Here is a 57,671-nt window from a genome sequence, read left to right on the forward strand (position 1 = left end):
TGGCTTTTTCAAGTCTGCCATGGGCCTCCTGTAACCCGCCGATCACGCCTAATATTTCGGGAAGTTGCGAGGCGACTTCAAAATTGACTTCGGTGAATCTTTCTTCCGACTCCCAATTCAAATTCCAAATGAGCCTGACCGGCGCGAACGTTTGGTTTATCGTCGATAAAGCCGATGTCGGGGCGACGAATTTCGACCGCATCCATTCGGATTTCATCACGGCGCTGGTGAAGGGTTGTAACGTATGGATTTCCGCTTTCCGGTTGGAGGCCAACAGCAAGAACCATCTGACCTCGGCGGATATCTATAACTCGTGCCTCTATCATTGAGACCCGGAGCTTCCCGGCGGGCATAATGCGCTGTCCACAACCAGGATCGCCTGGTTCGGCTTGCGATTCCGGCCGCCGGGACCACCTCGGCTGGCTGCGGAGGATTTCCGTGGTCAGCTTAGGCTAGGGAATAGAAATCCTGGTCGCATCGAGAAGCCTCACCCCATTCCTTTCCCCGGAAATCAGGCTCCCATTGACGCGATAATGACCGCGACCATTCCCCCCCGGGCCTGGCTTGGTTCTGGTCTCCGAGGACTCGCGAATGACTGGGCCATTCAAACCGACCGTGGCGCCGAATTCATGCGCCCCGACGTCGGGGTTTCCGGAATACAAGGCGCCTGACCAAAAATCACGGCCCCCGTTTCCGGCGATCACCAATCCCTTGTTGATGCAAGGCGAACCGGCTTGTAGATGGTAGCCGTCAAGCGATGCGAAAGCCGGACCATTGGCGTTGCCATTGCCTCCGCGCCCCGGATCCGTGAATTTCGGATCGGCATGGATGGCGCGGGCATCCCCGGCCGGAACCGTGACCGAGGATCCGAAATAGGCATTGTTGTCGTAGACGATGCCCCCGCCCGTGGTCAAGTCGGCATTCGCTTGGGTCGACATGAAAATATTGTTCTTAAGGGTATAAGAGGCCGCCAGGAAATCGCCATAACCATACGCGGTTTTGGGGCTGTTCTTGTCATTATAAAGCACGTTGTTGTAGACGCCCGCCACCGCCTTTGAGTCGGAGTGCAGATAGATTTGGTAGCGCGAATTGTTCTGCAGGATATTATAACGGACCACGCAATCGCCGAAGGGAAACTGGCAAAGCAGCAGGCCATCGCCGTTGTCATGCATGTAATTGTATTGGATGGTGATGCGGGTGGTTCCCCTATCGGCGTCGATGCCGTTGTAATCGGCGCCGTTGGCCTTGCGCACCGTTCCATATGTTTCATTGTTCTGGACGACGATGCTATCGGAGAGATTAATCTCGATGGCGCTGGTGCCCGCCCCCGCGCAGACATTGCCATCGACAAAGCCGTTGCGGACGCCGGTCAGGTAAATCGTGTTGCATCCCAAGGTGGTATTCAGCTGGCTCAGGAAATTATGGCGCAATACCACTTGGGTATGCGGGAACCAGACGGTATCCGAGGCCGAATTGCGGATGGCCCAATGTAGGGCGCCGTCCCACTGCTTGGTGATGATGCCCCCGAAAGAGCAATCGCGAATGCTGCATCCTTCGACGAGGATATCTTCGAAGCGCGTCTTCACCGGATTCGCTCCCGGCTGCAAGGTTTCGAAGACGATGCCGCCCGTGCGCTTCGAGGCATCCCATCCGGCTTCGAAGGTCACGTTCGGCAGATTGTCGGCCACGTCGCCGCCGACCCACTTCACGTCGCCGTTGACATCGTGCACGTCGCAGTTGCGGATGTAAATATGGCGAATCGTCCCGAAGTCGCGCCCGGCTATCCAAATTCCGCGCCGATCCGCCGGCGTCGCGCCGGTATTGGTGATTTCCAGATCTTGTATTTCACAAAAGGCTTGGTTCAGCAAATAGACCGCGCTCGGGGCCGTGCCGTTCGCCGCGACGCGCGGCTTAGATCCGCTACCATACCGGCCCACCACGATGGGATGTCCATCGGCCCCCGAACCCTTGGGGCTTAATTGGCCCGCCCAAGATCCGCCTGACTTCAGTAAAATGCTGTCTCCCGGCTGGCAGACCGCGGCATTGGCCTTGGCTAGGGTTTTCCATGCCGTGGCGTCCGAAGTACCGGCACGCCCATCATCGCCCGAAGCGGCATCGAGATAATAGTCCCTAACAGAATGCGGGCGAATAGCGAGGCCGTGCCGCGCAGCGGTCCCCTTCTCATCCGGGCATGTTCCGACGAATCGCTTTTGAACCGGTTCCTAAGCATTGCAGCCTAATTTACGGGACTGGGCTCGTTTTGGCCGAAGGTGTTTGCCTGTTCGGGGAATATCGCCTGACTTTTTAGAGGGGAGAGCGGTACCGCTCTCCCCGGAACGCGGTATTTCATATGGTCGGCGTCCCCTCCCCATTGGAATCCGGTCCCGATGATTACCATTTCCCGGGGGATCGAGCATTTCTTCGGAGGCCAAGTTGCGCGCATTGGTATTCGGCTTACTGACATTCGTTCTCGTAGGGGCATCGTTCGGGCAGCCGCTGAACATCAGGGGCCGTGTCGTGGATGCGAAAGGCGTCCCCGTTCCCGATGCGGTGGTGGAATTGAAGGTGCGCGGGACCGCCACGAAAACCGCCGCGGACGGGTCGTTCATCCTGGATGCCAATGCAGCGCTGGGTCCCGGCGGCGAAGGCCCTTTCGAGTATCGCTTGGATGCCGGTTTCCTGGTGCTCGCCATCCGTTCCCCTTTGGAGCTTCGGATGGAAGTGATCGACGGGCGAGGCCGTTCCCTGGGCGGACTTGCCCGTCGCTTGGAAGCGGGACGTCACCGGATCGCCCTGGCGGAAGCCATGCCCGCTCCGGGCCGGAGCGTAGGCTTGTATTTCCTGAGATTGAGCTTGGGCGGCCAAAGCTTCATCCATGCTTTTTTCCATTCGGGAAGCGGAACTTCCGGAACGGTTTTCGCGCCTGCTTATCCGAGCTCCGCCGCGAAGCGTGCCGTGGCGGTCGATTCCTTACGGATCCGCAAGGACGGATACCGGGAGTCCGTTCGGGAGATCGCGAGTTATACGGCCGGCGATTTGGGCGATCTGATCTTGTCCGCGCTACCGGATGACGGCAGCGTCTGCGCCAAGCAGCATGCGGAACATACCGCCGACGGGATCGATGTCGTGGTCTGCGATGCGCTCTTCGATGCGCCTCCGCGCGTGCATCTGCCAACGACCTCAGCCCCAACCGCCTATGTCGCGAGGACCGCCGATGGATTCGTCACCGTCTCTGGGGAGACCTATCCCTTTGCGACGGGCGGTTCATCGGATCCCGAGATTAGACGGCATGCGTCCGCCCTATATGAAATCAAGCTCCAGAACGGAAAGGTCGAAAGTTTCCGGCCCGCCATCCTATTCGCCGAATCGCTTTTCCTCGCGCCTCTCAAGGGCCAGGCGTTCGAGGGCCTTATCTCCCAGCGGACGAATGGGAAATATGGCATACCTACCCTGCCGGTCAGGGTGCAAGTTCTCGCCGAAAGGTTCCTAGGGGGAACCAGCAACGCCTCCGCGTTCGAGCTGAAGGTCGCCATCTCCAATCTCGCGGGCGCGGTCGCCGCCTCCGATGGCAAATGCATGCCGGCCCTTTCGAGCTACGGCTCCCAGGCCCCATTCGATGCCGGAAGCGAAGTCCTCCTCGCGGTCGGGCGGGTACCCTCGATGCACGCGTTCGGAGACGATGAGTTCGTGTTCGAACTCTATGTGGCTGGCGTCCAATCCGGAAACATAATGGCGCGGGAGTGGTTTTTCACCCCGCTCGATTTGGTCAAGAATACCCTGGCCATTTCGGGCACCTATACCGGGGTGGGCCACGGCGCGCCGGGTACCATCCCGCTGCTCGACCTCCACTTGGCGACGGGCGGTGGCGGGGCCTGTAATCCGCAGTAAGGCGGAATCGCGGCGCCCATCGCGGCAGGATTGCGGACGTTTTCAAAAATCATCTTGTGCTTGCTATCACGATTAAATCTTGCTATCGCGATTAAAACTACGTTCTTTCCCCTCGGGTTATGAGATAGTCATGTAGTTGCTCCATTGGGTGCGCAAAGGAGGATACTATGTTGCCAATATCTCGTTTTCTGCTTTCATTCGCCGCAATATCCGCAAGCGTAGAAGCACAGACCTATTCAACGGACTTTTCGACCACGGAAAACCCGATCTCCCAGAATGGCAAATGGACCAATGGCGGGATTGTCGGACTGGATTGGCAAAACGTACGTACCACCGCAGGTACCCCCAATAAGGCATATGGAACGGGGGTATCGGACAGTTACAATGATTGCATCGCCGTGCTTTCGGGATTCCCTGCGAATCAAAGCGCCGAAGCCACCGTTTATCGAGCGGCGGGTTATACGCCACCCAGCTCTCATGAAATCGAACTCCTCTTACGCTTCCAGGTTTCGGCGCACAATGCGCGCGGATACGAAATGGATTTTTGGTATGGGGGCACGACCTTGCAAATAGTGCGTTGGAATGGCCAGATAGGCGATTTTACCGTGCTCAATAATTCGGGTCCCGGGCCCCAAGGATTAGTCACCGGCGATATCATCAAAGCGCAAATGATCGGAAATACCATTACGGTATTCAAAAACGGATCGGTCATTTCGACCGTTATCGATGATACCTTTAAAGACGGCAACCCCGGAATGGGATTTTTCATAAGGCCGGGCGGAACGCCCGACAAATACTGCGTCAGCCGGTTTTCAGCCTCGGCATCCGATTCAAGCGGCGTGCCAGTGGGTTCCACCGATTCGAGCGGTTCGCAAGGGGGTGGCCGACACCATCATTCGAGGAAGCTCGCGGTTGGCTCGATTGATCCCTTGCTCAATCGGGTCCAATTCCGGAATGGGAAAGAATACCCCGTACTGTTGGATGGCATGTTTATCGACGTTACCGGCAGAAGCGTCAATGCGCCTGCGGCGACGTCTTCCCTATTGCACTAAGGCAATCCGACCCGGACGGTCGACGCGCGCTCAACGAGAGCGCATCTTCCCCGGACAGCATCACTCACTATGAGAATGGTCCACGGCTGCCAATCCATGAAGGCGGGCCGCCCAGAGCGCTTGGCCGAGGGCGTCCAGTCGCGTGGCCCAGGCATGGAGGGCGCCAGGGGGCAGGGGCACCGTGGGCGGCATGGACATAAGCGCGGTGAGGGCGTTCTCGCGGGCCATGGGATCCGTGCTGCCGGGTTGGAGGGCGGTTTCCAAGGCGTCGTAAAGATGAGCGCCGGCCGAGGTCGTATCGCCGGCGCGTAAGGCCTGATGGCTTTGCGCGAGGCTCTCCATCACGATGTCGAAGTCTCGGGAGGCGCGCCGGCGGGATGCGTGAGCGGATTGGGACGGGGCCGCATAGGATGACGCGGATGCAGGTGGGAACTGGACCCAATCGGTATCGGGATCGACAGATGCGGCGGGCGCCTCGACCCGGAACGGGGGGTTGCTGCCGGGAACGGACCGGGCGAAGACCCAGCCGGCCAATCCGCCGGCCACGCTGGCGATGATGGCGATACCATGCCCGCGGCCGGGCATCAACAATTGGCTCAAGACCTCGGCAATCACCCAGATGACGGAGAACTTGGCGATGGAGACGCGCAACGCCGATGGGTCCGTGATCCCCGTATCGCGGATTATAATAACTTCATGGCGATGGGTGGTCGCGTAAGCGGACATGATTCCCGCGAGCGCGCCTGCCGGTCCCACTAAGGCGAAGCCGGGAACGCCGCCCTTAAGCGCGCTGAAGGCCATGAAAGCCGCGCCTCCGACGATGCCGCAGGCCAGGAAGATGCCCACGAAACCGCCGGTCCCCCAGTGCCGCTCCATCGCCTCCCCCGCCAGCCACATGAACCATAGCGTGAACGCCAGATGGACCCAACTCGCATGGGTAAAAAGCGAAGTGATGAAATTGAATGGGTTGGGATGGGCGGGCGTTAATCCCAATCGGTATACGAGGGAAACCCGCCGCATCTCCCCGAGCCGGGCAGCCACGACATCCGTTCCGCCGCCGCCGTCCCAGGTAGCGCCCACGTTACCCTGCCTTCCCGGCCCGCCCGTTCCCGGCGAACGCGCGATGTCCATGCCCGGAAGCCGCAGGATACCCTGATCCTCCGCGGAGGCGGACGCGCCCTCCTCCCCATCCGCCCTGGCGGGCCGGGCCCTCTCATCGGCGATGACCGGTTGTACGCCGCCCGGGCGCTCGACTATACCGAGAGCTTCGCCCGCGGAAAGGATGCGATAGAGCGGACTGGATTTGGCGCAGGATGAGAGCGGACCGAAGCGGAGCAGGTCCGATGCTGAGGCGTACTTCACCTTATTCCGCCAGGCGAAAAGCTGGATCAGCACCATCAGCGCCAGAATCCCGATCAGCCCTGGGCGCACCTTGGGCTCGTGCCCTTCTGTCCGGACGGGGAAGTACATGGGAGGATTATCCGGATTGGAGGCCTATCGGGACCAGCACATCCCTACGGGGCCTGCCCGTTTCGGGGGGGAATAGCCTAAAGCTTTAAATCCGCCGCATGCAAACGAGCGAGAGAAGGGCGTTTCCCCTTCCTCCTTAAATAGGAAGGGCTCTCCTTGCGGAGAGCCCTTCGTTTCAGATCCGCTTGATTACGGGCTTTACTCGCTCTCGAGCTTCGGCATGACGTCGCCCAGGGTCGCCTGGTTCGGCTTGTGGGCCGCCAGGTAGGACTTCCATTCGGCATCTTCCTTGTTCTTGAAGTAGTCCGTCACGCTAAGGGTGAGCTTGCGCGAGGACGGTTCCACTTCGATCACGGCCGCCGGGACCACGTCGCCCGGCTTGAAGGCGTCGGCGGGGCTGCGGAGGGTTTCCGTGGTCAGCTTCGAGGTCGGGATGAACCCTTCCACGCCGCCTTCCAGCTCCACGATCACGCCGCGTTCCAGCAGACGGGAGATGGTGCCTTGGACTTCCTTGCCCACCGGGAACTTCTCCGCGAGGGTGTCCCACGGATCGTCCTGCAGATGCTTCATGGACAGGCTGATGCGGCGCTTTTCCTTGTCGATGGCCATCACGATGCACTCCACCTTGTCGCCCTTTTTCAGGACTTCCGAGGGGTGGTTGATCTTCTTGGTCCACGACATGTCGGATACGTGGATGAGGCCATCCACGCCTTCCTTGATCTCGATGAAGGCGCCGAAGGCGGCCAGGTTGCGGATCTCGCCGGTCACCTTGGAACCAACGGGAATCTCATCCTCGATGCTGGTCCACGGATCGGGAGTCGCTTGCTTGAGGCCGAGGCTGATCTTCTCGTTCTCGGCGTCCAGCTTAAGCACGATGGCTTCCACTTCGTCGCCCTGGTTCAAGAGCTGCGAGGGATGCTTGATGTGCTGGGTCCAGGACATCTCGGAGATGTGGATGAGGCCTTCCACGCCCTGGTCCAATTCCACGAACACGCCGTAGTCGGTGATCGACACGACCTTGCCCTTGACCTTGGTGCCCTCTGGGTACTTGGCGGCCACGTCTTCCCACGGATGCTTGGTGAGCTGCTTCATGCCGAGGCTGATGCGCTCCTTCTTCTCGTTGAAGTCGAGCACGACCACCTTCACGCGGTCGCCCAACGAAACCACCTCGGAAGGATGGTTCACTCGGCCCCAGCTCATGTCGGTGATATGCAACAGACCATCCACGCCGCCCAAATCGATGAAGGCGCCGAAGTCGGTGATGTTCTTGACCACGCCCTCGCGGACCTGGCCCTTCTCGAGGGTGTCGATGATTTCGTCGCGCATCTTGGAGCGCTCTTGCTCCAGGACCACGCGGCGCGAGACCACGATGTTGCGGCGGATCTTGTTGACCTTGATGACCTTGAAGTCCATCTTCTGGCCGATGAGGGCGTCCAGATCCGGGACTTGGCGCAGATCGATCTGCGAACCGGGCAGGAAGGCTTCGATGCCGAACAGGTCCACGACCACGCCGCCCTTGATGCGCCGGGTGATGGTGCCGGTGACGATCTCTTCCTTTTCAAAAGCCTCACGGATGCGTTCCCACACGCGCATGAAGTCGGCGCGCTGCTTGGAGAGGATGATTTGGCCTTCGCCGTTCTCCACCTGCTCGAGGTACACGTCGATGACGCGGCCTACGGCGAGCTCGGTGTCGTCCTTGAACTCCTGCTTGGAGATGATGCCTTCGGACTTGAAATGGATGTCCACGAACACGTCGGTATCCGTGATGCGGACGACGGTGCCTTTTACGATGCTGCCTTCGGCGTAGCCGGTGAGGGTGGATTCGTATTGGGCGAGGATTTCCTTACTCGGGGCGACGGGAGTCTTCGAATCGACGTCATTATTGAAGTCTTTCAAATCCTCTTCGGTGCCGTAAAGCATTTTGACTGACATGATTATGGGGTCTTTCCGGTCGGCCGAGCGGGTTATTATCCCGGACCCCGGGATAGGCTGCTGACTGAACCGACCGCCCGGGAGGGCGGTATCGCAGGGAAGGGCGCTAGGGCCTAAGCGGCTAGGGCATTCTTCGTGCGGGTGACAATGATAGCAAATTTGGCTCGAAAATCGGGATCGCACCCTCCCCTCGGGATCGGGCTAGCCTTTGAAACCGTGGTTTACCGGCCTTATTTGGCTTACAAAAAGGCAAACCCGGCAGAATCAGAGCAAAATTTCTCAGTAAAAAGTTAAAATGCGGAAATGCGGAAAATCACTGATGTAGCAGCCGACCTTGGACTCTCCCCCGATGAGTATGACGTTTTCGGATCCTGGGGGGCCAAGCTGACACCCGCTTCGGCATTCAGTGAAGATCCCATCCCCCCGACTTCCCGGCTGGTTCTGGTCTCGGCGATAAACCCCACCCCCGCCGGCGAAGGCAAAACCACGGTGACCATCGGCCTGACCCAGGCGGCGCGTAAACTCGGTTTCCGCGCCGCGGCCGCATTAAGGCAACCTTCGCAGGGACCGGTATTCGGGGTCAAGGGCGGGGGTACGGGCGGGGGCCAGGCGACCTTGGTGCCGCTGGAGCGGATCAATCTCCATTTTACCGGCGACATCCACGCCGTAACAGCCGCGCATAATCTCCTCGCCGCCCTGGCCGATAACGACTGCTATTTCGGAGGGGAGAAATTGGATCCCCGCCAAATCACCTGGCGGCGCTCGATGGACATGAACGAACGGTTCTCGTAGGCCAAGGCCCGGGAGGGGTGGTGCGGGCCAAGGATTTACAGGCCGAAGGATCCATGGCTGCGCTGCTTCGCGATGCCTTGTTGCCGAATATCGCCCAGACCATCGAAGGCGCGCCGGTGCTGGTGCACGGCGGCCCCTTCGGGAACATCGCCCATGGTTGCAATAGCGTCGTCGCCACCAAGGCCGCCTTGCGCCACTCGGATCTGGTCTTCACCGAAGGCGGTTTCGGTTTCGATCTGGGCGCGGAAAAATTCCTCAATATCAAATGCCGCTCCGCCGGCATCTGGCCCAATACTGTCGTTCTGGTAGCGACCGTGCGGGCCCTGAAAATGCATGGCGGCGCCACCCTCGCGGAGATGGCGAACAGGAATCCCGAGGCACTGGAACGGGGCATGGCCAATCTCGATAAGCATATCGAAAGCGTGCGCGCTTTCGGCCTGGAGCCTACCATCGCCTTGAACATCCGCCACGATGATCCTTCCGGCGAAGCGGAGCGGGTCATCCACATGCTCAAGGAAAGGGGAGTGGATGGCGGATTCGCCGACGTCTACTCCAAAGGCGGCGCGGGCGCGCTCGAGTTGGCGGAAAAAGTGGCCGATAAGGCGCGGACCAAGCAGCCCCGCCCGAAATTCCTGTATGAGGATTCCGACACGCCGGAACAGAAGATCGAGAAAGTCGCCCGCACGGTATACGGGGCCAAGGGAGTGGAGTTTTCCACCACCGCCAAATCGCAATTGGCCAAGGCGGTCGCCCTCGGCTACGGGAGCTTCCCCGTGTGCATGGCCAAAACCCATTTGTCGCTCTCGGATGATCCGAAGAAGATTTGCCGTCCCCGCGATTTCACGGTTAACGTAAGGGAAGTCCGCATCTCCGCGGGCGCGGGATTCCTGGTCTGCCTAACCGGCGAAATCATGACCATGCCGGGATTGCCCAAGGAGCCGCATTCCCGCGATATCGATTTGACCGCGGACGGGGAAATCGTCGGGGTGAAGTAAGAGCGCCTCGCGGATAAAAGGGCCTCGCGGCGCCTTTCGGTGCGATAGGGGCCTAGGCCGCGGGGGCCAAGGCCTTGCGGATGCGGTCGACGATGATGGCAACCTGGCCTTCGAAGGTTAACCCGGAGGTATCGATTTCCTCGGCATCCCAAGCCTTGGTCAAGGGGCTATGCGCCCGGCCCGAATCCTTCTCGTCGCGCTCGGAAAGATTTTTGAGGACATCGTGGTAATCGGCCGGGTGGCCAAGGGTTTGCAACTCCAGCACCCGGCGTTTTGCGCGCACTTCCGGGCTGGCGGAAAGGAAGAATTTGAAGCGGGCATCCGGGAAAACCACGGTGGCCATGTCGCGCCCTTCGACCACGGCGCTCTGGCGCATTCCGATGCGGCGCTGTACGGGTACCAGGGTTTCCCTTATGGCGGGGATGCGGGCATAATCCGAAACAGCCGCGTTGACCGGTGCGGTGCGGATTTCCTGGCTTAGGTCGCGGCCGTCAACCGTAAGGTTTCCGGAGGCATCCGCGCGCCAATCCAGCCCCGTCACCCAGTCGTTTATTTCGGATACCTGCGACGGCTTCAATCCCCGCTCCAGGCAGAGGTAGGTCACGGCCCGGTACATGGCCCCGGTATCCAGATGGAGGATTCCCAGACGTTGGGCGACGGTCCGCGCGGTGCTGCTTTTGCCGGAACCGCTGACGCCATCAATGGCGACGATGTAATGATTCGGGGGAGGATTTTGCATGAGGACTCTTCCGCAAAGCTAAGAAATGGGCCGGCCTATGGCATGGCGCCATCCGGCTGCGATATAATCCGGGGGAACCCGGACCGTATCGGAATCCGGATCGGAAACCAAAGCATTGGCCCTATCCTATCCCAGCCCGCTCGCATTCGCCCTTCGCATTTTTGCCGCGGGCCTCGCCATTGTGGCCAGCCTGGGCCTGTCTTGCGATCGCAACCGCGAGCCTCCCAGCTTGCCCTCCCCTATCCTAACCGAAATCAATCTCCGGATCGCCGATCCCGAACAAGGCATAGCGGAAGCCTCCCTGGACTGGTCCGACCCCGGGGGACAAGCGACTTATTTCGAAGTCTACCAAAGCCTCTCCCTTGATTCGCTGGCGCGGGGATTATCGGGACCGCCCGTGGCCAAGACCGATTCCCCGGCCACGGTCCTGAGACTGCCCACGGATCGGATACGCCCCTTCACGGTCTATTACGCTGTGCGGGCGGTACACGTAGAGGTGACCGGCCAAAAGGTGGCTTCGGATACCTTGCTCCCCGATTCCCTCACGGTGTCGCCCTCGTTAAGCATCATCGCCCCCGGGGCCGGGACCTATCAAACCGGACGCGTGCTCAACATCCGGGTCCAGAGCCAATCCGATCCCGGCGTGACCTTGCGCCTGGCCTATTTCGAAAAAGACAGCAATGGCTGGGTCCAGAGGGCGGATACCTGTTTGCCTATGAACGCTTGCGGAGTTCCGGTTTTCGGCCATGCCGTGGAGGAAGAATCCCTGGTGCTCGCGCAGGGGGAAGCGAATGACACGATCCCCGCCTTGTTCTGCGTGATCGGGACGGAAAGCTTCCAGAGTCAACGTACGGGCTTGGCGCAATCCTTGGATTGCAACCGCTTCTTCCGGACCGGCCCATGAGAGGAATCGATTTGCGGTCTTCCCTATGCTTGGCCCTGATCTTGGCCTGCGCTGTTTGCCTGCCTCTAGCGGCCCGGTCGGCACAAGCGACTCCGCTTCCCATCCCGGCCGATCCGGAGTGGGTGCTTGAATCCGCGGACGCTTCGGGATTGCGGTTATCGTGGAACGATGCGCATCCGGGCTCCCGCGGAGGCCCGCGGGTACTGGCCTTGGCGGTACCGCCCGGGGATGCAGCGACCGCGACGGTGGAATGGTCCTCTTCGCCCGGAGGTAACGTAGCGGTTACCCAGGCTTCCCGCTTCCGCGACCTCGCCTTATGCGCCCTGACCTGGGATCCGGGCGCCTCGGACGGCAGGCCCGTGAAAGCGCGCATCCGCGTGGCTTTCGCGCCGCGATCAGGAACGGCCCCCTGGCGAACCGTTTTCGCTCCGACGGAAAACTCCCCCGGCGAAGCCCATCTGAAAGGTTGGTTGGCCAACTACGCCCAGTCCCGGAATTTCCGGAGCGCCCCGGCCCTGTCCTTGGCCAAGGCCAGCGCGGATGGGCCCAGTTCCGGCGCCTCCCTGCCGGCACGGAGGGTGATCCTGAAAACCACCGGCGAGAACATCGAATACGTCCCTTATGAAACCTTGCTGTCGGCCGGGGTTCCCTTGGAGTCGATCGATCCGCGCTATATGCGGCTCTTCCAGGATGGCCGCGAAGTTCCCATGTACATCTCCGGCGAATTGGACGGGCACTGGAACCCCGGGGATTACATCGAATTCATCGGCAAGCGCCCGGCGGGAACCAATAGCTACAACTCCTTTTACGCTTCCCACGCGGTCTTCATCCTGGTCTGGGACGGCGGGCGGCCCGGATTGCGGGCGCCGGCCGTGCCCGTGGCATCCCGCACTGGGGGCATAGTGCCCAGCTTTCCCGCTAACGCCAAGGCCGCCCCGCCCTTCTCCGCCCACGTGCATCTGGAAAAGGATCTGGAAGTGCTCCGCATCGGCAGCACCTCGGCCGAAGAAATCATCGACCTGGGATCGCGGGTGCAGGAACAGGAGCTGACCGATTTCTGGATGTGGCAGCGCTTGGGGGTCGAAAAAGATCAGGCCCAGCTGGACCTGGATCTCCCCTACGCCCCGGCGCCGGCAACCTTGAACGGCAAGAAAGGATCGGGCGCCCTTCGCCTGACCATCAACCTGAAAGGCATCACCAATAATCCCAACGCCAATCCGGATCATCATCTCAAGTTCCTGCTCAACGGCAACGACATCTCCTTGGTGGAGGGGCTGAACCACGATGCCATCTGGGAAGGCCAGGAATCCTATACGTGGGTTTCGCCGCTCCTGGACGCATCCATATTGAAGGCGGGCAAGAACGCCCTGGTGATCCAGAAGGTCAACGATCTCAAGACCGGCGACGGCCAGTTGGTGGAGGTCCAGGATGCCTACGTGAATTTCGTCGAGTTGGATTTCCCTGCCGATTACGCGTCCGTGGGCGGGACGCTCGCTTTCGCCAACGCGTTCCCCGATAGCACCGGATTGCGGCTGTTCGATCTGAGAAGCTTCCCTGAGTCGGAGTTGAGCCTTTGGGATAAGCAAGGGCGAAAGCTGACCAACTTCCTCGTGACCCAGTCTGGCGCGGCCTGGAACGCCACCTTCCTGGACACCTTGACCGGGCGTACCGACTACCTGGCATGCGCCGCCTCTAAACGGGAAAGGCCGGAGGTAAGCCAGGATACCCTGGACGATCTGCTGGACAAGAACCAGGGGGCGGATTACCTGGTCATCACCCAGGGCGAATTGCTGGGCCCGGCCCTGGATTCCCTCACCGCCTTCCGGCATAAGCAGGGACTGCGGACGCGGGTGGTACAGGCCCGCCATATCTACCAGGCTTTCGGGGACGGGTCCATGGATCCCGCGGCCATCCGCCGTTTCGTGGCCTACGCCTATTCCAATTGGGCCAGGCCCGCTCCCACCTACCTGGTCCTGGTGGGGGATGCGTCCATCGGCTTCGAGAAATCCGGCAGCACCATCGTTCCCTTCCATCCGGTGAACATCCGCGGCTGGGGCGTAGCCGCCAACGACGACTACTTCGCCAAGGTGTCCGGCGACGACGATATCGCCGATCTTTACGTGGGCCGCATTCCCGCCGCCGACCGCCAGCAGCTCTCGGACATCGTCCATAAGACCCTGTTGGCCGAAACTTCCCGGCCCATGGGGCATTGGAACAACAAGGCCCTTTTGATTTCCGGATTCGAATCGTCCTTCATGGCGCAGAACCAGGTTTTGCAGCAACTGGCCGTGGCCGATGATCGCCAATACTCCCGCATCGATCTCTTCCCGGGCTCGCCCCTTTACCGCAAGTCCCTGCCGGAGTTCTTCAACCAGATGGACTCCGCTTTCACCTTGGTGAGCTTCGTCGGCCATGGGGGCGGATCGATCTGGTCGGATGCCGGCGTCCTGACTTTGAAAGATCTTGATGGCGGGAAGCTGAAGGGCGAGTTCCCCATCCCGCTGGTCGCGTCGATCACTTGCCTCACGGGTTTCTTCGAGGATTTGTCGGCCCGCTCCCTGGGCGAAGAGATGTTGCGCCTGCCCCAGGGCGGGGCCGCGGGTTTCTACGGGGCCTCGGGTTATATCTCCAGCGTGGCGGGCGAAGCCTTGTCCTCGGAAGTCTTGCGGGCGGCGGCCTCCAACGCTTACGCCGTCAACGGGGCCATCATCGGCCAGGCCGAGACCATGGTCAAGCTCCGCACCGGCGACGCCTTTCTGCCCATCCTGGCGGAGTTCAACCTGCTGGGGGATCCTGCCTTCGGAGCCTCCTTCCCCCGCCGCGAAGGCTCCTTGGCCCTCGATCCGCAAGTGCTCGCCCAGGGTTCGTCCCTGGGATACAAGGCCACCGGCTTGGCGATCACCCAGGGTAACGCACAAGTTACCGTGGACCTCGATGATTCCGCGGAAAGCGCGGCCTCAGCCTCCGTATCAGGTTCCTCCCTGGCAGGAACGCGAACGTTCCCGGCCGCCGTTCCGCCCATTCAAAACGGGAAGGTCATCGCGCATTATTGGGATGACAAGACTTCCCGGGTGGTTTCGGCGCCATTCAGCAGCTTGGACTGGTTGCTCGATTCGATCGCCATCGATCCCGCCAACGCGGCGCCGGGGGACTCGGTGCTCATCCTGGCCCGGCTCTCCACGGCCTATTCCCATATCGCCTTCGCGGGCGGAGTGGTTTCCTGGGCGGTGGGCGGCGAGACCGCTCCGCTGTTCCCGGTGGACAACCAGGTGGGCATGGCCACCCAGGACGGTTCGCATCTGGTTTCGGTCGCGAAGGTGAAGGTGGACGTTCCCGCCGCCGATATGGCGGGACCCAAACTCCACGTCGCCTTCCGGTTGCTGGTGAATCGCCTGGACGGGCAAGGCCAGGCCTTAGGTCCCATCCCCAATCTCAGCTCCCGCACCTATGCCTTACCCTTGTCCGATGTCCCCCGTTTGGAGCTGCCGGCGCAAGCCTTCGGCCTTCCGGTGCAGGACGAACTGGGGGTTTGGGTGCGCGTCCACAACCGCGGGTACGGGATCGCGCAAGGGTTCCATGTGGCCTTGACGCGCGATGCCGCGGGGACGGAACCGGTGATCGATACGCTTGCTTATACGAAATCCATGGGGCTGGGCGGATTGGACTCGGTCTTCTTCCCCCTGGCCGATTCCATGGTTAAAGGAAAGCGCCTTCGCGCCGTGCTCATCCCCGACAAGGAAGGCGATGCCGCGCAGAACGGCCTATCCCAGGATACCGTCTTCAATGTGCTAACCGCCGCGCTCGGCTCCCGCGCGGATACCTTGCGTCTGGATTCCCTCGGCCGTTGCCTCGCCTTGTCGGCCGGGTTATCCAAGCCCCGCCGCGCCTTCGCCTGGCCCTTCGCGGTGGCCTCCCTGCCCGCCCATCTCGCGCCGGCGCAGGGTAACCTTCCCGTTACTGCCTGGCGCATCGATGCGGCCGACTTCGCCGGCGCCGGCTTCGTCCTGGCGGTGCCCGGAGCTTCGGCCGCGAAGCTATCCGCCGCGCCGACGGCCCGCGTCGCCTGGCATTACCGATCACCCGGTGGCCGAACCTGGTTGAAGCTGGACAGCGTCGCGGGACCGCCGGGGGCCTGGTCGGGCTTTCGGGGCGGCGATTACGCGCTTCTCCTAAATAATGACGCCACCCCGCCCTTGATCCAGTTCAGCGGCCGGGGACAGGCATTGTTGGATGACGACTACGTTCCGCTCACGACGGCAATCGACGTGGTTTTGCGGGACGGGGAGGGAATCGACCTTTCCCTGCATCCGCCGATCCTGGCCAGCCGCCAACAGCCGCTCGATTCGGCCAACCATGCCATCGAAAGCGGGGACCGCTTCCCCACCCTGGCGCGCCTGAGTTTCATGCCCGCGCGCCGCGCTGAACAGGATTCTCTCACCATCACCGCCCGCGATGTCTCCGGCAACCTTTCCACCCGCACCCTGGCCTACCGCATGGGCGATAAGTTGGCCATCCGCGATTTAGGCAGCTACCCTAATCCCTTCGCCGATACAGCCGTGTTCGTATATAGCTTGACCGATTACTGCGATAAGGTGGACTTGCGCATCTACTCGCGCGCCGGCCGGCCCGTGCGCAGCCTGTCGCAACGCAACGTGGTCGGATACCAGGAAGTGGCGTGGGACGGCCATGCCGACAATGGCGGCGAAGTGGCCAACGGCCTGTACTTCCTGAAGGTGACCGCGAAGGCGGGCTCCAAGGAATCGACGCGGCTGTATAAGCTCTTCAAGAAAAAGCGTAAGTAGACCCCGCCGGATTTTATTTTCCGGTTAGGTTTTCCCTATGCCCTCCGGACTCGTCTTCCCCGAAGCCTTCCTCGACCACGTGATCGATCCCGGGCATCCCGAATCGCCCGGGCGCCTGCGCGCGGTCGCCGAACGCATCCGCCTTTCCGGCCTGGGCTCGCACTTCGCCCGCATCGAACCCGTCGCCGACCCTTATCCCGCCATTGCCGCGGTCCATTCCCAAGCCCATATCCGAGGGGTCCGCTCCCTGGCCGTCACCGGGGATACCGCCGCGCGCGCGGCGGCCGGGGCCTTGGCCGCCGTAGACGCTGTCTGCCGCGGGGAATTGCGGAACGCCTTCTGCGCGGTAAGGCCGCCCGGGCATCATGCCCATGACGGCGGCGATGAAGAGGGCTTCTGCTATTACAACAACGTGGCCATCGCGGCCCGGCATGCGCAAGCGGCCCATGGCCTCGCGCGCATCTGCATCATCGATTGGGACTACCATCATGGCAATGCCACGGAGGAGTTCTTCTACAAGGATCCGTCGGTGCTGTTCTTCTCGACCCATCGCTGGGATGCTTATCCCGGGACGGGAGACCCGGCGCGCAAAGGATCCGGCGCGGGCTTGGGCTATACCCTGAACGTCGACCTGGGCGCGGGAGCGACGGACAAGGCCATGTTGGACGCATGGGACCGCAAGTTCCTGGCGAAGGCCGAGGCCTTCCGGCCCGAGTTGATCCTGATCTCGGCCGGCTTCGATAGCCGCAAGGACGATTGGCTGGGGGATTTCCGCATCGGCGACGATACCTTCCGGCGTCTTACGCGGCTCGCCATGGGATTGGCCGATCTTTCCGCCCAGGGCCGCGTGGTGTCGCTGCTGGAAGGGGGATACAATCCGTCCGGCCTGGCCGACGCGGTGGCAGCCCATATGGAGACGCTGCTCGCGGATTGAAACGCCGCGAACGCGGCCAAGCAAGCGGGATTCTAGTATCTTTCGCTGCGATGTCCCGCGATACAGATGCGTCCGGAGAAGATTCCGTAGCAGAGTCCCGAGAAGAAGGCGTTACGGAAACGGCGCCGGAATACGAAAAACCCGATCCGTTTTCCGCTCCCGAGCCCGGCCTTTACCTGGTGGCCACGCCCATCGGCAACCTCGAGGATATGACCTTCCGCGCGGTGCGCATCCTGAAATCCTCCGACCTGATCCTTGCCGAGGACACGCGTCATTCCCGCATCTTGCTGCAGCATTACGGCATCGCAAGGCCCGTGGAGAGCTATAACGATTTCAACAAGGAGAAACGCACGCCCGCCTTCCTGGAGCGCCTCAAGGGCGGGGAACGTTTGGCGCTCATTTGCGACGCAGGCACGCCCGGCATCGCCGATCCCGCTTTCAACCTGGTGAAGGCGGCCCTGGCGGAAGGCATACGCGTGTACCCAATACCAGGGCCCTGCGCCATGATAGCCGCCTTGACCGCTTCCGGCCTGCCTACCGATCGCTTCGCCTTCGAGAACTTCCCGCCCAAGAAATCGGCCGCGCGCCTCCGTAAGCTGGAAGAGCTGAAAGCCCGCTGGGGATCCGAGGAGCAGCATGCGCCGACCTTGGCCTTTTACGTCTCCCCGCACAACATCCGCCAATTCCTTGAAGAGATCGCGGAAGTGTTCGGCCCTGAGCATCCGGTCGTGATCGCTCGCGAGCTGACCAAGAAGTTCGAGGAGTTCCGCTCCGGTACGGCGACGGAATTGCGCGAATGGTACCGGGAGCGCTCGCCGCGGGGCGAGTACGTTTTGCTTTTGCATCCGCAAGGCAAAGGCTGATGCCCCCGGTCGGCGCCGTCCTGTCCCGCCTGCTCCGCCGCCTGAAACCGCGCCGGCCCGATTGGCGGGCCCTCGGGCCCATCATGGCATCCCTGGCGCTGTGGGGATTCTGTTATCCCCCGCTTCCCCTCGGGCCGTTGGCCTTCTTCGTCCTGGTCCCCGCCTTCGCGGCCACGCGCAGGCTGACCACCCGGCAAGCCTTCGCCTACCACTTCGCGGGCGGCATCCTCTACAACATCATCATGTACTGGTGGATCTACAACGTGATCAAGGTGGGCCCGGCCTTCATCATCGGTTTCGGCCTGGTGCTGCTCATCCTCTTCCTGTCCCTTTTCAACGGCGTCCTCGGCTGGTTGCTCCGCGTGTTGTCGGGAACCCGGGGCGGGCTCTTCGCCTATCCCCTGGCATTGGCTGGCGATCATCCAATCGGTTTCCTGGCTGGGGGTTTTCGGGCTCTCGGCCGCGGTGATCGCATCCAATTGCCTGGCCTGGACGGCATGGGAAGCGCGCGGGCCGCGGCGCTGGATTTTCGCCGCCGCCGCCGTCGCCATCCCCGTCTTCTTCCAATGGCAGGGAATGCGCTCTTTGGCGATTCCCGATTCCGCCGAGGTGCCGGTGCTGGATATCGCCTTGGCGCAGCCTTCCATCGAGCAGACCAAGAAGTGGGACGAAAAATATTTCCAAGACGTAATGAAGAAGACGTGGACCACGCTATCGGGCGATCCGGTGGATTCTTCGCGTCTGGCGGGCGCCGATCTGGTCGTGCTCGCCGAGACCGCGGTTCCGGATTTCCTGCGTAGCCGGCCCGATGTGTACGAAGAGTTCCAGCAATTGGCCCATCGCACCGGGGCCGACGTGCTGGTGGGCGCCTTGGACTTCGAACCCGACGAGAAGCCCTGGCGCAAATACATCTTCTACAATTCCGCCTTCCTCTTCCCGGGCGATCCCGGCCGCAAAACCGTACGGCAATATTCCAAACTGCGCCTGGTTCCCTTCAGCGAGCGATTGCCCTACGACGATATCTTCCCCATCATCAATTACGTGAATCTGGGCGAAGGCGACTTCTCCCCCGGCAAGGATTACGAGATCTGGGATCGCCGGGTGAAATACGCGCCTTCCATCTGCTACGAGATCATCTATCCGGACTTCGCCCGGGGCGCGCGACGGCGGGGGGCGGATTTCTTCGTGAACATCACCAACGACGGATGGTTCGGCGTCAGCAATGCGCCTTATATGCACGCCAACATCTCGCGTTTCCGCGCCATCGAGGCCGGCGCGCCCATCGCGCGCTGCTCCAACGCCGGCATCAGCGTGTTCTACGACTACAAGGGCCGGGTGCTGGGGAAAACCAAATTGAACGAGGTCACCTTGCTCCGGCGCAAGCTACCCATCAATACGCGGATCACGCCGTATTTGCGCTACGGCGATCACGTCGAGGATTTCCTGGCTTGGTTCTTCGTGCTGGGTTTCACGGCCTGTTTCGGGCTGGCGTGGCAGCAGAACCGGAAAATCAAGTCCGTTACCTAAATGGGATTGCGGAACGCTTAGGTTTGGGATAGATTCCGAATACCATTTCCAATGGTAGATGGCGGCATGCAGGGGGAAATATGAGAATCGTCCCAATCTCAAGAATACTTCTGATCACGTTCGGACTCCCGGTTTTTGCGATGACTGCCCATGCCCGGCAACAAAGGCTTTTCGCCGCATCCGATACCACGGCCATGGTCCGGGGAACCGTTTCGGACGATGCCGGCCTGCCCTTGGCCGGGGTGAAGGTCGTGGCAACGGCGAAAGTCTTCAAGGAAGATCCGCCGCGGGAAATATTAGGCCAAGACTCGGTTTTCACTTCGGACTCCGGTAAGTACGTTTTCCCGGCCTTGGATTTGAACACCGTTTACTCGAATGGATCGAATACCAATTATTACCTGACCTTCTCCAAACCCGGCTATCGACAAGGGTACTCCAATAGTTATGACCTCCCGCCCTTAAATCCCGGGGATACGGACACCTTTGATATCCATCTCGCCAAGGTGCTTGACCTGACGGTCATCGTGAAAAAGGCGGGAGCGCCGGAATCCTCGGCGGCCGGGGCCAGCGTTGTCTTAAGCCCTTACCCCGCAGGTGCGAGGCCTAATTATAGGTATGGTTTCGTCCCGGCGAGCGGGATAGTTTCCTTCGTGGATGTCGACGGCGGCGATAAAACCCTCACGGTTGCCTTGGACGGATATAAACCGATGGTGCTTTTGAAATCGATAAGTGAACTTAAATCCGGAGATTCGGTCCAAGTTCTCCTGGAGAAGTCCAACCCCGATTCTGTACGGACCCTGATCGTGAAGCTTCAGGGTCTGGGTTACTACGGCTCGAGTGATACAATGATTTTTTCCAGCGCCGATTACCTGCATATGAATCTTCTCGCCATCGCCGATAGCGACGTGATCACGTTCCGTAATATTCCCGATTCCTGTTCTTCAGGTACTCTGACCGCGGGAACTTATACTGACACGACTACGTTATCCGGCCCCGTCACTCAAAAGAAGTTCTGGTTTTATAACCGAACGTCCATCCCGATAAGCCGAGCACCCGGAATCAGAAAAAAGAGCGAAATCCCGGGACCCGTTCCATTTTTCTTCGACGGGAAATCAGGGAGATCCTACAATATCCTCGGCAGGCCCCGCGCCCCTTCGTCCAAACCGGTGGAAAAAGAGATTGTCCCTGTAGACAATTCCCAAACCCGCTAGAGGTCTTAAAATCCTTCCGGTATTTCGAGGTGCAGCCCTACGCGCACGTCCTTCCAATACCGGATCATCTTCTCCCGGATCGCATCCCCCGGCGTCTCGCGTAATGCCTCCAGCATCGGTCCCACTTCGACCAGGGCGTTGTTGGAACCCCCGCATTCGACCAGGCCCACGGGCCCGCCGGAATAAATCAGGTTGCAGAAGTTGAAGGAGCACCGTTCGAAGTGACGGCCCGAAATGGATACGTTCTCCGAGAGGAACTCGCGGCGCTGGACGATTTCCAATCCCGGCACCGGCCTTAGCGATTCCGCTTCCGTCGGGGCTTTCCCCTGCCCTTCGCCCGCTTCGCCTTCCGTCATCCCTGCTCCTTTCATCCTTCGGGAAAATTCATCTCTCCGGAAAAGCGCGCGTGCGCACCGCCCGGCAATAGTCTTTCACCCCCGTCAGGGCCGCGCCATGCAAATCGGCGAAGGCCTTGACGAAGGGCGGATAGTTCCCCGCGTGCATGCCCAGGAAATCGTGGAGGACGAGGACCTGCCCGTCCACGCCGGGGCCTGCCCCGATGCCCACCGTGGGGACGGGGAAACGCTTGGTGATCTCGGCCGCCAAATCGGAGACCATGTGTTCTAGCAATAGCGACATGGCGCCCGCCGCGACCAAGCCATCGGCCGCCCGCAGGACCTGGTCCCTTTCCCCCTGATCCCGTCCGACCTGCTTAAAGCTCCGGGCCGTCTGGGGCAATAACCCGACATGCCCCATCACCGGGACGCCTTCGGAAACCAGCGCCTTCACGACCTCGAATTTAGGCCCTTCCAGCTTGACCGAATGGGCTCCCAGGGTAAGGAAGCGTTTGGCATTGGCCACCGCCAAGCCCGGATCCGCATCCGACCCGTAGGGCATATCCGCCATGATATGCGTGTCCTTGGCCCCGCGCCCCACGGCCCCCACGAAGACGGCCATGACGTTCGCATCGATGTCGCGGGTGGTCGGCAGGCCCAATACCACGTTGGCGAGGGAATCGCCTACCAGGATGACGTCCACGCCCGCTTCCTCGAGGATGCGCGCGAAAGGGAAATCGTAACCGGTGGCCATCACCAGGGGGGTTTGCTTGAAGCGCTCGAAATCGGAGGCGGGGATCATGGGAAAAAGATAGTAAGCGGGTCAGGGACCATTAGGCTAAGCCGGCGGCGAAGTCCGGCCAGATGCGATCCTCGCTGGGAACCCGCTCGGGCGAAAAGGCGGAAAGAAGATCGCGTGCCGAAACGATCCCGCCGGGCTCCATTCCCAGCCAGGCCGCGAAGCCGCGCAACAAAGGACCGGGCCCGCCGCGGGCGCGCCAGGCTTGCAGGGATTCCGCGCCGGCCGACTTCGAAAGTTTCCCTCCGTCCCCCGACAAAAGCAGGGCATGATGGAGAAAGGCCGCGTTGCGGAATCCCAAGGCGCCGATGCGTTCGGCCAGCCAGGCTTGCGCCCCCGAAGAAGGCAACAAATCCGATCCGCGCACCACGCAGTCGATGCCTAATGACTCATCATCGACCACGGAAGCCAACTGGTAAGCGGGCAAGCCGTCCTTTTTCCACACCACGAAGTCCCCCATTTCCCGCGCCGGATGGAGGACCAGCGGCGGCCCGGCCAATGATCGCAGGGTCACTTCCGCGTTACCCGGGATATGCGCGCGCAAAGGCAAATCGCCGCCCGGGCTTTCGCCTTCCGCCGCCGCGCGGCCCGGAAATGCGGCCCGCGCCCATTCCAATCCGGCTTCCCGGCAAGTGCCCGCGTAGATCCCCGGCGTCCCGTGGGCCACGCTCTCATCCTTGGCCTTTTGCCGGCTGCATGCGCAGGGATAGATCCCCGCGTCAGGTCCAACATCCCGCCGTAACGCCTCCATGGCTTCACGGTAGGCGGCCAGCCGCTGTCGCTGGCTGAAGCGGGCCCGGAACTCCGCCGCGTCGCGCGGGCCCCCGTCCCTGTCCAGGCCTAGCCATTCCAGGGAAGCGAAGATGTCGTCGAGATATTCCGGGCGCACCCGTTCCACGTCCAGATCGTCGATGCGCAAATGCACCGTGCCCCCGCGGGCGCGGGCGCAAAGCCAGGTGACCAGGAAGGACCAGGCGTTGCCGGCATGCAAGAACCCGCTCGGGGTGGGCGCGATGCGCGTTCGGGGGCCGGCCACTATGCCGTCCCCAGCATTTGCCGATAGAATTCGAGGGACTTCATGGGCCGGGCGCCGCCGGCATGCTTGCCGAGGAAGGACAACAGGAAGGTCTCGGCCAGCGCCTCCTCGTCCCGCGGCAGGCGTCCCGCCATCGGCCCGCATTCCTGCAAACGGCTCAGCCAGCGGAGCAGGCGCGCGGGATACGAAACGCCGGTCCCATGCCCCGCACCGGCGCAAGTCGCGCAGATAGGGCCCCCGAGATCGGGATCCAGGCGGACGCGAAAGCCGGGGTCGTGCCGGCCGCAATGGGCGCATTCCGAAAATTGCGGGCTGAAGCCCGAGATAGTGCACAAGCCTAACAGGAAATCGCACAACTCCAGTACCGGATCGAAACCGGGCGACGGCGCCCCGTCGATGCGTTCCATCCGTTCCAATAGCCATGCGAAGTGCGGATGGGATTGGGCCGGCTCGGGCAGGTACTTGAGATAGAGTTCCAGGAACACGTGGCCCAGGGATTGGCGCGCGGGATCGGATTTGAGCCGCGGGAAGTCGCGCATCAGGCCTGCGTCCATCAAGGTATGGATTTCCGTCTTCGACTTGGCGGGGTAGACGAATTGATCCAGGGTGAAGAAATCGAGGAGGCCGTGGAACTTGGATTTCGGGCGCTTGGCGCCTTTGGCGATCAGGGTGATGAGGCCGGACTCGCGGGTGTAAACCTTGAGGATGAGGCTACTGTCCGAGTAGGGGGTCTTCTTCAGGATCAGGCCGGGGGACTTCAGCGATGCCATCGTCAGCCTATAGATGATAGCGGATCGACCACTCCGTTTGGTTGCCGGGGTGCAGCACCGTGTGGTAATAGGGCTCGAAGGAAACCGTATTGGCGTTGGCCCATAACGGCAGCCAGGCCACCGGGAACCGGCACTCGATTTTCACCTCGCCCAAGGCGGGATGCTTTTGCAGGATGTCCAGCGGCGCGCCGAAGGGCGCGTTCAGCAGTTGATAGCAACCGGCCTTCCAATCGTACCCCGGCTCGCGCATCAGCTTTCCTTGCTCGATGCGGAAGCCGCCGGCGGCGGGCACCCAAGTGGGGAATTCGCATTCCACCGAAAGCCTTCCCACTTCGAAGCCGGCTTGCGGGAAAAAGGGATGGGCGAACCAGCGGATGGGCGCATCGGCCTTGCCCTGGTTCTTGATCAAGGTGGAGGAAACCAGGACGCGGCCTTTCAGGACGACCTTGCGCTCGAGATGCAGATCCCAATCGTGGAAGGCTTGGCGCGAGGTGAAGGTCAGCATGGCCCCGGCTTGCTGGATTTTCCAGGTTGCCGGTTCCAGGAGGGTAGGGTTGTTACGCACGTGGAAGGGACGTACCGGACTTTCGCGTTTCACCCGCCCGACCCCGATCACCCATACGTCCCCGCCCGCTTTCGCCGTGGCGGCGCCCAAGGCGATTTCGAAAACCTCGGGCAATCCTTGACCGTCGAATACAGGGGGTTCGGGATGGGGAAATTGCGGGCCGACGAACAAATCGCCTTTCGATCCGTCCTTGACCTGCCAGATGTACCCGCCCGTGCAATAGCGCGTACCCAGGAGTTTGCGGTCCGCGATCGGGTCCAAGATGGAAACGCTCAGGCCCGCGTTTTCGAGGTGGAACATGGTTCCAACAATGTAGGAATCGCGGGGCGGAAAGGGTTCCGGTGACCCTACCGTTGCGGAGGCGCTATCGTTCCGGCGGGCTTACCGTTCGCGGGGCAGCAGGCTTTTCAGCAAGCCGGAAAGGAAATCCAGCTCGCGCGCATCCGGCCGCAAGCGTTGCCATAGCAAACGCACATGCTCCCGCTGCGCATCCTGCTTCCCGCCCTTGAAGAAGCCGATGGACTCCAGCCTTTGCAGGACTTGCTCCAGGGTCGCGGCATCCTGCCCGCGCGCGGGCAAGGCGCCCTCCGCCGCCAGGCCTCCCTCCGTCCCTAGGCGCGCGGCCGCAACGGGCTTGGCGTTAGCCGCGATCGCGGCGGTAGGCAAACCATCGCCCACGAAGGCGTATAGGACGATGGCCACCGCATGGGACAAGTTCAAGCTCAGGGTTTCCGCCGGCATGGGGATGCGGACCAGATGGGTCAACAACAAGGTCTCTTCCTTAGTCAGGCCATGGGACTCGCGACCGAAGACCAGGGCCGAGGGCCGGGATCCGGGAGCGGACCGCCAGGCCGCGGACGAAGCCGCCAGATCCTCGATGCGTTGCGCGGGATCGCGGGCCCGGCGCGTGAAACCGTAAGCGGCGCCGCAATCGGCGATAGCCAAGTCCAAGGAGGGAAAGTAACGCGCGGCTTCCAGGATATCCAGGGCGGACTTCCCGGTCTTGCGCGCGGCCCCATCGGTGGCGATGCCCGGACTGCCGACGATGCGGAGATCGCCGATGCCGAAACAGGCCATCGCCCGGGCCGTGAAGCCGACGTTGACCGCCAGCTCCGGGCCCACCAGGACCAGTGAGAGCATCAAGCTCCCGGCTCGCTCCAGCGGCCGTGTTCCTTGATCAGCGCCACCAGCGCCTCCGGGGCTTCCGCTTCGGGAATGTTCTTCTTCACGCAATCGCGGCCCACGTACAGGTTCACCTTGCTCGGCGCGCCGCCCACGTAGCCGAAATCCGCATCGGCCATCTCGCCGGGCCCGTTCACGATGCAACCCATGATGGCGATGGAGATGTTCTTGAGATGGGCCGTGCGCGCGCGGATCTTCTGGGTCGTCGTCTGCAAGTCGAAAAGGGTGCGCCCGCAACTGGGGCAGGCCACGTATTCCGGCTTGGTCCGGCGCACGCCCGCCGCTTGCAGGATGTCGTAACCGAGATGCATGCAAGCCCTGGGGCCCAAGCCCCCTTCCACACGCACCAGATCGCCGATGCCGTCCACCAGGAGCGAACCGAAGCGCGCCGCCAGCAACATGTTGCCTTCGGGGCTGCCGTCGCTTTGGCCCCGCAGGACTATCGGATCGGGGCGGCCCTTGGCGGCCAGCCAGGCGGCCAGATGGCGATAGCGCGCCACCGGATTGTTCCCGACGGGCGCGCAGGACCAGAACAATCCCGGCAGCTTGAAAACGTCGGCGGGAAGGCGATCGAGATGCGCCGGATCCTCCACCATGATCTCCAGATGGGACGGCAAATCGCTCAGGCCCTTGAGGAGAAGCCCGCTTGGCAGGGCGGTGAAGGGATGCCGGGGCGGGATGGCGAATTCCACCGCGTGCGGCTCCCACACGGTGGGGACGTCTTCGCGCGGCGGGTGGTTTTCATGGGTCCCGATCCACTCGATACGCCGCTCGCCTTTGGGCAGGGTTTCCGCGCCCGGATCGGCGGTGCCCACGGCGATCTTCTCGCGGGCGCCCACTTCCAGCGACCCCAGATGGGCCAGTTGGACCTCGCGGCGATGGAAGGCATAATGATCGAGGGCTTCGGGCAAAGCCCGGATCCTTTCCAAGCCTTGCAAATCGCAGAGGCGGACCAGGGCCTTAGCCACCGGGATCTCATGCACCGGATCCTCGGTGAGGGAAACGCGGATGGTGTCGCCGATCCCGTCGAGCAGCAGGGCGCCGATGCCGACGGAGGATTTCAAGCGGCCGTCCTCGCCGTCGCCGGCTTCCGTCACTCCCACATGGAAAGGATACGGCTTATGCTCCCGGTCCAGGCGCGCGGCCAACAGCCTATAGGCCTGCACTACCACGCGCGGATTGGAAGACTTCATGCTGAACACGATCTGATCGAAGTTCTCGGCCTCGCAAACGCGCAGGTATTCCAGCGCAGATTCCACCATGCCTTCGATGGTATCGCCGTACTTCCACATCATGCGGTCCGAAAGCGATCCATGGTTGGTGCCGATGCGTAAGGCTACGCCGCGATCCTTGGCGATACGCACCAGGGGCGCGAAAGCGTCGTATACCTTCTGCTGCCCGGAGGCGAAACCGGCATCGTCGAAATCGCGCGGGGTCGCAGCCTTGGAGTCGACGAAGTTGCCGGGGTTCACCCGCACCTTCTCCACCCACTTAACCGCTTCCATCGCCGCGCGCGGCTGGAAATGGATGTCCGCCGAGATGGGCACGTCGCAACCCGCGGCCCTCACCTTGGCCACGATCTCCTTGAGGGCTTCCGCGTCCTTCTGGGTGGGCGCCGTAATGCGGACCAATTCGCAACCCGCCCGGGCCAACTCCAAGGTCTGGAATACCGTAGCGTCGACGTCCTTGGTATTGGTCGTGGTCATCGATTGCACCAGGATAGGCGTATCCCCGCCGATGTAGCGGTTGCCCATGCGAACCTTCAGGGTCTTGCGCCGGGCCGGAGCGAAGCGATCGGCCATGTAGGGAAACTTGAAAGCGGAGTCGGGAGTCGAAGAAGCCATGGTGAGGGAAAAATACTCCTTTTCACCCGGTTCCTCTATGCGCCAACGGATTCTATGGTCTATCGCGGCCTTGGCGGCGACTCTGGCCGCCTACTCGCGTCAGGCGGAGGTGACCTGGTAGGCGGAGGATTCCGCCGCCGTATCCGGCGAGGCGGGCAATTCGAAGTAGAAAGTCGCCCCCCTTCCCTTCTCCGCTTCGACCCAAACCGATCCGCCGTGCTTTTCCAGCACCCGGCTCACCGTCGCCAGGCCGATGCCGGTCCCGGGGAACTCGCTCAAGGAATGCAAGCGCTGGAAGGGCTTGAAAAGACGTTGCGCCTGCTCCATATCGAACCCCGTCCCGTTGTCCCGCACGAAGAAGGCTATCCCCTTTCCCGGGACGTCCATCCTTCCAACCTCGATATGCGATACCTCCCGCTTGGAAGAGTATTTCCAGGCGTTGGAGAGGAGATTGTCCATGGCGATACGCATTAGACCGGGATCGGCGACGGCCCACAGGCCCGATTCCACGCGGGCTTCCGCCTTCCGGCCCGGCTGGGAAGCCGTAAGGTTGGCCAGGATGTCCTTGGCCAGGGCGGTAAGGTCCACGCGTCGGGGATGGACCTCGCGCTGGATGACTTGGGATAGGCGGAGCATGTTATCGATGAGCGCGTTCATCCGCATGGCGGCGGACCTGATCTCGACGATCTTGGACCGATCGGCAATAGCGAGATCCACGCGCGCCTCGTCGGCCAGCAGATCGGCGTACCCGACGATCACCGCTAAGGGCGAGCGTAGGTCATGGGAGACCGATTGGGCGAAGGCCTCCAGTTCCTTATTGACGGCCTCCAGGCTGGCGGTCCGCTCGCGTACGCGCCGCTCCATGTCCGCCAAGGCCTGAACGTTCCCCAGCGCCGGGGGCAGCCGCCACAGCTGATCGATGGGGAAAGCATCGAGGGCGCCGGCCTCGAAAAGCTTATGCGCCTCGTCATGCCCGCCCTTGGCGGCCAGCCCGATGCAGCCGCATGCCGGGTTGACCTGGGCGGCCAACCGCAAGGTGGTCGAAGCGTCCCAGCCTTTGGAGGAAGCCGCCAGGAGCACCGAGGGTTGATCGCGCTTGAGCAGGTTCGCGAGGTCGGGAGCGCTATCCGCGACCCTGATTTCCAGAGTGGGAACGGCCTGAGACATGACTTGGACGATGGAGGTCAAATCCTTAGGGCTGGCTCCGGCGATGAGAATGCGCATGGTTACGGAATACACACTACCCTTTATTCCCCATCATCCCAAGGAAAATCCCAAGGTATTTCCCCACTTTGCCGCATCCCCCTTGCCGTCGGCATTCCCCGGGCATATATTTTTACCAAATGGTTAAACCAAAAAGTTTATCCGGAAAGTCAAAAAAGGGGACTACCGCGGGGGAAAAAGCCGCGCGTCCGTCCGCGCGCCGAGCCCGCGCAGGACATTCTCCCGATGCGGAAAAGCGTATCCTGGACGCTGCCCGCAAGGAGTTCATCGCCAAAGGCTTAGGGGGCGCGCGCATGCAGGCGGTGGCCAACGCGGCCGGCGTGAACAAGGCATTGCTGCATTACTATTTCCGCAGCAAGGAAAAGCTTTACCATCAGGTGCTGGAAGATACCGTCGGCACGGTATGGGGGAAGATCAGCGCCGAGTTCCGCAAGCAGGATCCGGCCCAAGGCTTGGAACCATTGCTCCGCACCGTCATAACCACCTACGTGAAGGTCCTGGCCGCCAATCCTGAATTCCCGTTGTTCATGTTCCGCGAATTGGCCTTGGGCCATCCCGCCTTTACCGCCGGCGTCCCCGCCCTGGTGCGGGACTTCCAGGACGTTCCAGCCACCCTGGTCAAGGCCTTGCAGGAGGAGGTTCGCGCCGGAAAGGTGAAGCCTATCCCACCCGTGCATTTCTTCATGAACTTGCTAGGCATGACCGTGGCCACCTTCCTTATCATGCCCATGATCAGACGCCTCGGGCCTGCCTTTGGTTTTCGTATCGATTTCGATCGGGCCTTCCTGGATGAGCGTATCGAGTACATCGCCGACACCCTGTTGAACGGGATCCGCATCAAGAGGTGAATATGCGAATTGCCCCCCTTATCACCGGGATTATCCTGGCGAACATCGCCGCGCCGCGGGCCCTGACCTTGGGCGAAGCCCAGGCCCGGCTTTTCCGCGGCAATCCGGATTTAGCCGTGCTCAAGCTCGAGGTCGAGCGCGCCCAGGATCAGGTCGCGGAAGCGCGCTCCGCCTGGCTGCCATCCGTGGACGCCTCGGGAAACTACGGCTATACCACGGAAACCAGCCGGCTCCAACTCGACCTGCCCATTCCCCAGCCGGCGGGGACCCACATCGATCGGGCCCTGGGGGATCATGACCGCGTAGAGACGGGCCTGGACGCGTCCTACGCCCTGTTCACCGGCTTCGCGCGCGGACGCAAGATTGAATCCCAACGCTTAGGCGTCAAGTCCCGGGAAGCCCAACTGCGGGCGGCGCGAAACCAGTTGTCCCTGCGCCTGGCCGCGCTCTTCTATGCCTGGCAACTGGCGGGCGCCCAGTCCACCTACCAGGAAAAGTTGTTGCAACACGCGCGCGAGCTCGAGAAGCAATCCCAGGACTTCGTGAAGGCGGGCACCGCCGTGCGCAGCCGGCTGCTCTCGGCCCAGGCCCGCTCCCGCGCGATCGAGGTGGACATGCTTACCGCCCGTAACACGCGGGATTCCCTCGCCTTCGAGGTTTTGGCCTTCCTGGGGGACCGTCCGGACGCGGGCCAGGGCGCCGATCCCGGGGATAGCTCCACGGCGATGTCCCTGCTCGCGGATACCAGCGCGCTTTCGGACACGGTATGGAATGCGCCGGGCGACCCGGCGCGGCCGGACGCCGAGGCCTTGGACTTGGGTGCGGCCCAGGCACGGGCCGGCGCGCAGGCCCTGGCCGGCCAAAAATGGCCACAGCTATTCGGATCGGCCGGGTGGCGCTATGCCAATCCCGGCCTGAACCTGGCCGGCGACGAATTCATGAACTACGGCATCTTCGGCTTGCAGCTCAAATGGAACCTCTTCGACGGATCGCGCAACCGCGCCCAGCGCGCGCAGCTCGACGTACAGGCCCGCGAGCTTGGGGAGCAGAAACGCAAGTTGGAGCAGGATTGGCGCAAATCCATGGCCACCGCCCGCCTGCAGTACGCCAGATCGCTGGCGCAATACCAGGCGGCCTTGGCCTCCCGCGAGGCCGCCCGCGCGGCATCCGAAGATCTGAAGCGGCAAGCGGACGCGGGAGTCGCGACGGGAGTGGATTGGCTGGAGGCGCGCAACAACGAAGCGCGCGCGGAGTTGGCGATGGAACAAGCGCGTACCTTGCAGCGGCTGGCGCGGCTGCAATGGGATTACGCCTCGGGAAAGGAGCTGCGGTTCTGATGCGGAAAGAAAAGGCGAAGGGAAGATTCGGCGGAGGCCGATGGATGGCGATGGCCGGGGCGTTGGCGGCGGCCGGTTTGCTGGGAGCCTGCGGAGCGCGCACCGATCCTGATTTCATAGGCTCGGCCATCGTGGAGGCGGAGACCTATCAAGTGGCGGCGCTGACGCAGGGCCAATTGAAATCTTTATACAAGCAGGAAGGGCAATCCGTAGCGGCCGGGGAATTGCTCGGTATCGTCGATACCGTTCCTTACGCCCTGCAATTGCTGGAAGCCCGGGCGGGGCTGGCGGAATCGGACGCGGGCAAGCGCTCGCAACAGAGCCAGATCCAAGGCGGGCAGGCCGAGGTCAAGGGTCTGGAGCGCGATTATGCGCGCATCGCGCCTTTGGCCAAGGAAGGTTCCCTGCCGGCCCAACAGGAGGACAAGCTGGCCTCGGGGCTGGATGCGGGCCGCGCCAAGCTTTCCGCGGCCAGGCAGATGCTCACCAGCATGGATGCCAAACGCCAAGGGCTGGAAGCGCGCATCGGATTGCTGCAGGATCAGCTCCGCAAATGCTATCTGCGGGCGCCGGTAGCCGGACGCGTGCTGACCCGGTACAAGAATCCGGATGAAACCACCGCGCCGGGCCAACCGGTGTACGAGATCGGCCGCGAAGATACCTTACGCATCGACTTTTTCGTGCCGCAAACCTGGCTGTCCGGGATCAAGTACGGCCAAGCCGTGCGCATCAGGTTGGACCAGGGCGGATCGAAGGAAGGATCGTTCTTGCCGGCCGCGGTGAGTTGGATCGGGAACGAAGCCGAATTCAGCCCCAAGAACATCCAGACGCGCGAGAGCCGCAACGAACTGGTCTTCCGCGTGCGCGCCCTGGCCGCCAACAAGGATGGCCTGCTGAAACGGGGACTACCCGTGGAGGTCTGGAAGTAGCCCATGGAACCCGTCGTCTCCATTCGCGCCCTGTCCAAGGACCACGCGGGCGAGCGCGCCCTGCGCGGACTTTCCCTGGACGTGCCCGATCCCTGCCTTTTCGGGATCATCGGGGCCGACGGAGCCGGCAAATCCACCTTGATGAACATCCTGGCCACGCTCTCCGATCCCGACACCGGCGGCGCCCGGGTCTTGGGACGGGATCTCGCCAAGGACTTCCGCTCGATCCGCTCCGATATCGGGTTCATGCCGCAACGCTTTTCATTGTACCAGGATCTTTCCGTGCTCGAGAACCTGGATTTTTTCGCCGACATCTTCGGCATCGCCGGCCAGGCCAAGCGGGATCGCATGCGCGACCTGCTCGCCTTCGCCGGCCTAACCGCCTTTACGGGCCGGCGCGCCGGGCAGCTCTCGGGCGGCATGAAGCAGAAACTGGCCTTGGCCTGCACCCTGGTCCATCAACCGCGGCTGCTCCTGCTCGACGAACCCACGGTGGGCGTCGACCCCGTGGCCCGACGGGATTTCTGGACCATGCTCAAGGCCCTGCGCAAGAACGGCGTCAGCCTCATGGTCTCCACGCCTTACATGGATGAAGCCGCGCTCTGCGATGCGGTAATGCTCTTGCATGAAGGTTCCATCCTGGCCCAAGGATCCCCGGCCGAATTGCTGAAGGCGTACCCCTACCGCCTCTACCGCGTGGATGCCGATCCCGCGGCGCGGATCCCCACCCTCACCTATCCCGGCGATCGCCCGCCGCCGCCCGGCTTCGCTTTGATGTATCCTTCCGGCGGCTCCTTGCATGCCGCCGAGGCCGTCGGCCAGCGCGACGATCCCCTGGCGCGCATCCGTCAGGCCGTACCGCATGCGGGCGCGGCCGCTCCGATCGAGCCAACGCTCGAGGATTGCTTTTTCGCCTTGTTGTCCGGCCATTCCCACGCGGCGCCGGCGGAGGCGAAGGCATGAATGCGGAGGCCAGGCCATGAGCGATGCCGCCTATAGCATCCGCACCGAGCAACTGACCAAACGTTTTGGTCATTTCACCGCCGTGGATCATATCGACGTATCGGTGGCGAAGGGCGAAGTCTTCGGGTTCCTGGGGGCCAACGGCGCGGGCAAGACCACGGCCATCCGCATGCTGTGCGGCTTGCTGGAACCCACCTCCGGCCATGGCTACGTGGCCGGCTTCGACGTGCTCAAGGAGAGCGCCAAGATCCGCACACGGATAGGCTACATGTCCCAGAAGTTCTCCCTCTATCCCGATCTCACCGTCGCCGAAAACCTCAAGCTGTACGGCCGGCTTTACGGGCTGGATGGAAAAGGTTTGCGGGCCAGGATGGAAGAAATGGCCGCCTTCCTGGGGCTGAAGGAACTGCTGCTCAAGCTTACCGCTTCCCTGCCCTGGGGTTGGCAACAACGCCTGAGCCTGGCCTGCGCCAACTTGCATCGCCCCGAGATCCTGTTCCTAGACGAACCCACCGGATCGGTGGATCCGGTCAGCCGCCGCAATTTCTGGGACCTGATCCATCGCCTCTCCGCGGAAGGGACGACCATCTTCATCACCTCCCATTACATGGACGAGGTCGAATACTGCCACCGCCTGTCCATCATGATCGACGGGCGCATCGCGGCCATGGGCTCGCCCCGGGATCTAAAACGCGAGCATGCCAGCGCATCCATTCATGAACTGTTCCTCAAACTCATGGAAGGGAAACCCGGTGCGGAGGGGAAAGCGTCGGGACTCACACCCACGACCGCGGGCGGCCCGTCATGATGTCGCGGTCCCGTCTCCTAACCATCGCGCGGAAGGAACTGCGCCATATCTTCCGGGATTGGCAAACCCTGGTCGTGGTACTCGTGATGCCGGTGATGATGATGTTCCTTTACGGGTACGCCCTCAACGCCGATGCCAAGGATATCCCCTGCCTCATCGAAGACCCTTCCCCGTCCCCGGAGACCCGCGCCATCGCGTCCAAGATCGATGCGAGTTCGCTTTTCGCGGTGGAAGGGCATGTGTTCACCGCCGACGATCCCGCCGAGCTTTTCCGCCTCTACCAGGTCCGCGCCATTTTCCGCTTCCCGCCGGATTTCGCGCGCGATCTCCATCGGCCCGGAGGCGCGCACGTGCAGGCCCTCGTCGACGGGTCCGATCCCAATATGGGAGCCATCATCCGCAACGCGGCCGATCCTATCCTCCTGGGAGCCACCCTGGACGTCGTCGGCATGCGGCAGCCGCGGGTCCTGGACCTGCATACCCTCATCCTCTACAATCCCGAGCAGCGTAGCGCCCTTTTCTTCGTGCCCGGCCTGATGGCTGTGATCCTGCTGATGATCTCGGCTTTGCTGACCTCGGTGGCCATCGCCCGGGAAAAGGAACTGGGCACCATGGGCCAATTGCTGGTCAGCCCGTTAAGACCCTTGGAGATCATCGTCGGCAAGATCCTCCCCTATCTGCTGCTCGCGGCGGTGGACGGCTTCCTGGTTTTGGCGGTCGGCCGCTTGGCCTTCGGGGTGCGCATCGCCGGGAATCCCTGGTTCCTGGCCGCCTGCAGCCTGGTCTACATCTTCACCGCCTTGAGCATCGGCCTGCTCATCAGCACCATCGCCAAGCGCCAGCAGCACGCCATGTTCATGGCCCTGGGCGCCACCATGATGCCTACCGTGATCTTGTCCGGATTCATTTTCCCCGTCTTAAGCATGCCCTTGCCGTTGCGCATCCTGTCGCATATCATCCCGGCCACCTATTTCCTCGAGATCGTACGCGGCATCATCCTCAAAGGGGTGGGCTTGGCGGAGTTGTGGAAGCCCCTGGCGGCGCTGGCCGGCGAAGGCCTGCTCCTCACGGCCATCGCCATCCGCAAGTTCAAGGTGAAATTATGAACGGCTTCCGCACCATCGTCTGGAAAGAGTTCGCCCAGCTCAAGCGGGACAAGACCTCGCTTCGGTTGATGATCATGATCCCCATGATGCAAATGCTGCTGCTGGGTTACGCTCTGACCACGGAAGTGAAGAATACGCCGGTGGCCGTGCTGGATCACGACGGCGGGCCGCGCAGCCGGGAATTGATCCAAGCGGTCGCGCATAATCCGCTATTCGATTACAAGGCATCGGCGGTTTCGGAGAACGATCTCCGGGCCGCGCTCGATCGCGGCGACATCAAGATCGGCATGATCATCCCGGCGGATTTCTCCCGGCTCCTGGAGCGGGCGACACGGATCGATCCCGGGCCCGGCGGAGCGCCTTCCCTGGGGGCCTTGAACGGGGACGGTGCCCGCGTGCAACTCTGGGTGGACGGGCAGGACGCCAACTCCGCCAACGTCGCGCGCGGATACCTGGGCGCCATCCTCAACCAATGGGCCATGGCCGATTTGCGGCATCGCCTGGAAGGCTATGGCATCCGGCTCGATCAAGTCTTGCCGGTTTCCACCGGAGTGAGCGTGCTTTTCAATCCCTCATTGAAATCCACCTGGTACATGATTCCCGGCATCGCCGTCATCCTCGTCACCATGGTCACCGCCCTCCTGACCGGTTTCTCCATCGTACGCGAGAAGGAGGCCGGCACCCTGGAACAATTGATGGTGACGCCGCTGAAGCCCATCCACGTGGTGGTGGGTAAAGCCGTACCCTTCCTCATCATCGGTATCGCGGAATTGATGTTCGCCCTGAACTTCGCGCGCTTCTGGTTCGGCGTCCCTTTTCGCGGGACCTATGTGGCCTTGCTCGCTTTCACCGCCGTATACGTGCTCTCCGCCCTGGGCATCGGCATCTTCACGTCCACGGTGGCCCGCACCCAGCAACAGGCCCTCTTCATCATCTGGTTTTTCCTGCTGTTCTTCCTGCTCTTATCGGGGTTTTTCCTTCCGGTCGAGAACATGCCCCATTGGGTACAGAAGGTGACGCTGGCGAATCCGGTGCGGTGGTTCATGCACGTACTGCGCGAGATGTTCCTGAAAGGATCCGGCTTCGCCGAGCTCTGGCGCGAAGGATTAGCCATGCTGGCCATCGGATTTGGGGTTTTTGGACTTTCTTTGGTAAAATTTAGCCGCCAGGCATCCTGAGGAAATCCACCAGGGATAATGGTGCCTTTCGGCACTTGCCATTAGTTTTACCGCACCTATCTCCTACTTCTGTACACAAAAATTCCTCGGACCCTCGAACCGGAGAAGACCTCCTTTGTCCAAGTTACGCCTTTTATGCCTGGCCCTCGCAGCGTGGGCAGCCGCGCCCGCCCCGGCCCAGGTCTTTCCCGAGGCCCTGCCGGCCAACCGTGGGGCCACAACGCAATATTCCCCGCGTATGCTGGCCCTGGGCGAACCCCGCTTCACCGATTCCTCGCTCTATAACCTGTACGATCAGGGCGGATCGCCCATGGGACTGCTGGAAACGCGTAAGGAGCACGTAGGACTGTCCCTCGGCTACCTGGGAAGCCAGCGCGCGACACCAGGGGATTCCCTGACTCTCAGCCACAGCGATTTTTCCATTCCGCAACTGGGCTTCTTCCAGCCCGGCGTCTTCGGGGCCAGCCTTTACTTCCTGCGCGAATCGGAAGCCTATCGCCAACGGCGCGGCGACAGCGTGGAGAACGGCGCCAATCTTTTCGGCTTGGACATGGCCGCGGGCCCCGCCTCGGGCTTGTTCCGGGTGGGATTCAGCGCCCATGCCCGCTTGGGTTCGATCGATTACCCCGGGGATCCGAACCGCATCCTCCTCTCGGTTCCCTCCTTGCGTTTCGACCTGGGCAGCCGTGTGCTTCCTGGCTTGGAAACGGGGATCTTCGCCGGCTTCGGGGCCAGCTTCGACAGCCTGCGGACCCCGACGGGCGACCTGGAAAGGGTCGCCTCCATGACGCTCCCCCGTTACGGGATCTTGGCGGATGTCGGCGGCACGGAAGCCTTGCCGGTGATGGGCAACGTCGTGCTTGAGCTCGGCACCGATCGCACTTTCGGCGAGTACAGGCCGGCCGGAGGGGACGGCATCCAATATCCCACGGTTTGGACCGACTACTGGACCTTCCAGACCCAATGGATGTATCCGCTCCTGGTGCAGGATTTCCGGTTGCAGCCGGCCATCCGCTTCGCGCACCGTTCCGAGAAGGCGCAAGGCTATAAGGGACTCAAGGGAAACCAGGATCCCTTCAAGAAGGGGAGTAAAATCGACTCCCTCAAGTTGACGAGGAGCGTCAACGATTTCGGCTTGGGCGCGCAGATCAGCTTCCGGGAAATCGTTTCCGTGCTCATGGAATGGGAGACCGCCGGGCATACCTACGAGGCCGATAGTTCGCATGACGAACGTTATAATCGCTTCTCCGTCGGCCTGGAACATTACGTCCATCGCCTTCCCATCGACTTCCCTAAATCGGTAAGCCTGGTATTGCGCGCCGGGTGGACCTGGCGCCAGGACCCGAAAGATCAACCCGGGTATCGGGATTTCCATTTCGAACCCTTCCTTCCCTCCGGCTTGATCGGTGGTCGCAAGCCTTCATTCAGTTCCAAGCCCGACGCCCCGGCAGCGTACAGTGCGCTCAGCCTGGGATTCAGCCTTGGAGTATTGGAGGACAAGCTCCTCCTGGATGGTTTCCTGGGCTTTCCCGAACAGCGTGAACGGATGGCAATCGGGACGCAGGATGCTACCGGAACCGAAATCGGAGCCACTCTGACTTATCGGGTCCTTTGAGGCCGGGGCCGGGGGTCCCTACAAAACCCTAAACGCCGGCTGAATTAGGGAACGGAAGGGTGAACCTTCCGAATTTTCCGAAGCACAAAGAATAACTGAAGCATTAGGTTCTACCGAAGAACCAGGCTAGTCGGAATCGTGGATGGACAACGAGGGGAATGGGAACCCCGCCGACACGCAAAGTGAAGCCAAAAACTCAACCTGGAGCCTAGAAATGAAAAGCCAACGAAAAAGCGTAAGTGCGGCCCTTATCGCCGCATTTTCGACGCTCATGGCCGCCTCGGCGGCCCACGCCGCGAATGAATGGGCGGTCGATGCCAAAGGCAACATCACGCTCAATGGCGCGGTTTTCCGGATCAAGGGCGGGTCCTGGTTCGGGCTCGAGGGCCGGCATGAACCGTCCTCGGATGCGACCAACCCCAGCGGCGCGCCGATGGAACTGTATCTCGGCAATATGTTCTGGAGCGAGAGCGGCCGTACCTTGACCCAAGACGCTGCCGAAATCAAGGCCATGGGATTCAACAGCATTCGTATCCCGGTTGTGCCCCAGACCTTGTCGGACGCCGATCCGCAGGGCCTGGATCCCAATCTGAAGAACGCGAAGGCCGTGCGGATCCAAGGCGCTTTCACCGCCCTGAAGACGATGATGCAGGCCTGCTCCGCCGCCGGCCTGTACGTCATGCTCGACATGCATTCCTGTTCCAATTACGTAGGCTGGCGGAAGGGCCGGCTGGATGCCCGCCCGCCTTATGTGGACAAGGATCGTCAAAGTTACGATTTCAAGCGCGAGGATTATTCCTGCGCCGAGACCGATAACCCGAGCACCGTCACCCACATCAACGCGTACAACGTCACCAAGTGGCTGGCAGATCTGAAGACCCTGGCCGGGCTGGGAGCGGCCGCCGGCGTGGACAACGTGATGGGCATCGACATCTTCAACGAGCCCTGGGATTACAGCTGGAGCGAATGGAGCTCCTTGATTGATCAAGCCTACGGCGCCATCAGCGCCGTGAACCCCCGCATCCTGATCTTCGCCCAGGGGATCGGCAGCACGAACGGCAACCAGGACGGCTCGCCCACCACCATCAACAAGACCCCCTTCGGCGACACGACTTCGAATCCCAACTGGGGCGAAAACCTGTTCGAAGCGGGCCTGAAGCCGCCCACCATGCCGAAAAGCAAATTGGTGTTCTCACCGCATACCTACGGCCCTTCCGTTTTCGTGCAGAAGATGTTCGCCGACCCGGCCCAACCCGAATGCGCCGGCCTCGAGGGCGACGCCTTCGGCGATAAGAAGTGCCGCATCGTGATCAACCAAGCGAAGCTCGACAAGGGCTGGCATGATCACTTCGGCTACCTGAGGGCAATGGGTTATGCCGTGGCCATCGGCGAGTACGGCGGGAACATGGACTGGCCCAACAAGGCCGAGGCCGTCAACCAGCAACGGTTCAGCTACATCACCGATCATACCTTCGATGAGCAGTGGCAGAAGGCCTTCGTCGATTACATGATGCGGGAAGGCATTTACGACTCCTTTTATTGGTCCATCAACCCGGAATCCGGCGACACCTACGGTATTTTCAAGACCCCGTATGACCCGATTTCCAACAAGGACGGATGGGGAACCTGGTCGGCCACCGATTCCCGGAAGACCACCTTATTGAGCAAGCTCTGGAGCATGCCGGAGGTCGCGAACCCGGGCAACGTCATCGCCGTCAAGAGCGCCTCCAAGAAGGGCTTCGATTTCCATGCCTCGGGCACCGGGCTGATCGCCTACACCTTGCCCAAGACGGAAACGGTTTCCCTTAAGCTCTACAATCTCGACGGAAGCCTGCGGTCGGAAGTCATCAGCCAAGAGCAGTCGGCGGGTTCCTACTCCCTGAACCGGCAGCAGATGAAGGCCAAATCGGGGCTGTATCTGGCGGCATTCAAGGCCGGCGAATACACCTACAATCAAGTCGTGTATCTGGCCCAGTAAGCCATCGCCAAGTAATCCATCATGAAAACGGGCCCGGCATCGCTGCCGGCCCGTCTTGCTTCCCCGTCTTCCATATCTCGTCCGGCTTCCCTTCCTCCCGTTCCTCCTACTCCCCTTCTTCCTCTTCCTCGCCCAATTGCGCGTACGCGCTGTCGATGGCGGCGAGGCAAGCGGCCGATTGGCCGGGCCAAATCGACTGGGGTAGTTTGAGCAGCGCGCGCCTGCGCCGGATCAAAGCGCGCTGGCATTGGGGGACAGGGGCATCGAGGGGCAAGGCGCCGCACAGATCCGCAAAGGCCCCCGGATCATCCAGCCCCCGGGCATATTCCAGAACGCGTTGCGGATCGCGGCTGATGGCCTCCGCGAATGCGAGATCCAGCTCATCGGCCGCATCGCCTTCCGCTGCCGCGCGCAGGGCATCCCCCACTTCCAACCAAGCGGGATCGGCTGAAACGATGCCCGCTTTTACGTCCGCCCAGGCGGGCCTTTCGTAGATCTCGCGCAGCACCGAACGCGCTCCCAGGCGCTGCACGCGCGCGGCCAGAACCTGGGCCGGGCTTTGTTCCGGCGCCACCCGCTCGCGCTTCTCCAAAGCGGCGGCGAAGCCGGTAGCCAGCATCAGGGCCAGGGCCAATCCGCGCGCGCTCACTGACGCTTTTACGGGGAATCCTATCCGAACGCTCAGGGAGAATCCCTTCGAGGTACCCGCGCCGCCATGGCGCGTTTCCACAATGTCCATTGCCGGGCGCTGTCCAGGGCCTGGGGCAATTTCAATCCGGGTCGATCCCGGATCAAGGCGGACCATGAGTCCAGATACCGGGTGGTGGCAGAGTCTTCCCAGGGACGGGATGCCAGGAAGGCGTCGTACTCCTTCTGCGCGTCCGTCAGGCCCGCGAAAGCCGCGTTCGCCCCCGCGCTATCCTCGAAGGTCCGATAGTACAATGTCAGGAACTCGGCGGCCTTGAGCTGGAACATGTATCCCAGGGACCGCTGTTCGTATCCTCCCGACAATACCTTGGGGCCGGTGTAGGAATCCACGCGCAGATTGCGTCCCAAGCGGAATAGGCCGAGGGCGGCGTCCCTTCCGCGTAGGCGGATATCGTACGGATGCTCGCCTTGGGTGGATAGGAATACTGAATACAGGATATCGATCAGCTTTTCGAAGGGCGGGAAGGGCACCCGCCGATAAAGCGCGACGGCTTCGGTCAGGGTATAAGGGTTCCATTGGCGGCAATCGCTGAACAAGCCCAACAGCGCCTCTTCCAAGCGGGGGTAGTAGAAATCGCCGCGGGGGAGCCGCCGCGGGTCTTGAAAGATGGCGCGGGCTTGCGGCACGCGTCCTTCCCGGAGCAAGAGATACGCTTCGATCACCCGCAGCGCCCCGTTGCCGGGGTCGCGGGCCAGGGCCTTGTCGAGCCAGGGGCGCGCGCGTTGGAGATCGCCAGCGCTGTCGCCGGCCGCCGTGCCGGCGGCTTCGACCGCGCTGTCGTCGGAGGTCGTAACATCGGCGGCTTCGAGATAGGCGAGACAAAGCCGGAAGGCGATCATAGGTTCGCCGGGGCGCAAGCTATCTGCGCGGATCAGTTCGGCGATGCGGACTTGCCGGGAGGTATCCGTGAGCCCGAGGAACAGGTGCAGGCGCCAATCCCCCGGATACCATTCCGCGATCTGCTCCAACGGCTCCGGCGGCCGGAAGTCCGCCAGGGAAACCTTCCGTTGCGATTCGGTCAGAGGGGTTTCGCGTAATGGCTTACGCCCATCGCACCCCGTAAGGCCACACGGAAGGCAGCCGAGGATGCCCGCGAGCGCGAGCCCTTTGGCCAATGCGATGGACGGCCGTACCGGCATGGGGACAAATGTACAATCCGGGTCCCGCGAATTCGTATCATTCCTACATTCCTCAGGGAGCGGCTGGCCGCTCTCCGGAACCATAGCATGGAGAAATACGCCCGCATCGTCGGCTACGCCTCGGCCCTCGCGATTCTGCTGGCGGCCCTGGCCCTGGTCATGGGCCTCCGCGAAGGCGTGCTCTTCCCCCATCATCGCGTGCGGGTCCGTTTCCCCGCCATCGGCACCCTGATGGAAGACGATCCCGTGAAGCTGCGCGGCGTGGCCGTCGGGCGGGTGGCCTCCATCCGGGCGGAAAACGGCGAGGCCATCGCGACATTGGAATTCTTCCATGGTACGCCTCTCCCCGCCGATTCGCGCTTCGTCAATTACAACTACAGCCTTTTCGGCGCGCGCATGGTGATCCTGGTGCCCGGCTCCTCGCGCGAGCCCATGGACGCGGAAAAGCTGCAGCAAGGGGACTTCAGCGCCGGCGTATCCGAATCCATCCATCGCGTGGATGAATTGCTGCGTACGGTTTCCGAATACAAGCGCCTGAGCATGCGCCTGGACCGAGGCTCGGACACGTCCCTCTCCGTGCAGCAATACCTCGCCCTCCGGGTGTATCCGGTGCTGGAGCGGTTCGCGGCCCTGACCCGGGACATGGATTCCCTGCAAAGCGCGGCCGGATCGCAATTGGATGGGCTGGAAACGGCGGCGGCCGGCATGGATCGCCTGGGGCGCGGTTTATCTTCCCAAAGCGACACCCTGGTCGCGCGCGCCGAGCGGACTTTGGATCGGCTGGCGCGACTGACCGCGCAATCCACCATCGTGCTCCATGGCCTCGAAGAGATAGCCATCGCCAGCCAGGACACAACCCATGGCCCCGGCCGCCTTATCGCCAACCGGGATCTCTACGATAAGACCATGGCCGTGACCCATGCCTTGGAGGACATGCTTAAGCTGCTGGAGAAGGACGGGTTGACGGATGCCATCCATTTCTGGCGCAACGTCCACGTCCGGTGGAAAAAGTATTCCGAATAGCGGCCGAAGCGATCAGACGGCGGTTCGCGCCAAGATCCCTTTCACATCTTCCCATAAGACCGGGATTGACTCGGGCTCCCGCGCGGGCCGCAAGCGGATGCCGTCCCGATCCTCCTCTACGAACAGCAGGTCGAGACCGGGACGGTAGCCGGATAAGGTGGAAGCCCAAAAGGTCCTTTCCGCGGAACCGGGCGGGTCGGCCAAAATCAGATGGATGGGCCCTTCATGCCAGCGGCCGATGAAGAGGGCCTCGGACCCATGGGCCGTATCCAGGACCCAGTAGCCGCTCTCGCGCAGGGATTCCCTAATCCAATGACGCCGATAGGGATCGGCTACCCGTAATAGGACGGTTCCGCGCGTGCGGCAGGCATCGCGCCGGCCGGCGAACGGGGTTCCCCGCAAGATGGCTTCCACCCGTTGCGACAGAACCAAGGGACTAAGGGGCTTGGGTAGGAATTCGCCTAGGGGATCGCCGCAAGCCAGCGCCACCAGCGGATCGCCCGCGTATGCCGACACGTAAAGGACCTTGAGCCCGGGATTGCCCCGGCGCATCAAGCGCGCCAACTCGAGGCCGTCGCAATGGGGCGGCATCATCACGTCGGTTACAAGCAAATCCGGCGGACCGGCTTCCCCGGCGCTCAGCTCCAAGGCCTCCAGCGCGTGCGCCGCCGTCAGCACGGCGTAACCGTTCATCCGCAGCACGTCGGCCATCAAGCGACGCAATGCCGGCTCATCATCGACCACCAGTACATGGGGCATTTTGCCTTGCATGGGAGCCTCCCCGTGGATTCCTTCGGGAACTATGACTTCACGGCCGAAAATACACCTTGGCCGGCGCGCCACCAAGGAAAAAACGCCGGCGCCTCACGCCTTCCGGAGGGCAAAAGAGGTTAAATTGTACTTGCCGGCGGCAGCCGGCATGCCGGCCTTGGCCGGACCCGTCACCGAGGAGTTACCCATGCGCCCCGCAGAAAACCGCAAACCCCCATCGTTCCGGAAGCGCGTCTTCCTGGCGGCGGCTATGCTTTCCGCGGCTATCGCCGCCCGGGCGGAGGAAGATCCCCTGTTGGGCAACATCAAGGGGATCCAATGCGTAGGCTGCACGGCCGGATCCGTTGATCTGATCATCCATGATCCCATCGATGTGCGGGACTTCCAGGTGCGCATCGCGGAAAGCGATTACCAGAAAATCATCACCCCTCTGCCCGGCAAAACCATATACGACAAGAACGGCTGCTTCTATTGGTTCGACGCCCCGAAGGGGCAGGTTTCCGCTAAAGCGGATGCCGCCAAGAAAAAAGCCGCCGGCAAGCAGGACAAAGACGATGCCAAGAAAGCGGCCCCGGACGATTCGTCCCATTCCGACTCCGGTTCCCCGGCGCCGCCTCCCTCGCCGGAAATCCAGGGAACCCCTTCGCGGTGCATCCCCTACACGCGCGTGGAACCCGCCCCGTCCCAATCGGGAAAGCAGAAGGACTGACGGGGCATGGCCGGACCCATCGAAAACCTTTCCTTCGTGGCCCGGCGCCTGATCCAATACGAGCGGCGCTTCGCCCTGGCCAATCCCAGGCGCAAGGTCGAGGCCGCGACCCTATTCTCCCGCATCGCCGCCAGCCTGCAGGCTTTGGCTTCCGATTTGGGAAGGGATCAATTGCCCAACGATCCCAGCCGGGAGTTGGTCCTGTATTCGACCCGGCTCGCCGAGTGCGTGGGCGAAGAGCTGGGGGAGCCCGAGTCCGAGCGTCTCGCGAACGTGCTGGCCGAGGCCAGCGACAAGGAGCGCCTGTATTTGCAGTACCGCTCCTCCGAGAACAAGAAGGACTTGGCCGAGGAGTTGGAAAAAGCTTCCATTTTGATCCAGGCCCTGGCTAACGGCCTATGCCCCACCCCCCCGCCGACCCCCGGCTGGGTCGAATCCCCCCTGGCGTAATTCTCCGCTTCCCTGGCTTCCCCATCTTCCCGATGGTAAAATCCGGGTGAGGGAAGCCCATGAAACATCCGTTCACCGGGGAATACATCAAGATGGCGACCGAGGCCGGCGAGGTCCAGGCGGTTCGCCTGGGGACCAAGCTCTTCGAGGCCGGGGACTTCGTCATTTTCGAATCCGCCTTCACCCCGGCGGGTATGGTTTCTCCCATCGACGAGCATTCCCATGGCGTTCCCCAAGACAATGCCCGGGTCTGGCTGCCGCAGTTGCGGCAATTAATGGATATGTTCGGGGATTTCCGTTCTTCCCTGGAAGCCTTCAGCTCGGCCTTGGGATCGCATGCCGGGGCCCCGAACGGCTACTTCGATAAGTTCAAAAGCTGGGAAGAAGTGACCCTCGCGGTCCTGATGCTGCGGAAAGCCGGCAAGATCTGGAACGGCCAGGCCTGGCTACGCGGAACCCCTGCGTAATCCTGATTACCCTGCGCATCCCTTGGGATGGGCCGGTTTTAAAGCCGCGAAATCAACAACTCCCTCTGGAATATCAGTTCCTTCGGCAGGTGATCGTAGAGCGAGATGAATAGCTCATCTTGCGAGATCACCTCGCGCTTCCAGGCGTCGATATCGATGGCTTGGATTTCCTCGAAGTTCTGTGGGGTAAAACCGCGCAATCCCTTGATTTCGATCTCTTCCGCCAAGGGCATCCAGCCCAGGGGCGTTTCGATCGCCCCGCGGCGGCCCTGGCATCGGCCTACGATCCACGCCAGCACACGCATGTTCTCGCCGAAACCGGGCCACATGAATTTCCCTTCCGCGTTCCGCCGGAACCAATTGACCTGGAAAATCAAGGGCGGGCGCTTGATCAGCTTCCGCATCTTGATCCAATGGGCGAAGTAATCGCCCATGTTGTAACCGCAGAAGGGAAGCATCGCCATCGGGTCCCGGCGCACCAGGCCCGTCTTCCCTTCCGCCGCCGCGGTGGTTTCCGATCCGATGGTGGCTCCCATGAATACGCCATGGATCCAATTGAAGGCCTGGCAGATGAGGGGGACGTTGGTGGCCCGCCTTCCGCCGAAGATGATGGCCGAAAGCGGGACCCCGGCGGGATCCTCCCAAGCCGGATCGATGGTGGGGCAATTGGAAGCGGGCGCGGTAAAGCGGGAGTTCGGATGCGCCGCGGGAGCCTGGCTTTCCGGCGTCCAAGGGTTCCCGCGCCAATCCATCACGCCTGCCTTCGGCGGCGGGCCCAATCCTTCCCACCAGACGTCCCCGTCCCCGGTCAAAGCGACGTTGGTGAAGATGGTGTCCTTGGCGATGCTGTGCATGGCGGTAGGGTTGGACTCCCAGCTGGTTCCCGGCGCCACCCCGAAGAAGCCCGCCTCCGGATTGATGGCGCGCAAGCGCCCGTCGGGCCCGGGTTTGATCCAGGCGATGTCGTCCCCGACCGTATTGGTTTTCCAGCCGGGCATGGTGGCCGGTGGCACCATCATGGCGAAATTGGTTTTGCCGCATTGGCTGGGGAAGGCCGCCGCCACATAGGTCTTTTCCCCGCTCGGCGAGGTCACTCCCAGTATCAGCATATGCTCGGCCAACCAGCCCTCGTCCCTTCCCATCACCGAAGCGATGCGTAAGGCGAAGCATTTCTTGCCCAGCAGGGCGTTGCCCCCGTATCCGCTGCCGAAAGACCAGATGGCGCGCTCTTCGGGGAAATGGACGATGTGCCGTTCCGGAGGATTGCAGGGCCAAGCGACGTCGGCCTGGCCGGAGGCCAGGGGCGCCCCCACCGAGTGCAGGCATTTCACGAAGTCGCCATCGCCCAGCACCCGCAAGGCGCCAGCGCCCATGCGGGTCATGATGCGCATGCTAACCGCCACGTAGGCCGAGTCCGTGAGTTGCACCCCGATGCGGGCGATGTCCGATCCCAAGGGGCCCATGCTGAAAGGCACCACGTAAAGGGTGCGACCGCGCATGCAGCCGCGGAACAGGCCGGTCAGCTTGGCCCGCATCTCCAAAGGGGCTTTCCAATTGTTGGTGGGCCCGGCGTCTTCGCGGCGCTGGGAGCAAATGAAGGTGCGCTCTTCGGAGCGCGCCACGTCTTCGTGATGGGAGCGGCAATAAAAACTATTGGGACGCTTCAGAGGGTTGAGGGGGATGAAGGTTCCGCTCTTGACCAAAAGATCGCAAAGCCGATCGTACTCGGCTTGCGAGCCGTCGCACCATTCGATGCGCGCCGGTTGGCACAACGCGGCCGTTTCGTGGACCCACGCCTCGAGCTTCGCATTCGCCGCCATCAGGACTCCTTCTCGTGCCGACATAACCCGCCCCAGGTTTCGAAAACCGAACGGCTCCCGCCAGGACTGTCCGCTAAAATAGCCTCTTCCGGGCGCGGGAGAAGGTTCGTGAGGCTCCCGGCCAACCAAGGACTTTACCGGTTCAAGACGTTTTTTTCCATCTTAGGGCGCCTTGCCCCGGATGGCGGCGCGGACGGGCAAGGTTATATTTATGGGGCGGATGCGCGGCGGGAACGCCGGCGTCCGGTCATCCGGAGGGACCGTAACATGCCGAATACCATATCCAAGGACGCCTTGCTGGCCGAAGTACGCGCCATCCTGCAGAAGGGCGGGAATTCCGATCCAACCATGGATCAAGTCCTCTCCAAGTTGCTTGAGGCCTTCCAATGCCAGGTCGGCACCATCCACACCATCGATGCCTCCACCGGCATGCTCAAGATGCGCGCCCGCCGGGGCATCCCGGATTCCATCCTCGACAAGGTGAAGATGATCCCGATCGGCAAGGGCATGGCCGGCATCGCGGCCGAACGTAAGCAAGCCGTGCAAGTCTGCAATTTGCAGACCGATACCTCGGGAGTGGCCAAGCCCGGGGCCAAGGACACCAAGATGGAAGGATCCATTTCGGCGCCCATGATGCTGGACGGGAAGGTCTACGGCACGGTGGGAGTAGGCAAACCCATCCCTTACGAATTCTCCGACGAGGAAAGCGGCGCCATCATGGACGCCGGAGCCGTAATCGCATCCTTCGTCAAGTGAGGGCCCGTACACGAAAGTAATCCGGGCGCCAGCGGCCTTTTTTCTCATCGCCCTCATCCATGGGGCTGCGACGTCGCCAATGTCGCAGGAAGCCGTGAATCCGCTGCGCGGCGACCTAGGGGTGCATGATCCCGCGATAATCAAAGCTTCTTCCGCTTACGTGATCGTTTCCACCGGAAACGGCATCTCACTTAAGACCTCTCCCGATCGATTGACCTGGCGGAACGCCGGCTCGGTGTTCACCGCCAATCCCGCCTGGCATAAGACCTACGTCCCGCAAGCAGATGCTTCCTTATGGGCCCCCGATATCTCCTTCCGGGACGGGAAATATTGGCTCTACTACGCGGTATCCACTTTCGGCTCCAACGTTTCCGCCATCGGCCTGGCGACCACCCCCACCCTGGACGCCTCCGGCCGGGGCGATTGGGCCGATCAGGGGATGGTCGTCCGCTCGCAAGCCGCGGACGATTTCAACGCCATCGATCCGAACGCCGCCCTCGATAGCGACGGCGCGGCCTGGCTGGTCTTCGGCTCCTTCTGGTCGGGAATTCAACTGCTTCGGATCGATCCCGCCACCGGCAAGCCGTCAGCGGATGCCAAACGCATCGGCCTGGCCACCCATAGCGGCGGCATCGAAGCCCCGTTCCTCTTTTTCCGGGAGCCTTATTGGTACCTGTTCGTTTCCTGGGACAAATGCTGCCAGGGCGCGGCCAGCACCTACAACATCCGCGCGGGCCGGAGCGCGAAAATCGATGGGCCATACAAGGATAGCCGCGGCGTAGCCATGGCATCGGGTGGAGGCGACTTAATCGACGCCGGGGATGCTCGTTGGAAGGGGCCGGGGCACTGCGCCGTGTTCATCGATCGGGATACCGCCTTCATGGCGAACCACGCCTACGACGCCAAGAACGCGGGCGCTTCCACCTTATGGATACGGCCGTTGTATTGGACCAAGGCCGGGTGGCCAAGCTTGGATGCTACGGCGGGGACCCCTTCCGCGATCCGGGTGGGGAGACAGCCGACCCGTTTTTTCGATCGGGATCGCTTACGGGATGCCGTAGGCAGGAAGGCGCCGGGGGGACGGCGCGCTACTATGCCCGGATTCGCGGCGCCCGTGACCCGCTGAACCGGGTATCCGCCGCTGCGGCGGATGCTAGGAGCGCATTCCCTGTACCAGCCAGGCCAAGCTGAAATAGCCCGCCCACACGGCGGCCACCGCCGTCAATACCGGCACCGGGGAAGCATGTCCGGGACCTTGGGCCAGGGAAGCCCAGAATCCGTTGGCCAGGGAAGCGCCTGCCGTCGCCAGTCTCGCTATGTTCTTTCCGCTCTTCATCATATCCCAACCCTTCATTCCGTTAGTCTATGGCCTGGGGAAACCTGCAGGGTACGGGTAACCTGCGTATTTCCACGCACATTCCGTGCGCGCCGGCGGGCCCTTCGGCCCGGTCTGCGCTAGCGGGCATGCGGGCCCAGTTCCAGATTCTTGTTCTCCACCACGCCTTTTTCGTTGATCTTCACGAGCATGGGCAAGGGATGGTTCGCGTAAAACCGCCGGGCCTCGGGGCCGGCCATCCCTACCATCCAATCCATATGGTGCTTGAGCACCGCTTGCTGCACCGAAGGCAAATCGGATTCGGTGGTAATGCTTATCACCTGCCAGTTCTTGCCCCCGAAGGACTTCCAGAACCCCCGCACCCCTTCCAGGTTGTCGTAGCAGGGCTTGCAGAGGGTGGACCAGAAATGCAAAAGCACCTTCTTCCCGCGCAAGTCGGAAAGCCGCACCGTATCGCCGTCCATGTTCACGAAGCGGAGGTCGGGGGCCGGACGCCCTTCGAAGGCTTTGGGGGCCGCGGCGGCGGGATCGAAAGCGGCCAGCCGCTTCAAGTCCAGCCATCCGCCTTTATCATCGGCCGCGACGACCTGGTAGGAGATCGAATCCAGGGAAAACCGGATGGGAGCGCCCGGAGCCGCGGCGACTCCGCCCGCATCCAGCGATTTCACCAAGGCACCTTCCCCGTCCCAGTCCACCACCACGCGGTCTCCCCCGTCCAGGCGGATGCGGCCGTCCCCATCTGCATCGCAGGCTCCCAACCACCAATGCTTGCCTCCCGATTGCAGCCAGCCAGCATTGATGTCCATGACGCGGATGCGAATCGGCTCTTCATCGCACATGGCCCAGGCCAGGTTCCGCTTCAAGCCTTCGCATTTCTCCCGCCAGGCTTTCGCGTTCTTGCCGGCGCGGCAGAGCGCCAGCGGAGGCATGCCCGCCCCGGAATGCGCCAAGGTCACGCAAGAGTCGCCTTTGGGCCAGAACTTTCCCGGACCGTCATTGCCCAAATCCTCGTCATCGTTCAGGTCGGCGAAAACGGAGTCGCCCTTCGGCGTGGCGAACAGGGCGATGGAGAGCATAGGATCGCCGCCTTGGGCGCGAATGCCTTTCAAGGAAAGGAAGCGGAGCGATTCCAAGGGCTTGTTGCGGGGCAAGATCACTTTTTCATCCGCCATCACGCGCGGCAGGGCGACGGCCTGGCAGGGGCCCCTGGCATCGGGGCAATCCAGGAAATCGCCCATCGCCGGTTCGCGCGGATCGAAAGTTCGCTCGTCCAGGACCAGACGAATCGTTTCACCCACGGGATCGGCGGCGCCGATCGGGACTATCAAAGCCAAGACGCCCGCTACGAAGGCAGCGGGGAGGTGGCGGCATTTTCGGAAACCCATCCGGATTTATGGTACCGGGCGCCGCGCGAAACCGTCAAGCATAAGCCGTCACGGCGTTCGGGGCCCGCCCGGTTTCCCGGAAGACCCGGGCGATGCGAACCACTTCTTCGGCCACCGCCTCGGCGGCCTGGTCGGTGGAGGCCCCTAAATGGGGGGTGCCGACGCATAAGGAAGCCAATTCCGCGTCCGCAAAGGGGGCTTCCCCGGTTTTCGGCTCCCCGGCGAAAACGTCCAATCCGACCCGCAAGCCTTTACCGCGGATGGCTTCGATCAGGGCCTCGCGATCCACCACTTCGCCCCGGGCGGTATTGACGAATAGGGCTCCGGGCTTCAGGGCGGCGAAGAACTCGCGTCCCAGCAGGCCGCGTGTCGCAGCGGTGGAGGCGACGTGTACACTGACGGCGTCCACGGATTTGGCCAATTCGAGCAGGGATGGGGTGAATTCCACCCCGGCCTCTGAGGCAAGCGCGGGGGTTAGGTGATCTGACCAGGCCTTAACCTTCATTCCCAGGCCCTTGGCATCTCGCGCCATGGCATGCCCGACCGAACCCAATCCTACCAGGCCCAGCGTCCGGCCCATCAGGCCTTTTCCCTGCCCCAAGGCGGCCTTGGTCCAGTTGCCGGCGCGTAGATCCCGCGTCGCATCGGCGATATGGCGATCGGCCGCCAGGAGCAGGCCCAAGGCGATTTCGGCGACGGCATCGGCATTGCGGCCCGGGGTGTTGCTGACCTGGATGCCGCGGGCGGCGGCGGCGGCGACGTCGATGGTATCCGTGCCGGCCCCGGCCCGGATGATAAGCCTTAAGGACGGGAAAGCGGGCAGGAGCGCCCCAGGAACCAGGCTCGAACGGACCACCAGGATTTCGGCAGTGGCGGCGGCGGCGGGAAGAGTCCCGGCGGGCAAGCCCTTGGACTCGTCTATCGAGAAACCCAAATCCTTCAAGGCGCCCACAGCGCGAACGTCCAGCTTATCGGCGATCAGGATGCGCATGAGGGCCCCCTTTCCACTCTACCACCGGGCCGGTTCCGCCGCCAATCCTCCAGGTTTCCGGAATCCCGCCGCGGCTGGCCCGCATATTCTGAAGATAGACCTTGGGGGAAGGCGGCGCCAGGTGGCGAACGGTCAATGCCCGATGCGAAAATAGAGGAAGTTCACCGCCGCCTGGATGACTCCGATGAATACGCCCAGGACCAGGCCGATGATGGCGATCTCGTTCAGTTCCTTGTAACCGATCTGCTCGATGATGTCGTTCAGGCGCTGCACGTCGAAAGCCAGGATATTGCGCCGGATGGTATCCCGCAAATCGATCTTGGTCTCCAAGGTCTTCACCAAAAGCTCGGTGTATTTTTCCGCCTCGGAAGAGAACATATCCGCCACCTTATCCCGGATCTTCCCGAGCTTATCCGGCGTAACGAACATGCCGACGAGGGGGATTCCCGACAGGATCTCCCCCACCTTCTCTTCCCATTTATCCAATATCAGTTGCCGCATCGCCTGGGCGGGATCCACCCGCTTCAGGAACTGCATGATATCTTCCTCCTTGAGGAACTCCCGGGCGATGGCCTCCGAGATACGCTCCGCCAAATCGGCCTGGCGCCGGGGCAGCAAGCCCTGGATACGGATCCCGAGGATATGGATGGGGCGAACCGGCTTGAGGAGAAGCTTTACGGCCAGCCAATTGGTGAACCAGCCGTGCCCTCCCGCCAAAAGGATGGGCAAGAGAATCAGGGTGATGATTTGGGCGAGGGGCATGCCGGGGAAATCTAAAAAGAGGCCTGGCTCGGCGACGGAGAATCCCGTACGGAAGCGCGTAGACGCCGAATTGGCTTTTGATTACTTTTGCCTGCCGTTATTGGAGTGTAGCTCAGCGGTAGAGCAATCGGCTGTTAACCGATCGGTCGTAGGTTCGATCCCTACCACTCCAGCCACTTTCCCCTTCGATTCGCCTCAGCCGTAGGCCTTGAAGAAAAAGTAAAGCGTCATGGCCGAAGCCAGACAGGTGATGGCGATGCGGACCTTCCCCTGCTCCACTTTCTGGACCCAATGCCCGGCCGCATAGCCCCCGACGATGCAGCCCGAGGTCATGACCAGGGCGGGAGCCCAATGCACCTTGCCGGATATGATGAAGACGACAACCCCGATGCCGTTGATGACCATGACTTGTAGCGATTTGAGCGCGTTCATTTCATGGATGTCGTTCATCCCGATCAGGGTGAGCACGGCCAGGGTCATGATGCCCATGCCGCCGCCGAAAAAGCCTCCATAAACGGCGATGCAGAAAAGCAGCAGGTAGACCAGCCAGCGCGGGAAGGGAGCCTCCGCCCCGCGGATGGCCACGAGACGGGAGGTGATTTTCGGGCCGGTGATGAACAAGGTCGTGGCGAAGAGCAATAGCCAGGGCAGCAGCGCCATGAAGAAGGCGTTGGTGGTGAAGAGCAGGAGGACGGCGCCCATGGCGCTTCCGCAAACGGCGAGGGCGAGATAGACGGCGAGGGGATGCTTGCGGCCTTGCAGGTTGCGGCGATACGCGAACAAGGTCGCGATCAGGCCCGGCCACACGGCGATGGTCCCGCCGATATTGGCGATCACCGGCGCATCCCCGGCCCAAATCAGGGCGGGCAAGGTGATGAAGCCGCCGCCGCCCGCCAAAGCGTTGAGCCCGCCCGCCAGGGCCCCCGCGGCGAACAGTACCGGCCATTGCAGAGAATGCATTTTTGAACGGTACTCAAATCGCGCGCGCCGGTCATCCTGCGCATTCTCGGTTTCAAGTCATGCCGGCAACTTACCTACCACGCCCCTACGCTTGCGCGAGGTACGTCCGCCATCCGCCCAAGGCGGTTATGTCCCGGGCTCCTTCGACCGCCCAGGTCTCGCACAAAAAGCCTTTGACCTTCTCCCCGTTCTCCAACTCTACCGTCCCGATGCACAAGGGCTCCAAGACCTTCTCCATAAAGGCGCCCAACGCGGCCGGGCTCATCTCCCATACCTCGAGTTCCAACCGCTCGCCGTTTTCCACCCGCACCACGCCGGGAAATTTCCGGCCCGGCCGTTCGATCACGTGCATGCGATAGTTCGGCGCGGTGCGGACCGTGGCGTTAAGTCGCGCGCCGAGTTCCAGCAATTGCCAATTCAAAGGCTGACCGGAAAGATGCAAGCCGGCCACCGCAAGACGCGCGCTACGCCGACCATCCGGCCCGATAGGATCAATGGCGGGCGAGGAAGAAGCCGAGGGAACGCGATGCGCCGTGGTCCCTAGCCCCAAACCCGTGGCAGCGTGGAAGGCCGCGCCCAAGGAAGCCAAGGCGCCGTCCTGGAACGCCGGCGCGATGAGGGTGACCCCGAACGGGAGGCCGTTGGCGCGCATTCCCGAAGGTATGGCCAAGGCGCATAGATCCAGCAGGTTGACGAAATTGGTATAGGCTCCGAGGCGGGCGTTGACGCCGATCGGATCGGCTTCGACTTCTTCCCGGGTCGGATGGAAGGGAGCGGTGGGCACCAGAAGCGCATCCAAGCCGCGCAAAAGGCCGTGCGCGCGGACCTTCAACTCCCGCAACTTGTAATAGGCGCGGAAGCCCGCCTCCGCGGTGAGGCCTTTCGCCGGCGATAGGATCCGGGTGATCACCGGCAATACGTCCCCGGGCCGGGAGTCCACGAAAGCCCCGAAGGCGGCCTGCCTTTCGGCCAACCATGATCCTTGGTACAAAAGACGGGCTGCTTCGGCGAAGGAGGCGAAAGGGATCTCTACCCGCGTGCCGCCCAAGGCCTCCAGGCGGGCAATGGCCGCTCCGAAAAGCGCGCGGGTCTCGGCGTCGGCGACGGCGAGATGGGATGCATCCGGGACCCCGAATTGGAACCGGGCCGGAGGACGGCCGAAGGCGAGGGCCGCCTGTTCGCGATCGGCAGGAATCTCTCTAGTGAATGGATCCTTGGCATCGATTCCCCGGGCCAGGGAAAAGATCCCGAAGGCATCCTCGCTGGTGAGCGCGAAGACGGACACGCAATCGAGGGAACGGCAGGCCGGAAAGACGCCATAGGCGCTAAGGGCGCCGCGCGAGGGCTTGAGGCCCACCACGTTATTGAAGCCCGCCGGGACGCGACCGGAACCGGCGGTATCGGTGCCCAAGGCGAAAGAGACCAATCCCGCCGCTACCGCGACCGCCGAGCCCGAGCTCGATCCTCCGGGCACGTGGGCGGGATGGAAAGGGTTGCGGACGGTCCCGTACGGGGAGCGGGTTCCCACCAGACCGGTGGCGAATTGATCCATATTCGTCTTGCCGATCAGGACCGCGCCCGCTTTCAATAGACAAGTGACGACGGTAGCCGTGGCTTCCGGGCGGTAGGCGAAGGCAGGGCAAGCGGCCGTCGTTTCCAATCCCTCCACGTCGATGTTGTCCTTCACCGCGAAGGGAACGCCGTACAAGGGAAGGCGCAGGAAACCATCCGGTCCCCGGGACCATTCGGCTTCCAGGGCCGCCAACCTGGCCTGCACCTGGCTCCAGGGAACGCGCGCGATCCAAACCGCCGGGTCCGGAAAATCCTCCAGTTTGCCGCGCAGGCCTTCATAAAAGGAAGTCAGGCGGCCTCCGGCATCCGCGATGCGGGAGCGGAAACTCCCCAAGTCCAAGCTTCCCGCGCTTTCGTTCATCGGCACCCTCGGCCTCCCTCTACCGGTCCCGCTTCCAGCAAGTTTTCATCCAGTTCCCATATTCGGCCAAAACCCAAAGGCGAAGGTAAGCGGATTTCCTATTTCTGACATTAGCCGCCACTTGCATTCCTTTCCTTCCCCATTCATGACATAAGCCTATTCCGTCCCCTAGGGCCGCGCGTTTTTCCCGTCCTTTCCATTGGTATGCGGATTGCAATCCCCCCTGGCAACCTCCAGGAGAACCATCCATGACCGATTCCAATCTGCAGCGCATCCGTGAACAATTCCTCGGCTTCATGAAATTCCTGGCCGCACTGACCTTGGTGCTGCTGGGATTGCACGCGGCCAATGCCGGCGCCCCGCTCAAGATCGCGTACAGCGATTGGCCGGGTTGGGTGGCATGGGACATCGCCGCGCAAAAGGGATGGTTCAAGGAAGCGGGCGTGGACGTGGAGCTCGTCTGGTTCGAATACGTGCCCTCCATGGACGCCTACTCCGCCGGGAAGGTCGATGCGGTGTGCATGACCAACGGCGATGCCCTGGTGACCGGCGCAAACGGCAAGCCCGCCAAGGGCATCCTGCTCAACGATTTCAGCGATGGGAACGACATGGTGGTGGCCAAGGCCGGCATCAAGTCCATGAAGGATCTGAAAGGCAAGAAGATCGGCGTGGAAGTGGGTTTCGTCGATCATCTGCTTCTGCTCAAGGCCCTGGAAGCGGCGGGCATGACGGAAAAGGACGTGACCCTGGTGAATATGCCCACCAACCAGACCGCCCAGGGATTGGCCTCCGGCTCGGTGGACGCCATCGCCGCCTGGCAGCCCAATTCGGGACAGGCCCTGAAGGAAGTGCCGGGATCGACTCCCATCTTCACCAGCGCCAACGCCCCCGGCCTCATCTACGATCTGCTCTACGTGAGCCCGGAAAGCCTGGCAAAGCGCAAGGCGGATTGGAAGAAAGTGGTCCAGGTCTGGTTCAAGGTCACCTCCTTCATCAAGGATCCCAAGAACAAGGATGAATACCTGAAGATCATGAGCGCCCGCGTGGGCCTCAAGCCCGAGCAATACGCGCCTTTGATGAAGGGTACGCATTTCCTCGACTTGGCCGAGAACAAACAGCATTTCGCGGCCGGCAAGGACCTCGCTTCTGTCTTCGGCTCCTCCTCGATCGTGGATGATTTCAACGTGAAGAACGCCGTGTACAAGAAAGCCCAGGACGTCGCAGGATACCTGGACGGGAGCCTCGTATCGGACCTCAAGTAACCCAGCCGTTACCCCCGGTAGGGGCGAAGGCAAAAGCCGCCGCCCCGCCGGCAACGGAAATGGCTCCCCGCCCCGCGCGCCGGGAGCCTACCCAGAAGACGAGGGCCTTCCAGATGCGGAAGGCCCTTACCTCCCGCGCCAACCTGTGGCTGACCGCGGGGGCGTTCCTGCTTCCGCTCTTGGCCTGGTGCGCCGTAAGCTACCTCCCATTCGTCTGGCATCCCAAGGTCACCATTTCCGATCCGGGATCGGTGGACTGGTTCCAGAAAGACATGCAGGTGGACCGGGCGGAGTTCCGCGAAGAGAATCGTAAGGCCGCCGCCGAGGGCCGCGCCTTGGCGCAAGGCCGGCGCGAGAATCCCGTCTACCTGCCGGCCCCGCATCAGGTGGCCCGGGCCCTGGTCACCGCCTTCAAGACCCCGCCCCAACGCGCCGGCGATCCCTGGCTGCACCAAAGCCTGGGCCATAGCATCCGCATCATCGCTTTGGGATTCCTGCTCTCCGTGATTTTCGGGGTCCCCCTGGGCATCCTGTGCGGAACCTTCGGCCTGGTTTCGCGGCTCTCCGAGCCTTTCGTGGATTTCATCCGCTATATGCCCGCGCCCGTGTTCGGGGCCTTATGCGTGGCCATCCTCGGCATCGACGACGCTCCCAAGGTGGCCATCATTTTCATCGGCACCTTTTTCCAGATGGTCTTGGTGGTGGCGAATACGACGCGTTCCCTCCCGTTGCCTCTGCTGGAAGCCGCCCAGACGCTGGGCGCCAAGCAGCGCCAACTGCTCCTCCACGTGGTGGTCCCCGGCGTGCTGCCTCTGCTCTATCGCGACATGCGCATCCTGCTGGGATGGGCCTGGACCTACCTGATCGTGGCCGAGTTGATCGGCGCCAGTTCCGGCATCAGCTTTTTCATCTACCAGCAGGCCAAGTACCGCAACTACGACAACGTCTACGCCGCCATCGTCATTATCGGACTGATCGGGTTGGGCACCGATCTTTTCCTGAAGGGCTTGGGCCGCAAATTCTTTCCCTGGGAAAAGGTGGACCCATGAGCGAAGCCGCCCTGGCCCTCCCCGATTACCGCGATCTCTCCGCGGAACTGGAAGAGCGCTTCCGCGGCATCGCCGCGCGGGAAACCATATTGGAGATAGACGGCGTACGCAAGGACTTTGCCGCGCCGAAGGGCTCGCCAACGCTGCCGCCCGTGCTGGGCGGGGTCTCCTTCGAGGTCAAACGCCGCGAATTCATCTGCCTCATCGGCGCCTCGGGATGCGGGAAGTCGACCTTGCTTCGCATCCTGGGCGGCCTCGAGTCCCGTACCGGCGGCGAAGTGAGGATGAACGGCCGCCAGGTCGACGGGCCAGGCGCGGATCGCGGCATGGTCTTCCAGGAGTACACGCTTTTCCCATGGCTTACGGTGAAGCAGAACGTCATGTTCGGGCCCCGCATGGCCGGCCAGGGTCGCGACCCTTCCGAGGCCGAGGCCTTGCAATGGCTGGACATGGTGGGCCTTTCCGAGCGGGCCAATGCCTGGCCGCACCAGTTATCGGGCGGCATGAAGCAGCGCGTGGCCAT

At 62.3% G+C, this 57,671-nt stretch carries 49 protein-coding genes, 1 tRNA gene and 2 pseudogenes (1 of these 52 running past the window's edge); 29 read left to right on the forward strand and 23 right to left on the reverse strand.

The window, feature by feature from the left end:
- Nucleotides 1–83 precede the first annotated feature (83 nt).
- A complete protein-coding gene (locus JF616_13335) occupies nucleotides 84–329 on the forward strand; it encodes a hypothetical protein (GenBank protein ID MBW8888734.1) in 246 nt (81 codons plus the stop codon).
- Between the two features lie 123 nt (nucleotides 330–452).
- On the opposite strand, the gene JF616_13340 is transcribed toward JF616_13335, so the two are convergent.
- Nucleotides 453–1,940, reverse strand: a complete 1,488-nt coding sequence (locus tag JF616_13340) for a right-handed parallel beta-helix repeat-containing protein (protein ID MBW8888735.1) — start codon at nucleotides 1,938–1,940, stop codon at nucleotides 453–455.
- A gap of 493 nt (nucleotides 1,941–2,433) precedes the next feature.
- On the opposite strand from JF616_13340, the gene JF616_13345 reads away from it, so the two are divergent.
- Entirely contained in the window at nucleotides 2,434–3,888 is a 1,455-nt protein-coding gene (locus JF616_13345) for a carboxypeptidase regulatory-like domain-containing protein (protein MBW8888736.1), read from the forward strand.
- 167 nt (nucleotides 3,889–4,055) lie between these two features.
- Nucleotides 4,056–4,940: a hypothetical protein gene (locus tag JF616_13350; protein MBW8888737.1), complete on the forward strand. Its 885-nt coding sequence runs from the start codon at nucleotides 4,056–4,058 to the stop codon at nucleotides 4,938–4,940.
- A 60-nt stretch (nucleotides 4,941–5,000) separates the two neighbouring features.
- Here JF616_13350 and JF616_13355 read toward each other — a convergent pair whose 3' ends face one another.
- Both JF616_13355 and rpsA read right to left on the reverse strand, forming a co-directional pair.
- Complete coding sequence (locus JF616_13355; GenBank protein ID MBW8888738.1) at nucleotides 5,001–6,410, reverse strand: rhomboid family intramembrane serine protease; 1,410 nt, start codon at nucleotides 6,408–6,410, stop codon at nucleotides 5,001–5,003.
- Nucleotides 6,411–6,608: 198 nt separating this feature from the next.
- Nucleotides 6,609–8,342: a 30S ribosomal protein S1 gene (rpsA, locus tag JF616_13360; protein MBW8888739.1), complete on the reverse strand. Its 1,734-nt coding sequence runs from the start codon at nucleotides 8,340–8,342 to the stop codon at nucleotides 6,609–6,611.
- A gap of 303 nt (nucleotides 8,343–8,645) precedes the next feature.
- Between rpsA and JF616_13365 the strand changes: the two are divergent.
- Nucleotides 8,646–10,129, forward strand: a pseudogene (locus tag JF616_13365) (formate--tetrahydrofolate ligase).
- Nucleotides 10,130–10,181: 52 nt separating this feature from the next.
- On the opposite strand, the gene JF616_13370 reads toward JF616_13365, so the two are convergent.
- Nucleotides 10,182–10,868, reverse strand: a complete 687-nt coding sequence (locus JF616_13370) for a (d)CMP kinase (protein MBW8888740.1) — start codon at nucleotides 10,866–10,868, stop codon at nucleotides 10,182–10,184.
- A gap of 115 nt (nucleotides 10,869–10,983) precedes the next feature.
- Here JF616_13370 and JF616_13375 point away from each other — a divergent pair, with 115 nt between their 5' ends.
- The 6 genes from JF616_13375 (at nucleotide 10,984) to JF616_13400 (ending at nucleotide 21,109) form a co-directional block, all read left to right on the forward strand.
- The gene (locus tag JF616_13375) at nucleotides 10,984–11,772 is read left to right on the forward strand and encodes a hypothetical protein (protein MBW8888741.1); all 789 of its coding nucleotides are present in this window, start codon (nucleotides 10,984–10,986) and stop codon (nucleotides 11,770–11,772) included.
- Nucleotides 11,769–16,574: a hypothetical protein gene (locus JF616_13380; protein ID MBW8888742.1), complete on the forward strand. Its 4,806-nt coding sequence runs from the start codon at nucleotides 11,769–11,771 to the stop codon at nucleotides 16,572–16,574. Before JF616_13375 ends, JF616_13380 begins: the two co-directional genes overlap by 4 nt.
- 37 nt (nucleotides 16,575–16,611) lie before the next feature.
- Nucleotides 16,612–17,508 (forward strand): histone deacetylase, encoded by an 897-nt coding sequence (locus JF616_13385; protein MBW8888743.1) that lies wholly within the window; start codon nucleotides 16,612–16,614, stop codon nucleotides 17,506–17,508.
- A gap of 50 nt (nucleotides 17,509–17,558) precedes the next feature.
- On the forward strand, nucleotides 17,559–18,371 hold the full coding sequence (gene rsmI / locus JF616_13390) for a 16S rRNA (cytidine(1402)-2'-O)-methyltransferase (GenBank protein ID MBW8888744.1): 813 nt from the start codon (nucleotides 17,559–17,561) through the stop codon (nucleotides 18,369–18,371).
- Between the two features lie 396 nt (nucleotides 18,372–18,767).
- Entirely contained in the window at nucleotides 18,768–19,898 is a 1,131-nt protein-coding gene (gene lnt / locus JF616_13395; GenBank protein MBW8888745.1) for an apolipoprotein N-acyltransferase, read from the forward strand.
- A gap of 80 nt (nucleotides 19,899–19,978) precedes the next feature.
- The gene (locus tag JF616_13400) at nucleotides 19,979–21,109 is read left to right on the forward strand and encodes a carboxypeptidase regulatory-like domain-containing protein (protein ID MBW8888746.1); all 1,131 of its coding nucleotides are present in this window, start codon (nucleotides 19,979–19,981) and stop codon (nucleotides 21,107–21,109) included.
- Nucleotides 21,110–21,114: 5 nt separating this feature from the next.
- On the opposite strand, the gene JF616_13405 is transcribed toward JF616_13400, so the two are convergent.
- The 9 genes and pseudogenes from JF616_13405 to JF616_13445 all read right to left on the reverse strand — a co-directional run bounded on the left by JF616_13405 (nucleotide 21,115) and on the right by JF616_13445 (nucleotide 28,864).
- On the reverse strand, nucleotides 21,115–21,465 hold the full coding sequence (locus tag JF616_13405) for a hypothetical protein (protein MBW8888747.1): 351 nt from the start codon (nucleotides 21,463–21,465) through the stop codon (nucleotides 21,115–21,117).
- A 28-nt stretch (nucleotides 21,466–21,493) separates the two neighbouring features.
- Nucleotides 21,494–22,246 carry a 3-methyl-2-oxobutanoate hydroxymethyltransferase gene (panB, locus tag JF616_13410; GenBank protein ID MBW8888748.1) on the reverse strand — a complete coding sequence of 251 codons (753 nt, stop codon included), beginning with the start codon at nucleotides 22,244–22,246 and terminating at the stop codon, nucleotides 21,494–21,496.
- A 31-nt stretch (nucleotides 22,247–22,277) separates the two neighbouring features.
- A complete protein-coding gene (locus JF616_13415) occupies nucleotides 22,278–23,279 on the reverse strand; it encodes a tRNA glutamyl-Q synthetase (GenBank protein MBW8888749.1) in 1,002 nt (333 codons plus the stop codon).
- Nucleotides 23,279–24,049: a DNA repair protein RecO gene (gene recO, locus JF616_13420; GenBank protein ID MBW8888750.1), complete on the reverse strand. Its 771-nt coding sequence runs from the start codon at nucleotides 24,047–24,049 to the stop codon at nucleotides 23,279–23,281. Before recO ends, JF616_13415 begins: the two co-directional genes overlap by 1 nt.
- Before the next feature lie 7 nt (nucleotides 24,050–24,056).
- Entirely contained in the window at nucleotides 24,057–24,914 is an 858-nt protein-coding gene (locus JF616_13425; protein MBW8888751.1) for a hypothetical protein, read from the reverse strand.
- A gap of 81 nt (nucleotides 24,915–24,995) precedes the next feature.
- Complete coding sequence (locus tag JF616_13430) at nucleotides 24,996–25,754, reverse strand: RNA methyltransferase (protein MBW8888752.1); 759 nt, start codon at nucleotides 25,752–25,754, stop codon at nucleotides 24,996–24,998.
- Nucleotides 25,754–26,392: a flavodoxin-dependent (E)-4-hydroxy-3-methylbut-2-enyl-diphosphate synthase gene (locus JF616_13435; protein ID MBW8888753.1), complete on the reverse strand. Its 639-nt coding sequence runs from the start codon at nucleotides 26,390–26,392 to the stop codon at nucleotides 25,754–25,756. The genes JF616_13430 and JF616_13435 overlap by 1 nt, the downstream gene beginning before the upstream one ends.
- Before the next feature lie 168 nt (nucleotides 26,393–26,560).
- Nucleotides 26,561–27,640, reverse strand: a pseudogene (ispG, locus tag JF616_13440) ((E)-4-hydroxy-3-methylbut-2-enyl-diphosphate synthase).
- Nucleotides 27,641–27,739: 99 nt separating this feature from the next.
- Nucleotides 27,740–28,864, reverse strand: coding sequence for a hypothetical protein (locus JF616_13445; protein MBW8888754.1), 1,125 nt, complete (start codon nucleotides 28,862–28,864; stop codon nucleotides 27,740–27,742).
- Between the two features lie 119 nt (nucleotides 28,865–28,983).
- On the opposite strand from JF616_13445, the gene JF616_13450 reads away from it, so the two are divergent.
- The 9 genes from JF616_13450 to JF616_13490 all read left to right on the forward strand — a co-directional run bounded on the left by JF616_13450 (nucleotide 28,984) and on the right by JF616_13490 (nucleotide 39,626).
- A complete protein-coding gene (locus tag JF616_13450) occupies nucleotides 28,984–29,712 on the forward strand; it encodes a TetR/AcrR family transcriptional regulator (protein ID MBW8888755.1) in 729 nt (242 codons plus the stop codon).
- A gap of 2 nt (nucleotides 29,713–29,714) precedes the next feature.
- Nucleotides 29,715–31,049: a TolC family protein gene (locus JF616_13455; GenBank protein MBW8888756.1), complete on the forward strand. Its 1,335-nt coding sequence runs from the start codon at nucleotides 29,715–29,717 to the stop codon at nucleotides 31,047–31,049.
- Nucleotides 31,049–31,978: an HlyD family efflux transporter periplasmic adaptor subunit gene (locus JF616_13460; GenBank protein ID MBW8888757.1), complete on the forward strand. Its 930-nt coding sequence runs from the start codon at nucleotides 31,049–31,051 to the stop codon at nucleotides 31,976–31,978. The genes JF616_13455 and JF616_13460 overlap by 1 nt, the downstream gene beginning before the upstream one ends.
- A 3-nt stretch (nucleotides 31,979–31,981) precedes the next feature.
- Nucleotides 31,982–32,941: an ABC transporter ATP-binding protein gene (locus tag JF616_13465; protein MBW8888758.1), complete on the forward strand. Its 960-nt coding sequence runs from the start codon at nucleotides 31,982–31,984 to the stop codon at nucleotides 32,939–32,941.
- 16 nt (nucleotides 32,942–32,957) lie between these two features.
- Nucleotides 32,958–33,749: an ABC transporter ATP-binding protein gene (locus tag JF616_13470; GenBank protein MBW8888759.1), complete on the forward strand. Its 792-nt coding sequence runs from the start codon at nucleotides 32,958–32,960 to the stop codon at nucleotides 33,747–33,749.
- On the forward strand, nucleotides 33,746–34,855 hold the full coding sequence (locus JF616_13475) for an ABC transporter permease (GenBank protein ID MBW8888760.1): 1,110 nt from the start codon (nucleotides 33,746–33,748) through the stop codon (nucleotides 34,853–34,855). Before JF616_13470 ends, JF616_13475 begins: the two co-directional genes overlap by 4 nt.
- Nucleotides 34,852–36,033: an ABC transporter permease gene (locus JF616_13480; GenBank protein MBW8888761.1), complete on the forward strand. Its 1,182-nt coding sequence runs from the start codon at nucleotides 34,852–34,854 to the stop codon at nucleotides 36,031–36,033. Before JF616_13475 ends, JF616_13480 begins: the two co-directional genes overlap by 4 nt.
- A 115-nt stretch (nucleotides 36,034–36,148) precedes the next feature.
- The gene (locus JF616_13485) at nucleotides 36,149–37,648 is read left to right on the forward strand and encodes a hypothetical protein (protein MBW8888762.1); all 1,500 of its coding nucleotides are present in this window, start codon (nucleotides 36,149–36,151) and stop codon (nucleotides 37,646–37,648) included.
- Between the two features lie 271 nt (nucleotides 37,649–37,919).
- On the forward strand, nucleotides 37,920–39,626 hold the full coding sequence (locus tag JF616_13490; protein ID MBW8888763.1) for a cellulase family glycosylhydrolase: 1,707 nt from the start codon (nucleotides 37,920–37,922) through the stop codon (nucleotides 39,624–39,626).
- Between the two features lie 106 nt (nucleotides 39,627–39,732).
- Here the strand turns inward: JF616_13490 and JF616_13495 are convergent, their stop codons facing one another.
- Together JF616_13495 and JF616_13500 are read right to left on the reverse strand one after the other, a co-directional pair.
- Nucleotides 39,733–40,275: a hypothetical protein gene (locus JF616_13495; protein ID MBW8888764.1), complete on the reverse strand. Its 543-nt coding sequence runs from the start codon at nucleotides 40,273–40,275 to the stop codon at nucleotides 39,733–39,735.
- Nucleotides 40,276–40,307: 32 nt separating this feature from the next.
- Complete coding sequence (locus JF616_13500; GenBank protein ID MBW8888765.1) at nucleotides 40,308–41,474, reverse strand: tetratricopeptide repeat protein; 1,167 nt, start codon at nucleotides 41,472–41,474, stop codon at nucleotides 40,308–40,310.
- An 87-nt stretch (nucleotides 41,475–41,561) separates the two neighbouring features.
- Here JF616_13500 and JF616_13505 point away from each other — a divergent pair, with 87 nt between their 5' ends.
- A complete protein-coding gene (locus JF616_13505) occupies nucleotides 41,562–42,497 on the forward strand; it encodes an MCE family protein (protein ID MBW8888766.1) in 936 nt (311 codons plus the stop codon).
- A 12-nt stretch (nucleotides 42,498–42,509) separates the two neighbouring features.
- Here JF616_13505 and JF616_13510 read toward each other — a convergent pair whose 3' ends face one another.
- Nucleotides 42,510–43,268, reverse strand: coding sequence for a response regulator (locus JF616_13510; protein MBW8888767.1), 759 nt, complete (start codon nucleotides 43,266–43,268; stop codon nucleotides 42,510–42,512).
- Between the two features lie 187 nt (nucleotides 43,269–43,455).
- On the opposite strand from JF616_13510, the gene JF616_13515 reads away from it, so the two are divergent.
- Genes JF616_13515 through JF616_13525 form a run of 3 tightly spaced genes read left to right on the forward strand, consistent with a single transcriptional unit; the run spans nucleotide 43,456 to nucleotide 44,894 of the window.
- On the forward strand, nucleotides 43,456–43,977 hold the full coding sequence (locus JF616_13515; protein ID MBW8888768.1) for a hypothetical protein: 522 nt from the start codon (nucleotides 43,456–43,458) through the stop codon (nucleotides 43,975–43,977).
- Nucleotides 43,978–43,983: 6 nt separating this feature from the next.
- Complete coding sequence (locus JF616_13520; GenBank protein MBW8888769.1) at nucleotides 43,984–44,427, forward strand: hypothetical protein; 444 nt, start codon at nucleotides 43,984–43,986, stop codon at nucleotides 44,425–44,427.
- A gap of 59 nt (nucleotides 44,428–44,486) precedes the next feature.
- Complete coding sequence (locus JF616_13525; GenBank protein ID MBW8888770.1) at nucleotides 44,487–44,894, forward strand: hypothetical protein; 408 nt, start codon at nucleotides 44,487–44,489, stop codon at nucleotides 44,892–44,894.
- A gap of 38 nt (nucleotides 44,895–44,932) precedes the next feature.
- Here JF616_13525 and JF616_13530 read toward each other — a convergent pair whose 3' ends face one another.
- Nucleotides 44,933–46,714 (reverse strand): phosphoenolpyruvate carboxykinase (GTP), encoded by a 1,782-nt coding sequence (locus JF616_13530; GenBank protein MBW8888771.1) that lies wholly within the window; start codon nucleotides 46,712–46,714, stop codon nucleotides 44,933–44,935.
- Nucleotides 46,715–47,062: 348 nt separating this feature from the next.
- Here JF616_13530 and JF616_13535 point away from each other — a divergent pair, with 348 nt between their 5' ends.
- Together JF616_13535 and JF616_13540 are read left to right on the forward strand one after the other, a co-directional pair.
- Complete coding sequence (locus JF616_13535; GenBank protein ID MBW8888772.1) at nucleotides 47,063–47,470, forward strand: GAF domain-containing protein; 408 nt, start codon at nucleotides 47,063–47,065, stop codon at nucleotides 47,468–47,470.
- Nucleotides 47,471–47,549: 79 nt separating this feature from the next.
- Nucleotides 47,550–48,596 (forward strand): arabinan endo-1,5-alpha-L-arabinosidase, encoded by a 1,047-nt coding sequence (locus tag JF616_13540; protein ID MBW8888773.1) that lies wholly within the window; start codon nucleotides 47,550–47,552, stop codon nucleotides 48,594–48,596.
- A gap of 27 nt (nucleotides 48,597–48,623) precedes the next feature.
- On the opposite strand, the gene JF616_13545 is transcribed toward JF616_13540, so the two are convergent.
- The 4 genes from JF616_13545 to JF616_13560 all read right to left on the reverse strand — a co-directional run bounded on the left by JF616_13545 (nucleotide 48,624) and on the right by JF616_13560 (nucleotide 51,944).
- On the reverse strand, nucleotides 48,624–48,809 hold the full coding sequence (locus tag JF616_13545) for a hypothetical protein (protein ID MBW8888774.1): 186 nt from the start codon (nucleotides 48,807–48,809) through the stop codon (nucleotides 48,624–48,626).
- 116 nt (nucleotides 48,810–48,925) lie between these two features.
- On the reverse strand, nucleotides 48,926–50,140 hold the full coding sequence (locus JF616_13550; protein MBW8888775.1) for a TlpA family protein disulfide reductase: 1,215 nt from the start codon (nucleotides 50,138–50,140) through the stop codon (nucleotides 48,926–48,928).
- An 85-nt stretch (nucleotides 50,141–50,225) separates the two neighbouring features.
- Entirely contained in the window at nucleotides 50,226–51,182 is a 957-nt protein-coding gene (locus tag JF616_13555) for a hypothetical protein (protein MBW8888776.1), read from the reverse strand.
- Between the two features lie 132 nt (nucleotides 51,183–51,314).
- Nucleotides 51,315–51,944 carry a DUF445 family protein gene (locus JF616_13560; protein MBW8888777.1) on the reverse strand — a complete coding sequence of 210 codons (630 nt, stop codon included), beginning with the start codon at nucleotides 51,942–51,944 and terminating at the stop codon, nucleotides 51,315–51,317.
- A 101-nt stretch (nucleotides 51,945–52,045) separates the two neighbouring features.
- On the opposite strand from JF616_13560, the gene JF616_13565 reads away from it, so the two are divergent.
- A tRNA-Asn gene (locus JF616_13565) sits at nucleotides 52,046–52,120 on the forward strand.
- Between the two features lie 19 nt (nucleotides 52,121–52,139).
- Here the strand turns inward: JF616_13565 and JF616_13570 are convergent.
- Together JF616_13570 and atzF are read right to left on the reverse strand one after the other, a co-directional pair.
- On the reverse strand, nucleotides 52,140–52,904 hold the full coding sequence (locus tag JF616_13570; GenBank protein MBW8888778.1) for a sulfite exporter TauE/SafE family protein: 765 nt from the start codon (nucleotides 52,902–52,904) through the stop codon (nucleotides 52,140–52,142).
- Nucleotides 52,905–52,989: 85 nt separating this feature from the next.
- The gene (atzF, locus tag JF616_13575; protein ID MBW8888779.1) at nucleotides 52,990–54,837 is read right to left on the reverse strand and encodes an allophanate hydrolase; all 1,848 of its coding nucleotides are present in this window, start codon (nucleotides 54,835–54,837) and stop codon (nucleotides 52,990–52,992) included.
- A gap of 296 nt (nucleotides 54,838–55,133) precedes the next feature.
- Between atzF and JF616_13580 the strand changes: the two genes are divergently transcribed.
- The 3 genes in view from JF616_13580 to JF616_13590 are tightly spaced (at most 59 nt apart) and all read left to right on the forward strand, a layout consistent with a single transcriptional unit that may run on beyond the window.
- On the forward strand, nucleotides 55,134–56,099 hold the full coding sequence (locus JF616_13580) for an ABC transporter substrate-binding protein (GenBank protein MBW8888780.1): 966 nt from the start codon (nucleotides 55,134–55,136) through the stop codon (nucleotides 56,097–56,099).
- 59 nt (nucleotides 56,100–56,158) lie between these two features.
- Nucleotides 56,159–57,148, forward strand: a complete 990-nt coding sequence (locus JF616_13585; protein MBW8888781.1) for an ABC transporter permease subunit — start codon at nucleotides 56,159–56,161, stop codon at nucleotides 57,146–57,148.
- Nucleotides 57,145–57,671, forward strand: the 5' portion of a protein-coding gene (locus JF616_13590) for an ABC transporter ATP-binding protein (protein MBW8888782.1). Its footprint extends 424 nt past the window's final position; only the first 527 of its 951 coding nucleotides appear in the window; its start codon is at nucleotides 57,145–57,147; the stop codon falls past the right edge of the window. The genes JF616_13585 and JF616_13590 overlap by 4 nt, the downstream gene beginning before the upstream one ends.

The sequence above is a fragment of the Fibrobacterota bacterium genome (assembly GCA_019509785.1).
GTDB lineage: Bacteria > Fibrobacterota > Fibrobacteria > UBA11236 > UBA11236 > Chersky-265.

Excerpts from the sequence above, each read along its gene's own strand:
- JF616_13350 (MBW8888737.1), top strand. The coding sequence starts at position 4,056 with ATGTTGCCAATATCTCGTTTTCTGCTTTCATTCGCCGCAATATCCGCA.
- JF616_13355 (MBW8888738.1), bottom strand. The coding sequence starts at position 6,410 with ATGTACTTCCCCGTCCGGACAGAAGGGCACGAGCCCAAGGTGCGCCCA.
- rpsA (MBW8888739.1), bottom strand. The coding sequence starts at position 8,342 with ATGTCAGTCAAAATGCTTTACGGCACCGAAGAGGATTTGAAAGACTTC.
- JF616_13370 (MBW8888740.1), bottom strand. The coding sequence starts at position 10,868 with ATGCAAAATCCTCCCCCGAATCATTACATCGTCGCCATTGATGGCGTC.
- JF616_13380 (MBW8888742.1), top strand. The coding sequence starts at position 11,769 with ATGAGAGGAATCGATTTGCGGTCTTCCCTATGCTTGGCCCTGATCTTG.
- JF616_13385 (MBW8888743.1), top strand. The coding sequence starts at position 16,612 with ATGCCCTCCGGACTCGTCTTCCCCGAAGCCTTCCTCGACCACGTGATC.
- rsmI (MBW8888744.1), top strand. The coding sequence starts at position 17,559 with ATGTCCCGCGATACAGATGCGTCCGGAGAAGATTCCGTAGCAGAGTCC.
- JF616_13400 (MBW8888746.1), top strand. The coding sequence starts at position 19,979 with ATGAGAATCGTCCCAATCTCAAGAATACTTCTGATCACGTTCGGACTC.
- JF616_13405 (MBW8888747.1), bottom strand. The coding sequence starts at position 21,465 with ATGACGGAAGGCGAAGCGGGCGAAGGGCAGGGGAAAGCCCCGACGGAA.
- panB (MBW8888748.1), bottom strand. The coding sequence starts at position 22,246 with ATGATCCCCGCCTCCGATTTCGAGCGCTTCAAGCAAACCCCCCTGGTG.
- recO (MBW8888750.1), bottom strand. The coding sequence starts at position 24,049 with ATGGCATCGCTGAAGTCCCCCGGCCTGATCCTGAAGAAGACCCCCTAC.
- JF616_13425 (MBW8888751.1), bottom strand. The coding sequence starts at position 24,914 with ATGTTCCACCTCGAAAACGCGGGCCTGAGCGTTTCCATCTTGGACCCG.
- JF616_13430 (MBW8888752.1), bottom strand. The coding sequence starts at position 25,754 with ATGCTCTCACTGGTCCTGGTGGGCCCGGAGCTGGCGGTCAACGTCGGC.
- JF616_13435 (MBW8888753.1), bottom strand. The coding sequence starts at position 26,392 with ATGGTGGAGGATCCGGCGCATCTCGATCGCCTTCCCGCCGACGTTTTC.
- JF616_13445 (MBW8888754.1), bottom strand. The coding sequence starts at position 28,864 with ATGCGCATTCTCATCGCCGGAGCCAGCCCTAAGGATTTGACCTCCATC.
- JF616_13450 (MBW8888755.1), top strand. The coding sequence starts at position 28,984 with ATGGTTAAACCAAAAAGTTTATCCGGAAAGTCAAAAAAGGGGACTACC.
- JF616_13455 (MBW8888756.1), top strand. The coding sequence starts at position 29,715 with ATGCGAATTGCCCCCCTTATCACCGGGATTATCCTGGCGAACATCGCC.
- JF616_13460 (MBW8888757.1), top strand. The coding sequence starts at position 31,049 with ATGCGGAAAGAAAAGGCGAAGGGAAGATTCGGCGGAGGCCGATGGATG.
- JF616_13465 (MBW8888758.1), top strand. The coding sequence starts at position 31,982 with ATGGAACCCGTCGTCTCCATTCGCGCCCTGTCCAAGGACCACGCGGGC.
- JF616_13470 (MBW8888759.1), top strand. The coding sequence starts at position 32,958 with ATGAGCGATGCCGCCTATAGCATCCGCACCGAGCAACTGACCAAACGT.
- JF616_13475 (MBW8888760.1), top strand. The coding sequence starts at position 33,746 with ATGATGTCGCGGTCCCGTCTCCTAACCATCGCGCGGAAGGAACTGCGC.
- JF616_13480 (MBW8888761.1), top strand. The coding sequence starts at position 34,852 with ATGAACGGCTTCCGCACCATCGTCTGGAAAGAGTTCGCCCAGCTCAAG.
- JF616_13490 (MBW8888763.1), top strand. The coding sequence starts at position 37,920 with ATGGCCGCCTCGGCGGCCCACGCCGCGAATGAATGGGCGGTCGATGCC.
- JF616_13500 (MBW8888765.1), bottom strand. The coding sequence starts at position 41,474 with ATGCCGGTACGGCCGTCCATCGCATTGGCCAAAGGGCTCGCGCTCGCG.
- JF616_13505 (MBW8888766.1), top strand. The coding sequence starts at position 41,562 with ATGGAGAAATACGCCCGCATCGTCGGCTACGCCTCGGCCCTCGCGATT.
- JF616_13510 (MBW8888767.1), bottom strand. The coding sequence starts at position 43,268 with ATGCAAGGCAAAATGCCCCATGTACTGGTGGTCGATGATGAGCCGGCA.
- JF616_13515 (MBW8888768.1), top strand. The coding sequence starts at position 43,456 with ATGCGCCCCGCAGAAAACCGCAAACCCCCATCGTTCCGGAAGCGCGTC.
- JF616_13520 (MBW8888769.1), top strand. The coding sequence starts at position 43,984 with ATGGCCGGACCCATCGAAAACCTTTCCTTCGTGGCCCGGCGCCTGATC.
- JF616_13525 (MBW8888770.1), top strand. The coding sequence starts at position 44,487 with ATGAAACATCCGTTCACCGGGGAATACATCAAGATGGCGACCGAGGCC.
- JF616_13530 (MBW8888771.1), bottom strand. The coding sequence starts at position 46,714 with ATGGCGGCGAATGCGAAGCTCGAGGCGTGGGTCCACGAAACGGCCGCG.
- JF616_13535 (MBW8888772.1), top strand. The coding sequence starts at position 47,063 with ATGGATCAAGTCCTCTCCAAGTTGCTTGAGGCCTTCCAATGCCAGGTC.
- JF616_13540 (MBW8888773.1), top strand. The coding sequence starts at position 47,550 with ATGTCGCAGGAAGCCGTGAATCCGCTGCGCGGCGACCTAGGGGTGCAT.
- JF616_13545 (MBW8888774.1), bottom strand. The coding sequence starts at position 48,809 with ATGATGAAGAGCGGAAAGAACATAGCGAGACTGGCGACGGCAGGCGCT.
- JF616_13555 (MBW8888776.1), bottom strand. The coding sequence starts at position 51,182 with ATGCGCATCCTGATCGCCGATAAGCTGGACGTTCGCGCTGTGGGCGCC.
- JF616_13560 (MBW8888777.1), bottom strand. The coding sequence starts at position 51,944 with ATGCCCCTCGCCCAAATCATCACCCTGATTCTCTTGCCCATCCTTTTG.
- JF616_13570 (MBW8888778.1), bottom strand. The coding sequence starts at position 52,904 with ATGCATTCTCTGCAATGGCCGGTACTGTTCGCCGCGGGGGCCCTGGCG.
- atzF (MBW8888779.1), bottom strand. The coding sequence starts at position 54,837 with ATGAACGAAAGCGCGGGAAGCTTGGACTTGGGGAGTTTCCGCTCCCGC.
- JF616_13580 (MBW8888780.1), top strand. The coding sequence starts at position 55,134 with ATGAAATTCCTGGCCGCACTGACCTTGGTGCTGCTGGGATTGCACGCG.
- JF616_13585 (MBW8888781.1), top strand. The coding sequence starts at position 56,159 with ATGGCTCCCCGCCCCGCGCGCCGGGAGCCTACCCAGAAGACGAGGGCC.